The sequence below is a fragment of the Gilliamella sp. B3127 genome (genome assembly GCF_026536935.1).
GTDB lineage: Bacteria > Pseudomonadota > Gammaproteobacteria > Enterobacterales > Orbaceae > Gilliamella > Gilliamella apicola_E.
In genome coordinates this window covers 115344-173014 of record NZ_JAFNNI010000005.1, presented here as the reverse complement: position 1 = coordinate 173014, position 57671 = coordinate 115344, and the positions used below count along the sequence as shown (strand labels likewise).

Annotated in this window: 55 protein-coding genes, 1 tRNA gene and 1 pseudogene (2 of these 57 cut by a window edge); 23 read left to right on the top strand and 34 right to left on the bottom strand. The window is 35.7% G+C overall.

Going from position 1 to position 57671, the window contains the following annotated elements; all coding sequences use genetic code 11:
* Together J3U00_RS09420 and J3U00_RS09415 are read right to left on the bottom strand one after the other, a co-directional pair.
* Positions 1-116, bottom strand: the beginning of a protein-coding gene (locus J3U00_RS09420) for a sugar O-acetyltransferase (RefSeq protein ID WP_065562700.1). It extends 436 nt beyond the left edge of the window; the window shows 116 of its 552 coding nt (coding positions 1-116); the start codon lies at positions 114-116; its stop codon lies off the left edge, out of view.
* 4 nt (positions 117-120) lie between these two features.
* Positions 121-1080, bottom strand: coding sequence for an aminoimidazole riboside kinase (locus J3U00_RS09415; protein ID WP_267332234.1), 960 nt, complete (start codon positions 1078-1080; stop codon positions 121-123).
* Between the two features lie 273 nt (positions 1081-1353).
* Here J3U00_RS09415 and J3U00_RS09410 point away from each other — a divergent pair, with 273 nt between their 5' ends.
* On the top strand, positions 1354-2823 hold the full coding sequence (locus tag J3U00_RS09410; protein ID WP_267332233.1) for a glycoside hydrolase family 32 protein: 1470 nt from the start codon (positions 1354-1356) through the stop codon (positions 2821-2823).
* A gap of 36 nt (positions 2824-2859) precedes the next feature.
* Here J3U00_RS09410 and J3U00_RS09405 read toward each other — a convergent pair whose 3' ends face one another.
* Positions 2860-3864, bottom strand: a complete 1005-nt coding sequence (locus tag J3U00_RS09405; RefSeq protein ID WP_065733694.1) for a LacI family DNA-binding transcriptional regulator — start codon at positions 3862-3864, stop codon at positions 2860-2862.
* Positions 3865-4059: 195 nt separating this feature from the next.
* Between J3U00_RS09405 and J3U00_RS09400 the strand changes: the two genes are divergently transcribed.
* Positions 4060-5301: an oligosaccharide MFS transporter gene (locus J3U00_RS09400; protein ID WP_218058414.1), complete on the top strand. Its 1242-nt coding sequence runs from the start codon at positions 4060-4062 to the stop codon at positions 5299-5301.
* A 174-nt stretch (positions 5302-5475) separates the two neighbouring features.
* Positions 5476-6237, top strand: a complete 762-nt coding sequence (gene cysE / locus J3U00_RS09395) for a serine O-acetyltransferase (protein WP_370632639.1) — start codon at positions 5476-5478, stop codon at positions 6235-6237.
* A 57-nt stretch (positions 6238-6294) separates the two neighbouring features.
* On the opposite strand, the gene J3U00_RS09390 is transcribed toward cysE, so the two are convergent.
* From J3U00_RS09390 to J3U00_RS11695, 6 genes are all read right to left on the bottom strand, one after another.
* Positions 6295-7131, bottom strand: coding sequence for a mechanosensitive ion channel domain-containing protein (locus tag J3U00_RS09390; RefSeq protein ID WP_065562705.1), 837 nt, complete (start codon positions 7129-7131; stop codon positions 6295-6297).
* Between the two features lie 60 nt (positions 7132-7191).
* On the bottom strand, positions 7192-7779 hold the full coding sequence (gene slmA / locus J3U00_RS09385; RefSeq protein ID WP_255561351.1) for a nucleoid occlusion factor SlmA: 588 nt from the start codon (positions 7777-7779) through the stop codon (positions 7192-7194).
* Positions 7780-7781: 2 nt separating this feature from the next.
* Positions 7782-8240, bottom strand: coding sequence for a dUTP diphosphatase (dut, locus tag J3U00_RS09380; protein ID WP_065733692.1), 459 nt, complete (start codon positions 8238-8240; stop codon positions 7782-7784).
* Complete coding sequence (coaBC, locus tag J3U00_RS09375; RefSeq protein ID WP_267332232.1) at positions 8224-9450, bottom strand: bifunctional phosphopantothenoylcysteine decarboxylase/phosphopantothenate--cysteine ligase CoaBC; 1227 nt, start codon at positions 9448-9450, stop codon at positions 8224-8226. Before coaBC ends, dut begins: the two co-directional genes overlap by 17 nt.
* Positions 9451-9502: 52 nt before the next feature.
* Entirely contained in the window at positions 9503-11164 is a 1662-nt protein-coding gene (recN, locus tag J3U00_RS09370; protein ID WP_267332231.1) for a DNA repair protein RecN, read from the bottom strand.
* Positions 11165-11280: 116 nt separating this feature from the next.
* Positions 11281-11643, bottom strand: a complete 363-nt coding sequence (locus J3U00_RS11695) for an AraC family transcriptional regulator (RefSeq protein ID WP_416379905.1) — start codon at positions 11641-11643, stop codon at positions 11281-11283.
* 277 nt (positions 11644-11920) lie between these two features.
* Here J3U00_RS11695 and J3U00_RS09365 point away from each other — a divergent pair, with 277 nt between their 5' ends.
* From J3U00_RS09365 to metF, 3 genes are all read left to right on the top strand, one after another.
* Positions 11921-12472 carry a YagU family protein gene (locus J3U00_RS09365; RefSeq protein ID WP_065562709.1) on the top strand — a complete coding sequence of 184 codons (552 nt, stop codon included), beginning with the start codon at positions 11921-11923 and terminating at the stop codon, positions 12470-12472.
* Positions 12473-12655: 183 nt separating this feature from the next.
* Positions 12656-14929 (top strand): 5-methyltetrahydropteroyltriglutamate--homocysteine S-methyltransferase, encoded by a 2274-nt coding sequence (metE, locus tag J3U00_RS09360; RefSeq protein WP_220218444.1) that lies wholly within the window; start codon positions 12656-12658, stop codon positions 14927-14929.
* A 98-nt stretch (positions 14930-15027) separates the two neighbouring features.
* Positions 15028-15903 carry a methylenetetrahydrofolate reductase [NAD(P)H] gene (metF, locus tag J3U00_RS09355; RefSeq protein WP_267330788.1) on the top strand — a complete coding sequence of 292 codons (876 nt, stop codon included), beginning with the start codon at positions 15028-15030 and terminating at the stop codon, positions 15901-15903.
* A 157-nt stretch (positions 15904-16060) separates the two neighbouring features.
* On the opposite strand, the gene J3U00_RS09350 is transcribed toward metF, so the two are convergent.
* Entirely contained in the window at positions 16061-16639 is a 579-nt protein-coding gene (locus J3U00_RS09350) for an AAA family ATPase (protein WP_065733686.1), read from the bottom strand.
* 182 nt (positions 16640-16821) lie between these two features.
* On the opposite strand from J3U00_RS09350, the gene J3U00_RS09345 reads away from it, so the two are divergent.
* From J3U00_RS09345 to J3U00_RS09335, 3 genes are all read left to right on the top strand, one after another.
* Complete coding sequence (locus J3U00_RS09345; protein ID WP_065733685.1) at positions 16822-17628, top strand: IclR family transcriptional regulator; 807 nt, start codon at positions 16822-16824, stop codon at positions 17626-17628.
* Positions 17629-17650: 22 nt separating this feature from the next.
* Positions 17651-18298 (top strand): bifunctional 4-hydroxy-2-oxoglutarate aldolase/2-dehydro-3-deoxy-phosphogluconate aldolase, encoded by a 648-nt coding sequence (eda, locus tag J3U00_RS09340; RefSeq protein ID WP_065733684.1) that lies wholly within the window; start codon positions 17651-17653, stop codon positions 18296-18298.
* A gap of 80 nt (positions 18299-18378) precedes the next feature.
* Positions 18379-19629 carry an MFS transporter gene (locus J3U00_RS09335; protein ID WP_065733683.1) on the top strand — a complete coding sequence of 417 codons (1251 nt, stop codon included), beginning with the start codon at positions 18379-18381 and terminating at the stop codon, positions 19627-19629.
* Between the two features lie 590 nt (positions 19630-20219).
* Here the strand turns inward: J3U00_RS09335 and J3U00_RS09330 are convergent.
* Positions 20220-20296 (bottom strand) — tRNA-Met (locus J3U00_RS09330).
* A gap of 218 nt (positions 20297-20514) precedes the next feature.
* Here J3U00_RS09330 and J3U00_RS09325 point away from each other — a divergent pair.
* Both J3U00_RS09325 and J3U00_RS09320 read left to right on the top strand, forming a co-directional pair.
* A complete protein-coding gene (locus J3U00_RS09325) occupies positions 20515-20934 on the top strand; it encodes a GFA family protein (protein ID WP_267332230.1) in 420 nt (139 codons plus the stop codon).
* 64 nt (positions 20935-20998) lie between these two features.
* Positions 20999-21496: an NADAR family protein gene (locus tag J3U00_RS09320; RefSeq protein WP_267332229.1), complete on the top strand. Its 498-nt coding sequence runs from the start codon at positions 20999-21001 to the stop codon at positions 21494-21496.
* Between the two features lie 46 nt (positions 21497-21542).
* Here J3U00_RS09320 and J3U00_RS11690 read toward each other — a convergent pair.
* The 3 genes and pseudogenes from J3U00_RS11690 to carA form a co-directional block, all read right to left on the bottom strand.
* Positions 21543-22388: pseudogene (locus J3U00_RS11690) on the bottom strand (fumarylacetoacetate hydrolase family protein).
* 42 nt (positions 22389-22430) lie between these two features.
* Positions 22431-25646, bottom strand: a complete 3216-nt coding sequence (gene carB, locus J3U00_RS09310; protein ID WP_267332228.1) for a carbamoyl-phosphate synthase large subunit — start codon at positions 25644-25646, stop codon at positions 22431-22433.
* 1 nt (position 25647) lies between these two features.
* A complete protein-coding gene (gene carA, locus J3U00_RS09305) occupies positions 25648-26802 on the bottom strand; it encodes a glutamine-hydrolyzing carbamoyl-phosphate synthase small subunit (RefSeq protein WP_267332227.1) in 1155 nt (384 codons plus the stop codon).
* Between the two features lie 267 nt (positions 26803-27069).
* On the opposite strand from carA, the gene argF reads away from it, so the two are divergent.
* Together argF and J3U00_RS09295 are read left to right on the top strand one after the other, a co-directional pair.
* Positions 27070-28077, top strand: a complete 1008-nt coding sequence (argF, locus tag J3U00_RS09300; protein WP_267332226.1) for an ornithine carbamoyltransferase — start codon at positions 27070-27072, stop codon at positions 28075-28077.
* A 98-nt stretch (positions 28078-28175) separates the two neighbouring features.
* A complete protein-coding gene (locus J3U00_RS09295) occupies positions 28176-28673 on the top strand; it encodes a phosphatidylglycerophosphatase A (RefSeq protein WP_267332225.1) in 498 nt (165 codons plus the stop codon).
* Between the two features lie 47 nt (positions 28674-28720).
* Here the strand turns inward: J3U00_RS09295 and nadK are convergent, their stop codons facing one another.
* On the bottom strand, positions 28721-29599 hold the full coding sequence (nadK, locus tag J3U00_RS09290; RefSeq protein WP_065733678.1) for an NAD(+) kinase: 879 nt from the start codon (positions 29597-29599) through the stop codon (positions 28721-28723).
* 152 nt (positions 29600-29751) lie between these two features.
* On the opposite strand from nadK, the gene grpE reads away from it, so the two are divergent.
* Positions 29752-30336, top strand: a complete 585-nt coding sequence (gene grpE / locus J3U00_RS09285) for a nucleotide exchange factor GrpE (protein WP_065562718.1) — start codon at positions 29752-29754, stop codon at positions 30334-30336.
* Between the two features lie 43 nt (positions 30337-30379).
* On the opposite strand, the gene def is transcribed toward grpE, so the two are convergent.
* The gene (def, locus tag J3U00_RS09280; RefSeq protein WP_065562719.1) at positions 30380-30892 is read right to left on the bottom strand and encodes a peptide deformylase; all 513 of its coding nucleotides are present in this window, start codon (positions 30890-30892) and stop codon (positions 30380-30382) included.
* Between the two features lie 164 nt (positions 30893-31056).
* Here def and dprA point away from each other — a divergent pair, with 164 nt between their 5' ends.
* Positions 31057-32157 carry a DNA-processing protein DprA gene (gene dprA / locus J3U00_RS09275; protein ID WP_267332224.1) on the top strand — a complete coding sequence of 367 codons (1101 nt, stop codon included), beginning with the start codon at positions 31057-31059 and terminating at the stop codon, positions 32155-32157.
* 92 nt (positions 32158-32249) lie between these two features.
* On the opposite strand, the gene rraA is transcribed toward dprA, so the two are convergent.
* From rraA to J3U00_RS09250, 5 genes are all read right to left on the bottom strand, one after another.
* Positions 32250-32741, bottom strand: a complete 492-nt coding sequence (rraA, locus tag J3U00_RS09270; RefSeq protein WP_220225416.1) for a ribonuclease E activity regulator RraA — start codon at positions 32739-32741, stop codon at positions 32250-32252.
* 89 nt (positions 32742-32830) lie between these two features.
* The gene (locus J3U00_RS09265) at positions 32831-33733 is read right to left on the bottom strand and encodes a 1,4-dihydroxy-2-naphthoate polyprenyltransferase (RefSeq protein ID WP_267332223.1); all 903 of its coding nucleotides are present in this window, start codon (positions 33731-33733) and stop codon (positions 32831-32833) included.
* A gap of 68 nt (positions 33734-33801) precedes the next feature.
* Entirely contained in the window at positions 33802-34989 is a 1188-nt protein-coding gene (locus J3U00_RS09260) for an ABC transporter permease (protein ID WP_267332222.1), read from the bottom strand.
* 14 nt (positions 34990-35003) lie between these two features.
* The gene (locus J3U00_RS09255; protein WP_065562723.1) at positions 35004-36143 is read right to left on the bottom strand and encodes an ABC transporter permease; all 1140 of its coding nucleotides are present in this window, start codon (positions 36141-36143) and stop codon (positions 35004-35006) included.
* Positions 36125-37096, bottom strand: coding sequence for an HlyD family secretion protein (locus J3U00_RS09250; protein WP_065562724.1), 972 nt, complete (start codon positions 37094-37096; stop codon positions 36125-36127). The genes J3U00_RS09255 and J3U00_RS09250 overlap by 19 nt, the downstream gene beginning before the upstream one ends.
* Before the next feature lie 336 nt (positions 37097-37432).
* On the opposite strand from J3U00_RS09250, the gene J3U00_RS09245 reads away from it, so the two are divergent.
* Both J3U00_RS09245 and J3U00_RS09240 read left to right on the top strand, forming a co-directional pair.
* Positions 37433-38722, top strand: a complete 1290-nt coding sequence (locus J3U00_RS09245; protein WP_267332221.1) for an NAD(P)/FAD-dependent oxidoreductase — start codon at positions 37433-37435, stop codon at positions 38720-38722.
* A gap of 101 nt (positions 38723-38823) precedes the next feature.
* Positions 38824-39426, top strand: a complete 603-nt coding sequence (locus J3U00_RS09240; RefSeq protein ID WP_267332220.1) for a YiiX family permuted papain-like enzyme — start codon at positions 38824-38826, stop codon at positions 39424-39426.
* Here J3U00_RS09240 and rnhB read toward each other — a convergent pair.
* The 4 genes from rnhB to fabZ are packed head-to-tail and all read right to left on the bottom strand — an operon-like array spanning position 39423 to position 42427.
* Positions 39423-40016, bottom strand: coding sequence for a ribonuclease HII (gene rnhB, locus J3U00_RS09235; protein WP_267332219.1), 594 nt, complete (start codon positions 40014-40016; stop codon positions 39423-39425). The genes J3U00_RS09240 and rnhB overlap by 4 nt on opposite strands.
* Positions 40007-41161, bottom strand: a complete 1155-nt coding sequence (gene lpxB / locus J3U00_RS09230) for a lipid-A-disaccharide synthase (RefSeq protein WP_267332218.1) — start codon at positions 41159-41161, stop codon at positions 40007-40009. Before lpxB ends, rnhB begins: the two co-directional genes overlap by 10 nt.
* Entirely contained in the window at positions 41161-41940 is a 780-nt protein-coding gene (gene lpxA / locus J3U00_RS09225) for an acyl-ACP--UDP-N-acetylglucosamine O-acyltransferase (RefSeq protein WP_065562729.1), read from the bottom strand. Before lpxA ends, lpxB begins: the two co-directional genes overlap by 1 nt.
* 40 nt (positions 41941-41980) lie before the next feature.
* Positions 41981-42427, bottom strand: a complete 447-nt coding sequence (gene fabZ / locus J3U00_RS09220) for a 3-hydroxyacyl-ACP dehydratase FabZ (protein ID WP_034882348.1) — start codon at positions 42425-42427, stop codon at positions 41981-41983.
* A gap of 442 nt (positions 42428-42869) precedes the next feature.
* Between fabZ and fkpA the strand changes: the two genes are divergently transcribed.
* Genes fkpA through tusC form a run of 3 tightly spaced genes read left to right on the top strand, consistent with a single transcriptional unit; the run spans position 42870 to position 44506 of the window.
* Positions 42870-43769: an FKBP-type peptidyl-prolyl cis-trans isomerase gene (fkpA, locus tag J3U00_RS09215; RefSeq protein WP_267332217.1), complete on the top strand. Its 900-nt coding sequence runs from the start codon at positions 42870-42872 to the stop codon at positions 43767-43769.
* 4 nt (positions 43770-43773) lie between these two features.
* Entirely contained in the window at positions 43774-44139 is a 366-nt protein-coding gene (gene tusD / locus J3U00_RS09210) for a sulfurtransferase complex subunit TusD (protein WP_267332240.1), read from the top strand.
* Positions 44140-44152: 13 nt separating this feature from the next.
* Positions 44153-44506 carry a sulfurtransferase complex subunit TusC gene (gene tusC / locus J3U00_RS09205; RefSeq protein WP_065562732.1) on the top strand — a complete coding sequence of 118 codons (354 nt, stop codon included), beginning with the start codon at positions 44153-44155 and terminating at the stop codon, positions 44504-44506.
* Between the two features lie 144 nt (positions 44507-44650).
* On the opposite strand, the gene nagE is transcribed toward tusC, so the two are convergent.
* Complete coding sequence (gene nagE / locus J3U00_RS09200) at positions 44651-46135, bottom strand: N-acetylglucosamine-specific PTS transporter subunit IIBC (RefSeq protein WP_065562733.1); 1485 nt, start codon at positions 46133-46135, stop codon at positions 44651-44653.
* 249 nt (positions 46136-46384) lie between these two features.
* On the opposite strand from nagE, the gene nagB reads away from it, so the two are divergent.
* Genes nagB through J3U00_RS09185 form a run of 3 tightly spaced genes read left to right on the top strand, consistent with a single transcriptional unit; the run spans position 46385 to position 49614 of the window.
* Positions 46385-47191 (top strand): glucosamine-6-phosphate deaminase, encoded by an 807-nt coding sequence (nagB, locus tag J3U00_RS09195; RefSeq protein WP_065562734.1) that lies wholly within the window; start codon positions 46385-46387, stop codon positions 47189-47191.
* Between the two features lie 11 nt (positions 47192-47202).
* A complete protein-coding gene (gene nagA, locus J3U00_RS09190; RefSeq protein WP_220225425.1) occupies positions 47203-48345 on the top strand; it encodes an N-acetylglucosamine-6-phosphate deacetylase in 1143 nt (380 codons plus the stop codon).
* Positions 48346-48381: 36 nt separating this feature from the next.
* On the top strand, positions 48382-49614 hold the full coding sequence (locus tag J3U00_RS09185) for an ROK family protein (protein WP_267332216.1): 1233 nt from the start codon (positions 48382-48384) through the stop codon (positions 49612-49614).
* A gap of 45 nt (positions 49615-49659) precedes the next feature.
* Here the strand turns inward: J3U00_RS09185 and asd are convergent, their stop codons facing one another.
* The 8 genes from asd to J3U00_RS09145 all read right to left on the bottom strand — a co-directional run.
* A complete protein-coding gene (gene asd / locus J3U00_RS09180; protein ID WP_267332215.1) occupies positions 49660-50763 on the bottom strand; it encodes an aspartate-semialdehyde dehydrogenase in 1104 nt (367 codons plus the stop codon).
* 275 nt (positions 50764-51038) lie between these two features.
* Positions 51039-53075, bottom strand: coding sequence for a prolyl oligopeptidase family serine peptidase (locus J3U00_RS09175; protein ID WP_267332214.1), 2037 nt, complete (start codon positions 53073-53075; stop codon positions 51039-51041).
* A gap of 197 nt (positions 53076-53272) precedes the next feature.
* The gene (locus tag J3U00_RS09170; protein WP_065562739.1) at positions 53273-53704 is read right to left on the bottom strand and encodes a PTS sugar transporter subunit IIA; all 432 of its coding nucleotides are present in this window, start codon (positions 53702-53704) and stop codon (positions 53273-53275) included.
* A gap of 11 nt (positions 53705-53715) precedes the next feature.
* Entirely contained in the window at positions 53716-54714 is a 999-nt protein-coding gene (locus J3U00_RS09165; protein ID WP_065562740.1) for an SIS domain-containing protein, read from the bottom strand.
* Entirely contained in the window at positions 54711-55796 is a 1086-nt protein-coding gene (locus tag J3U00_RS09160; protein ID WP_267332213.1) for an SIS domain-containing protein, read from the bottom strand. The genes J3U00_RS09165 and J3U00_RS09160 overlap by 4 nt, the downstream gene beginning before the upstream one ends.
* 10 nt (positions 55797-55806) lie before the next feature.
* Positions 55807-56631, bottom strand: a complete 825-nt coding sequence (locus tag J3U00_RS09155; protein ID WP_065562742.1) for a PTS system mannose/fructose/sorbose family transporter subunit IID — start codon at positions 56629-56631, stop codon at positions 55807-55809.
* A complete protein-coding gene (locus tag J3U00_RS09150) occupies positions 56612-57442 on the bottom strand; it encodes a PTS mannose/fructose/sorbose/N-acetylgalactosamine transporter subunit IIC (RefSeq protein WP_220225430.1) in 831 nt (276 codons plus the stop codon). The genes J3U00_RS09155 and J3U00_RS09150 overlap by 20 nt, the downstream gene beginning before the upstream one ends.
* A gap of 14 nt (positions 57443-57456) precedes the next feature.
* On the bottom strand, positions 57457-57671 hold the 3' portion of the coding sequence (locus J3U00_RS09145; protein WP_065562744.1) for a PTS sugar transporter subunit IIB. 253 nt of this gene lie beyond the right edge of the window; the window shows 215 of its 468 coding nt (coding positions 254-468); its start codon lies beyond the right edge, outside the window; the stop codon is at positions 57457-57459.

Below are 57671 nucleotides of genomic sequence, written 5' to 3'. Positions count from 1 at the left end.
GGTGATAGTTGGTTTAACTGAAAGCAGAGATCTTGTGCATAAATTCGCTCTTTTTCAAGCTCATTAATACAAGGATTATAAAGTAAACCTGTTAACATTTTCTCCTTTTCAGTCATTTTACTATCCCATCTGTTTCGCTATTAGTGCAGGATTATCACTAATAAATGATTGTAAAAAACCACTGTCTGGTAATGCCGTTAATGCACCTTTTTTGGTGGTAGCTAGTGCTCCGCATGCGCTGGCTATAGTCATCATACTTTCTAACATTAATTTATCCTCAGGCATACCTGATAAAGCAATACTGCTAAGTAATCCTGCAACAAATGCATCTCCAGCTCCAGTTGTATCAATGCTATTGACATGAAATGAGTCAAAAGTAAAAGTTTTACCTTGCCATAACACAATACTACCATCTCTACCTTTGGTAACTAACTTAAGTGGTGCATTATAATGTTGTTGCAATTTATCGAGTGCTACATGCCAATCTTGGCTCTCAGTTAACCAAAACAACTCTTCATCAGAGAGTTTAAGAATGTCAGCATCATGACAGAATTGAGTGATAATTGTGCGCATTTCATTTTTATCTTGCCACATTTGTTCACGTAAATTGATATCAAAACTAATTAAACCATTTTTATCACTGAGTTTCTCAATAGCTTGTTTGAGCGTTTGTCGACAAGTTGTTCCAACTAATGCTAAAGAACAAAAATGAAGAATATCTTGATTAAAATCAGGAAGTGCTTGTTCTGACAAAAATTGATCGGCCGAAGGTGAAACAAGAAAGGTAAAACTTCGTTCACCATTTTCACCTAAATCAACAACAACAGTGCTTGTTCTATGCTCCTCATCCTTTTCAAGACTTTGGCAATCAACATGATGCTCACAAAAAGTCTTTTCCATGAAGTGACCAAATGGATCATTACCAACTCTACCAATAAAACCAGAGGGCAGTCCTAACTTAGCAATACCAATAGCAACATTTGCAGGAGCGCCTCCAGCACAGGCACGGTAGTTCATTTCACCAAATGGTAATAAATCAATAACAGCATCACCAAGAGACCATACTTTTGTATTATTCATTTTGTCACTCATATTATTAATAGGTTAAATTTTTGTGTCATTACTATCTCAGCATACTCAAATTAATTCATTAAGCATTGATTAGCTGATGTATTGATAATCAATATTAACTATAAACTAAATCATTTATAAAAAAAATCATTGTTAACGTTAAAAATATGTGACTATCATCACATATTTTAACGTTTATTTCACTATAAGTTAACGTTAACAAAAAAATTAATGTAGTATGTAATCGTATTAACCTAACTCATGATAAAAGAAGGGAATGTTATGACAAATGCAATTGATAAAGCTAACCAAGCTATAAAAAAATTAGAAAAAGAAATGAATAAGCAATATTATCCTCATTTCCATTTATCACCTCAAGCTGGTTGGATGAATGATCCAAATGGCTTAGTCTATTATAAAGGACAATATCATGCTTTCTATCAACACCATCCTTATAATGAGAATTGGGGACCAATGCACTGGGGACATGCAGTAAGTGATGATCTTATTACATGGCGAAGATTACCAATTGCAATTGCGCCAGATCATGATTATGACAAGAGTGGGTGTTTTTCAGGTTCAGCTGTAGATAATAATGGCGAATTGAGCTTAATTTACACAGGCCATATATGGTTAAATGGTCAAGGTAATGATGAACATATCCGAGAAACTCAATGTCTTGCCACAAGTAAAGATGGTATTAATTTTAAAAAACATGGAACTGTACTTACACCAAAAGAAGGGATTATGCATTTTCGTGATCCTAAAGTGTTTAAACAAAATGGTAAATGGTGGATGGTAGTTGGTCAGCGAGAAACCAATGATGTTGGTCAAGTGTTACTTTATCGTTCAACTGATTTAGAAGATTGGAAGTTTGAACAAGTTCTTATCAGTGATATCGATCCGAATGTTTATATGCTTGAATGTCCAGACTTTTTCCCATTAGGAGATAAATGGATATTAATGTTCTCACCACAAGGTATGCAAGCAAAAGGTTATCAATATCGAAATCGATTCCAATCTGGCTATATCGTTGGAGATTGGCAGCCAGGTAAGCCATTTTCAATAATCAAATCATTCCAAGAGATGGACTTTGGTCACGATTTTTATGCGCCACAATCATTCCTCGCAGCAGATGGTCGTCGTATTATGTTTGGTTGGATGGATATGTGGGAATCAAAAATGCCAAGTAAGCATGATAAATGGATGGGAGCATTTACTTTACCACGCGAATTAATCCTAGATCGACAAAATAGAGTTCGTAATCGACCAATTAAAGAACTTGTGGCACTTCGCGAAAAACCACAATCATTAACTAATATTGAATTAAATAGTGAATTAAAAAATACCAAAATTGAATCAATTAGTTGTGAAATTAATGTTGAAATTGATTTAGTCAATAGTAATGCTGAACGTTTTGGATTACAACTTGCTGCGACACCAGATGGTAAGCAAGCAACCTTATTGTACATTGATCGGCAAGCTAACCGCATCATTCTAGACCGAAGTCTTTCTGGAATTGACTTAAAAGGTTATCGAAGTGTGCCATTACCAAAAACCAAAAAACTAACATTACATATTTTTGTTGATGCATCATCAGTCGAAGTTTTCATAAATAAAGATTTATATAGCCTCTCAAGCCGTATTTATCCTAAATTACCAGCAAAAAGGTTAATTAACTTATTTGCCGAAAATGGACAAGCAAAAATTACCAAATTAGATAGCTGGCAATTAAAATCAATTTATGAATAATTTATAAAAAAACCACCAACTAAGGTGGTTTTTTTGTTATAAAGATTCTCGTTCTAAATATGGTGATGGTATGTGAGTGATAGTTTTTTTACTTTCACTATTGATTATATGCAGAGCTGCTTTTTGACCTATTTCATAATGTGGTAATTGTACAGTAGTCAGTGAAGGATAAAAAAGTTCACCAGTACCAACCATATTGTCATAACCAAGAACCGCAACATCGTTGGGAATATGAAATCCTTTACCAAGTAAAAATTGATAAGCAACAAAAGCAATTCTATCGTTACCACAAATTAATACATCAAAATCTGGTTTTTTAACACAATGTTTTGCCAAAATTTCTATCGTCATCATATATTCTAGGGAAAGGTTTGCAGGTGACATTAAAGTATGATAACTCTTGATATCGTTTAAATCGTTGCCAGCATCTAACCATGCTTGTTCAGCAGCTTTACGCCTAATTTTACCCGCTAAAGTATTTTCTGATAAATAGATACATAATGGTTTTTTATATCCCTTATTTATTACATTCTGCATCGCTTGATATTGACCAGAATAATCATCAGGGATGTAACAAGCAAGCTGCTCAGAATCACTAATGCAGTTTGCTAATACCACATTTTTACCGAGCAATTTATCTGGCAGTTGAACTTTTCTTAACCCCATTGTTGTATAAATAATACCATTAGGTCGATAAGATAAAAGAGTATTAATCGCATGATCAGCATCTTTATCATCAAATAAATTAACAATAAATGTATTCCAACCATGTTGTTGAGCTGTTTTTTCTATTGCTTGAAGTAATTCAACTGAGAATGGCGTTGTCGCCGTTTCTAATGCCAGCACACCAATAGCATAAGGGCCAGAATTATCTCCTCGAATCTTTCGTGCAGATAAATCCGGCACATAATTAAGCTCCTCAATAGCTTTCTTCACTTTTTTATATGTTTCTTTATTGAGTTTGTCAGGATTATTGATTGCTCGAGAAACCGTCATCAATGAAACTGATGCCAATCTAGCAACATCCTTGAGTGAAGCCATAGTTGAATCCTTTTGCTCACATTAAAAATAATAATAAATTTTAGCTTTGTATGATGATACCACAAATAAAAATGATAAAAAGTGTGAGGAAAGTAACATTTATGATAATTGGTTGTTTCTATTTTATTCCAATTATGACAATAATGTTAACATTAACATGTTAACGTTAAACTTCAACATAAAAAGAGAATGAAAATGAATATAGATATAATACAAAATAGAAATTATTGGTTCTCGTCAGGCTATCTTGTTACCTTTTATGCAGCATGGTCACTTTGGTGGTCTTTTTATGCCATTTGGCTCAAAAGCCAAATTGGTTTATCTGGTGAACAATTAGGGGTTGTTTATTCTGCTAACTCTGCTGCAGCCATGTTTTTTATGATTTTTTATGGCATTATCCAAGATAAATTGCAGATAGGTAAAGCGGTAATTACCTTCCAAAGTATTATCATGTTACTTATTGGCCCGTTTTTAATTTATATCTATGAGCCTTTACTTCGAAATGATTTTATTTTGGGTGTCTGTATTGGTGCCCCAGTCTTAAGTGCTGGTTTTATTTCTGGATGTGCTTTGATTGACTCTTTTATCGAGCGAATTAGTCGTCTATTTGGTTTTGAATTTGGCCCAGCAAGATTCTGGGGATCATTTGGTTATGCTGCTGCAACTTTTGTTGCTGGTATTTTATTTGGCATTAACCCTCACATTAACTTCTGGATGGCATCTGGCGTTGCAGCTATCTATTTCACCATCAATTTAGTTTTCAAACCTAAACAAGAGTCTTTGGCAAACGGTAAAACACAAGCCGTCATGGAAAAACCATCTATCCCTACCATGAGTGAAATTTTTTCACTATTTGGTATGAAAAAGTTTTGGTTATTTGTCTTTTTTATAATCGGTACTAATAGCTTTTATACCATATATGATCAGCAACTATTCCCAAATTTCTATACCAGCTTTTTTGATAAACCAGAAAGTGGCTATCAAGTTTATGGATATTTAAATTCTTTCCAAGTTTTTTTAGAAGCAGCTTGTATGATTTTAGTACCCTATTTTATTAATAAAATTGGTGCAAAAAAAGCTTTACTAGCAGCAGCGTTGGTAATGGTATGCCGAATCTCATTATCTGCAACGTTAGATAATGTTTATCTAATTTCATTAGTTAAACTTTTCCACGCAATTGAAACACCACTATTTATTCTAGCGGTATTTAAATACGCTGTAGCCAACTTTGATGCGAGACTATCATCCACACTATACTTAGTTGGATTTAACATCTCATCAAATGTAGGTGTTATTGTATTGTCATGGATTGTAGGTAAGTTATTTGATAAAACAGGATATTCAACTACTTTCTATGTACTAGCAGCAATAGTATTTGTCATTTTATTTATTGCAACATTTACTTTAAGTGACAATAAACAAAAAACAGAAAAATAACCATCATTCTTAAATGTTATAAAAATGGGAACAATTTGTTCCCATTTTATAATATCTATAGAGAAAGCTTGCTTCTATTCTTCGTTTGCGAAACAATATAAATTGTTGAGACTGACGTTTAAATCTATATAGGTACTTGGTGTGAATACAAGCAAAAAAGTGGTTAAACCGGACATGTTATGGCAGACAATCCGAGAAGAAGCATCAAAGCTCGTTGAAAGTGAGCCAATGTTAGCAAGCTATTTCCATGCAACTTTACTTAATCATGAAAATTTAGGTAGTGCATTAAGTTATATTTTAGCTAACAAGCTTGCAACCCAAGTTGTACCGGCAATTGAGATTCGAGAAATTGCTAGGCAAGCTTATCAAGCAGATAGCAACATAATCAATGCCGCTATTACCGATATACTTGCTGTTTATATTCGAGATCCAGCAACCAATTACTATTCCACACCGCTGCTTTATTATAAAGGTTTTCTTTCACTACAAGCTTATCGAATTGCACACTGGCTTTGGAAACAAAACCGTAAATCACTAGCAACTTTTTTACAGAGTCAAATTGCTATTGTATTTGGCGTTGATATCCATCCAGCAGCTAAAATTGGCTGTGGTGTTATGTTTGACCATGCAACAGGGATAGTCATTGGTGAAACCGTAGTTATTGAAAATGATGTTTCTATTTTACAATCAGTGACATTAGGTGGAACCGGAAAAGAAAATGGCGATCGTCATCCTAAAATTCGTGAAGGAGTAATGATTGGTGCGCACTCAACGATTTTAGGAAATATAGAAATAGGTAAAGGAGCAAAAATTGGAGCTGGTTCAGTCGTTTTAGAGCCTGTTCCTGAACATACAACAGTAGCTGGTGTTCCTGCTAAAATTGTTGGTTGTCCTGATTGTGATAAACCAGCTTTAAACATGGATCAAGATATCTAATTTTTGAAAAATGATTCCGTTGTTCAATGACAACGGAATACATAATGTAGTTGAAAATTACGACGGAGAACTAAGATTTACATCCATAGTTGGGTAAGGAATATTAATGCCATTTTCAGTTAGCCCATTTTTAATATTCTCAAGTAATACAGCTTTTACTGGTCCATAATTAGCATTTAACGTCCAGACTAAAACATTAAAATTCATGGATGAAGCATCCAGCAAATCCAAACGTATAATCGGTTCTTTACTCGTTAAAATATTATCAGTTTTATTTACAGCTTCTCTTAATACTTTATAAACTTTCTGAATATCAGAATCATATCCCACATTAACAACTATATCTAAACGTCTTTCTGGCAAACGAGTATAGTTAATAATATTTGCACTAACCACTTGTCCATTTGGAATGACGACCATTTCATTCGTTGGCGTGACAATAGTTGTTGAAAAGATTTGAATTGAATCAATAACACCTTGCTGATTATTAATAATGACTGTTTCGCCAACTCTGAATGGGCGAAAGATAATTAAAATTACACCAGCTGCAAAATTAGACAACGAACCTTGCAGAGCTAAACCTACGGCTAAGCCGGCGGCACCAATTACCGCAACAATTGATGCGGTTTGCACACCAAGTTGACCTAACACGGCAACTAGCGTCATAACAATAATGGCATAATAAGATAAAGAACTAACAAATTTAACTACAGTCGGATCGACATGGCGATTAGTTAAAATTCTTCTTAATTGACGAGCAACAAATTTAGCAATTGTTCGACCAATTAAAAAAATAAGAATGGCAAAACAAAAATGAGCAATATAACTGATTACTACGCCATCATATTTCTCAATAAACAACCAAATCTGGTTTACTATATTTTCAAAACTCATGAAATTATCCTCTGTAAAAATAACAGAAATAGTTAATTGAATAATTGCGATTAAATTGGTTTAAACTAACTGTTTTGCTAATAAAGTCCAACGGGTTTCAAAGTTTGTTGTTGGTAGATATTTAAAACCAGAACGGGAATAACGAGCCATCATTCCTTCGCAAAAAGCAAGTAACTGACTAGATAAAATACGTTCATCAGTGGTAAAGGCCACGCCTTCACGGATTTTTCTTTCTCGTATAACTTGCTTTATCTGCGTTTCGATACGTTCAAATAATTGACTGATTCGTTCTTGCAATTGGTCTTGCTCAAACATTAACGCATGCCCAGTCATAATCCGAGTCAACCCAGGATTCTTTTCAGAAAAACCAAGGATTAAAGCCAAAATAAGTTGAAGCCGCATAAATGTTTTTGGTTCATCTTGCAAAATCACATTGATGCGAGAAAGCAGAATGTCTTCAATATAAACGATCAAACTTTCAAACATTTTAGTTTTACTTGGAAAATGCCTATACAATGCCGCTTCAGAAACACCAACAGTTGCAGCTAATTTAGCAGTAGTTATTCGTTGTGTTCCCTCATTGGATTCAAGCATTGTTGCTAATGCTTGAAGTATATCTTCTTTACGATTTTTATTTTTGCTACTCACGATTATTTCTTACCTGAATGCCCAAATCCACCTTCGCCACGCGCTGATTCGATAAAATCATCAACAATATTAAATTCTGCTTGCACGACTGGCACAATAATTAATTGAGCAATACGATCACCTGGCTCAATAACAAATGGGTTTTGACTTCGGTTCCAAAGGGGAACAAACAACTGTCCTTGATAATCGGAATCAATTAAACCGACTAAATTACCAAGGACAATACCATTTTTTGAACCAAGGCCTGAACGAGGTAATACTAATGCAGCTAAACTAGGGTCAGCAATATGCATTGATAATCCGGTTGGGGTTAAGATTGTTTCGCCTGCTTTGATTTCGGTTGTTTTATCAAACATCGCTCTTAAATCAATACCTGCGGAACCTTCAGTTGCGTAAGTTGGCAGTGGAAACTCGTTACCTAAACGTTTATCTAATACTTTTATATCAATTTTTCTTTTCATCATGACTCGCTTTATATCGTGTTATAACTGCTTGAAGTAATTCTTTTGCTAATTCTTGCTTATTGCTTAATGGTAACGTTTGTTCACCATTTTGCCAATAAAGGGTTAATGCGTTTTGATCAGAATTAAAGCCTATTTTCTTGTCAGACACATCATTAGCACAAATCAAATCTAAGTTCTTAGTGGTTAATTTTTTAAGGGCATAAGCCTTTATGTTATTGGTTTCAGCGGCAAAGCCTACAACAAACGGACGTCCTTTCTTTAATGAAGCAATGTTGGCAACAATATCAGGATTTTTAACTAATTTAATAACAAGTTCATTACTATCATCGGTTTTTTTAATTTTTTTCGTGGCAATAGTTTCAGCTCTATAATCAGCAACAGCAGCACAAGAAATAAAAATTGATGATTTTTTAGCTAACTTTAATGCCACATCATACATCTCATTAGCACTTTTTACATTAATGCGATTCACATTATTTGGAGTTGCTAAATTAACTGGGCCACTGATTAAGTTTACTGTTGCTCCAATTTCAGCCGCTGCCTGAGCAATAGCATAACCCATTTTACCTGAACTGTAATTACTGATATAGCGTACCGGATCAAGCTCTTCAATGGTTGGGCCTGCAGTAATGGTAATCTCGGTTCCAGCAAGTGTTGACGTTGCTGAAAAATACTTCTCAACATGCTTAAAAATGGTTGCAGGTTCAACCATTCGTCCTGGACCAAAATCACCACAAGCTTGAAAACCATCATCAGGCCCCCAAATTAAGGTATTTCGCGAAGCTAATGTCGCTAAGTTCTGTTGAGTTGCAGCAGCTTTATACATCTGTTGGTTCATAGCTGGCGCTATGGCAATTTTAGCTGGTGTTGCAAGACACACTGTTGATAAAAGATCATCAGCAATACCATTTGCCATTTTCGCAATGATATTCGCCGTAGCGGGAGCGATTAATACCAAATCAGCCCATTTAGCTAATTCAATATGACTCATCGATAGTTCAGCAGAAGGGTCAAATAAATCACTTGATACCGTATTACCAGACAATGCTTGCAATGTCATTGGCGTGACAAAATGGTTCGCTGACTCAGTTAATACCACATGTACCTGCGCACCTGCTTTTTTTAGATGGCGGACAAGATCAGGGCATTTGTAAGCAGCAATGCCACCAGTTATCCCTAATAAAATATGTTTACCAGATAGACTCATGATCTCGTTATTCTCCGATCCCAATTAAAGGCGATATATTACCATAATTAAATTAGATAATAAGTAACTCTTTCGCATTGGCAAGCGTTGCATCTGTAATTTTATCCCCACCTAACAACCGAGCTAGTTCATTTAAACGTCCATTTTCATCTAATCTTTGCATATCTGTCGATGTTTGTTTACCATTCGTTTGCTTACTGACAAAATAGTGCTGATTAGCTTGACCTGCTACCTGTGGTAAATGCGTTACCGTAATGACTTGTGTTGACTCACCAAGTTGCCTTAACAGTTGCCCAACCTTAGCTGCTGTTGGTCCACTAATACCGACATCAATTTCATCAAAAATCAACGCTGGGGTATCTATTTTTTGCGCAGTCAAAACCTGTATGGCTAGTGCGATACGAGACAATTCACCACCAGATGCAACTTTGGCTAATGGCTGCACCACTTGCCCAGCATTAGTACTCACTAAAAAAGAAACTTGGTCTGCGCCATCTTCACTTAATCGATTTTCATCAAATATAACATCTATACTGAATTGACCGTTTGGCATAGATAAATCGTGCATAATAGCCATTACTTTTTTAGCCAACGTTTTACTCACTGTTAATCGTTTTTGATGCAATTTTGCAGCCAGTTCTATCGCAATTTGTTGATACTTTTTGATCTCTTCTTTTAACTGTTCACCTTGTTCATCTTGTTGATTAATCTGCTTAAATTCATTAAGTAAATTTTGATGTAACTCAGGTAATGCTTCAGGAGAAACATGATGTTTTCGCGCTAAAGCAATTTGTTTAGACAAGCGTTGTTCAAGTTGCATCACTCTTGCAGGATCGAGCTCTAAGCTCTCACTATAATGGCGTAATTCATAGCTAGCTTCTTTAATTTGAATAGCGGCATCTTCTAACATAGCTAAAACATCATTCAGTGAAGGATCTAATGCGACCAACTCATGAATACTTTGTTTAACACTATTAAGCATGTTGCTGACATTATATTCATCTGCTTCATCTAATAGCATGATAGATTGTTGGCTAAGATTAATTAGCTGTTCGCTATTGGATAATTTTTTATATTCTTCATCGATTTGTTGATATTCACCTTCAATTGGTGAAAATTCATTTAACTCTTTTAATTGATATTGTAATAACTGAACATGAGCATCACGCTCTTGTTTGGAAGAAAGATATTGTTGATAAGCTTGGCTTGCTGATTTCCATTGTTTATAAGCTTGTTGCATATTCGACAATAGTGTCGGCTCATTCATATAATGATTAAGTAAAATTTTTTGATAATCACTTCGTAATAAACGCTGATGTTCATGTTGGCCATGAATTTGTATTAACATTTGTCCTAAATCTTTTAATTGTGAGATAGGAACAGCACGCCCATTAATAAATGCTTTCGAACGCCCATCTTGATTGATAACTCTTCTTAAAATACATTCATTACTTTCATCAAGTTGATTTTCGGTTAACCAGGAGTATGCTGCTGGAGTATCATCAAGAACAAAACTGGCTGAAATATCAACCCGATCAGCTCCATTACGAATAGCTGAAGCATCAGAACGATTTCCTAAACAAAGCCCTAATGCATCGATCGCAATCGATTTACCTGCGCCTGTTTCACCCGTAATTGCGGTCATCCCTGTTGTAAAATCAACTAACAACTGATCGACGATAGCAAAATTATTAATAGTCAATTGCGTTATCATAATAAATTAATACATAAGGTTGGTTACCATATTGGCAGTATAACAGCAAAAACACTGTAAATAAATACAGTTAATTATTTTTATAAGCATTAATTTTTAAAAAGATAATAATTTATTTACGCTAATGGCAAATAAACATCAGTGATCATCTCTTGTGGTTGAATGTTTAAACCGACATTTACATAATGGAAAATTGGAGGAAAGTTCCCTATCCGCTCGCCACTTTGTGGAAGCCATGTTTCAAGTAAGTAAATAATGGCTTGATTATTTTCTCTAGAGCCAATATCCCTTGCCTTGGCACAACGAAGTTGTGGTATTTTTTTATTGATGATTCCGTAATCATTTGGGGGAATTGTGCAATTTATCGATATTGCAAAATCGACATGATGCTCACTGAGAGGCGTCGTGTTGGGATTGGTATAATGAATACCATAACTTTGATACTTTTGACTATCTAAAAATTGTTTTCTTGTCGCTATTTAATAAATTTTTTAGAGTGTTATTCTCTAATAAAGGGGAATAATAATGTTCAATGACGGCTAATGCAGGAGATTGTACAATTTCTACATTCATAACCTAAATCCATGGAAAACTTATTCGCACTTTTAAGCTATGCTAAAAAAAGGCACTTAATAAATAATTTTTACCAATTATAACAATAACTTTTGTACTCGATTAATTCGGCTTATTGTTCTTTATTCTAAAATTTCTTACGGATATAATTTACAAACTTTTAAACTATAAAGGTATTTTTAAATGTTTGGAAATAAAATAAATCGTCAAATTATTGTTTGGACTACTCTGATTGGTGGATTCATTAGCGCACTGGTTAAATGGGGTTCTGAAGTTAATATGCCTCCTCGTGTTCCTGGGGAAATTTCACCACCTGCGGCACACATTGATGCATGGCTTGGTTGGTTAGGCATTAATTCTCATTCACTTGATTATGTTTACCAAACGGCAATCGTTTCGGGCGCAGTAACACTTTATCACTGGTTATTTAGTTTTGCCTTTGCCTTCGTTTATGTATTTATTGCCTACTTCTGGAATAATATTCGATTATGGTATGGTGCATTTTATGGCATTATCATTACCGTTATGATGCACGGTTTTTTAATTCCGCTATTAGGTTTTCGTCATCCCGCTTATGATCCGCAAGGCACCGTTGGTTGGTTATGGAACCTAAATGGTTATGAACTTTGGAGTGAAATTTTAGGGCATATCTATTGGGGTGTATCGATCGAAATCTGTATGATCGCTGTGCTTGCTCATTTTTCAAGACCAATCCGTGGCGAATGGCGCCAGTAGTTAATTTATTAATTTTCATCTATTTCAATCCTTCTGTTGAAAAACTGAGGGATTTTTTATACCTTTTGATATAGCTAAAAACTATATCTTTTGATAAAAAACTAGAATTATTCAATAACATTTTTTTTTGCTATCTTTTTAACCACTAAAGAAAAGTGCTAAATGCTAAATAAGGAAAAGAAAATGAATACTGCAGTTATTGGATATCCTCGTGTTGGTAAACTTCGTGAGCTTAAATTTGCAACCGAAGCTTATTTTAAAGGTAACAAAACCCAAGCTGAATTATTAAATGAAGCAAAAGCCCTACGTGCTGAACATCTACAACAACAAGCCTCACATAAAATTGCTTTAATCTCATCTAATGACTTTTCATTTTATGATGCAGTATTAGATACGGCCTGTTTACTGAATGTTATCCCGAAACGTTATCAAGATTTAGGCTTACCTGAACTCGATCGTTATTTTGCCATGGCGCGTGGTTATCAAGGTGAAAAAGGTGATGTGCGAGCGTTGGCAATGAAAAAATGGTTTAACACTAATTATCACTACTTAGTGCCAGAAATTGAAGATTCACTACAAATAAAATTAGCCTGCACCAAACCTTTTGACGAATATCAAGAAGCCAAAGCACTAGGTATTCAAACCAAACCGGTTGTGATTGGCGCATTAACCTTTTTCAAATTAGCACAGTATTTAGGTAATAAACAGCTTGTTGATTTTAAAGCCGATATTATTAAAGCCTATCAAGAAATTATTCAGAAATTTACTGCACTTGGTGCGCAGTGGATACAAATTGATGAGCCAATTTTAGTGACTGATTTAACTCATGAAGATATCGCTTTATTCAATGAGCTTTATCAGTCAATTTTATCAGTTAAAGGTACAACCAAAGTGGTTTTACAAACTTACTTTGGCGATGTGCGTGATTGTTACCAACAATTAGTGGCGTTACCATTTGACGGTATCGGGCTTGATTTTGTTGAAGGTAAACAATCCTTAGCATTACTTGAAAGTCATGGTTTCCCGGCTGATAAAGTGTTATTTGCTGGTGTGGTAAATGGTAAAAATATTTGGAAAAATAATTATAAAAAAACATTGGAATTAGTCGCAAAAATTAAGCAAAAAGCGGCAAACATTGTGATTAATACTTCCTGTTCGTTACTGCATGTACCTTATACATTACAAAACGAAACTAAATTAACGATTCAACAACGAGCTTATTTTGCTTTTGCTCAAGAAAAGCTACAAGAGTTAGCTGAACTGGGTGAATTAGTCAAAGATTCAAATTTTGAAAATAGTCCGGCTTACAAAGCAAATCAAACCCTATTTACGCGTGAGCGTGAAGGAGCAAATCAAGCGGTACGTCAAAAAGTTTCGGCTTTAAAAGCGTCTGATTTTACTCGTCTACCGGAATTTTCAGTACGTGAAGCAGCACAGAAAAAAGCCTTTAATTTGCCATTATTACCTACAACAACGATTGGTTCATTCCCGCAAACACCTGATGTACGTTTAAACCGTGCAAAATTCAAGAAAGGTGAAATTTGTTTAAATGAATATACCGAGTTTAACAAACAAAAAATTGCAGAATGCATCAAGCTTCAAGAACAGATTGGTATTGATGTGTTAGTTCACGGCGAATTTGAACGTAATGACATGGTTGAATATTTTGGTGAAAGCTTAAATGGTTTTGTCTTTACTGAAAAAGCATGGGTGCAATCATATGGTACTCGTTGTGTTAAGCCACCCATTGTATGGGGTGATATTTCACGCTCTAAACCAATTACCGTTGAATATTCACAATATGCACAAAGCCTAACTGACAAACCAGTTAAAGGCATGTTAACTGGCCCAGTGACGATCCTTAACTGGTCGTTCCCTCGTGAAGATATTTCACAAAAAGAGTCAGTATTCCAAATTGGTTTAGCAATCAGCGATGAAGTGTTAGATCTTGAAGCGGCCGGCATTAAAGTCATCCAAATTGATGAAGCAGCGTTAAAAGAGAAATTACCATTACGTAAAGCTGATTGGAATAGTGAATATCTGGATTGGGCTATTCCGGCATTTAGATTAGTACACAGCAAAGTACAAGCTGATACACAAATTCATACACATATGTGTTATAGCGAATTTGCTGACATTATCAAAGATATCGATGCCATGGATGCTGATGTGATTTCATTTGAAGCATCACGTTCTAATCTACAATTGATTGATGTGCTTAAAGCCAATAACTTTAAAACTGAAGTTGGACCGGGTGTTTATGATATCCATTCACCACGTGTACCACCGGTTGCTGAAATCAAAGCAACAATTGAGAAGTTACTGGCAAAAATTGACAAGCAAAAACTTTGGATTAATCCGGATTGTGGTTTAAAAACTCGTGGTGAGAAAGAAGTTGTTGCAAGTTTAGAACATTTAGTTCAAGCAACATTAGAAGTTCGAAAAACACTTAATTAACAGCGTTAATTAATTTGCTTTACCTTAATTTCCGCCGCCGATTTTGGCGGCGGAAATGTCAGTAAGGATAATAGTAATCACACCAATGGATGATACAGATGAAAACAAATTTACTCTTTAATAAAAAAACCGTGTTCTCTTTTGAAGTTTTTCCCCCTAAAAAAACGTCACCTTTAGAGACAATCTATAGCACATTGCGTGAACTTGGTTACTTCAAACCTGATTTTATCAGTGTTACTTATGGCGCTGGTGGTAGTTTGAATGGTCAAACGACAATTGATATCGCCCACGCTGTCAAACATACTTATGGCATTGAAAGTGTTGCTCATTTGCCGGGAATTAATTTCGATAAAGCAGAAATGCAAAAAATTCTTCATGATCTTAAATGTGCCGGTATCGATAATGTGCTTGCTTTGCGAGGCGATATTAGCCCAACAGTTACACCTAAAGATGATTTTCGCTATGCCAGCGAGCTGGTTTCATTTATTAAAGAAAATGGTGATTTTAATGTGATTGGGGCCTGTTATCCTGAAGGACATCTTGAAGCATCAACGCTAAAACAAGATTTAATACATTTAAAAGAAAAGGTGAGTGCAGGAACAGATCAACTCATATCACAGCTATTTTTTGATAATGACTATTTTTATACTTTCTTAGACAAAGCCCGTGATATGGGGATTAATGTACCAATTGAAGCAGGGATTATGCCGGTAACGAACAAAAACCAAATTGAACGTATGGTATCGATGTGTGGCGTAAATCTACCGAAGAAATTCAAACAGATGATGGAGAAATACGAACATCACCCTGATGCGTTCCGTGACGCAGGTATTGCTTATGCTATCGATCAGATTGTTGATTTAGTTTCACAAAATGTTGACGGTATCCATTTGTACACCATGAATAATAGCTATATCGCTAGAAGAATTAGTGAAGCGGTATCAACGTTACTTGCAGTACCAAAATCAGTATAAACAATAAAATTTTAAGTAAGAAAAGCTATAATAAATATAAAAAAATTAATGCAGGAGCAGAATTTGAACCAGTGATCTTATGATCCCAACGTACTACCAAGCTGCTCCCCTGCGTCAAAGACAAAAGTATATAATAATTATATATTAATCTCATAATCTAATTAAAGTGTTTTAAAAGAGTATATTCATCTATTTCCGGTGCACTATTATCATAACGGATATAATTTACATCTTTCCATAGACATCGTTTTTGATTTAAACTTTCAATAAATGTATCCCAATTATCTAATTTCCAGGTATCACGAGCATTATTACGTTCTAATATTCTTTGCTTCAAAACATCAGCTGGTACAAAGACTTCTAAAACATAGCATTCCATTTGGCTACAATTAAATCGTTGCTTAACTTGATTGATATAGTTTTCATCAGAAAAATAACTTAAAAAAGGAGCATCAAGTATTACTGAATTACCCAGTTTCAAATTTTCACTTGCAATATGCAGTAATGTATCATATTCAATATTCATAACTTCTTTTTTATAAAATTCGCATCCATCTCTTGCTGTAGGTTCATATCCTTTTGACATAAGTAATTCGCCAGTAAAGCGGTTAGCTACAATGTCTTTATCCAAATAACAATAGTGGAGCTTTGAAGATAAAAATTTTCCTACGGTTGACTTCCCTGAACCAGCAGCTCCAATAAGAAAAATAGCCTTTGTACTTGTATTAACTTTCATAATCATTCCCTTTTCGCATTTGCGAACCGTCATTCATAAACGCGAACCATTAATGTGAACTAAATAATAAATTGAATAATATAATATAAAATGGAAATGCAATAATAATATGACATGCTATATTAAATACAGAAATATAGTTTAATTATTGAACCTACTTCACAGTTCACATTTGCGAAATTATGAAACAAGATAATAGACCACTAAAATTAAATAAATCGGCAGCAAGAACAATAGATTTACTTTTACTATTTGTAAGTAGTGATAAATATTTAACACTCAATAATATTTGCGAAATGTTGCAATTGCCTAAGAGTAGTGCTTTTGAACTAATACAAACTTTAGTGTATAAGGAAATTATCGAGATAAAAGATATTAAACAAAAAACTTATGGTTTGAGTTTATTAGCATTTGAAATCGGTAGTTCAGTTATTACTAATATGGGTGTAGCCGATGCAGCAAGGCCATTTATTCAGGAACTCAATCGACAAACAGGTAGTACCGTATTTCTTGGTGTAAAAGATAAAGGCAAAATAGTTTATATTGATAAGGCTGAAAATCATTCAACCATAAAACCAACAGCTAAATTGGGTTCTAGGCGTTATTTACATACAACAGGGTTAGGAAAAGGGTTGCTTCACGCATTTTCAAATCAGCAAATTATTGATATTTTAGGAAAAGAACCTTATCCAAGCAAAACACCACTATCGCATACAAATCATCAAGAAGTTCTAAAAGATGCCGATAAAACAAGAGAGCGTGGTTACGCTATCGATGATCGCGAAGATAATTTAGAAATGTATTGCATCAGTTCTGCTATCTATAACCACGAAAATGAGCCGATTGCATCATTTAGCGTTGCCAGTTTATATAGTGGAATGACTAAAGATAAAGAACAACTTATTGCCAAATCAGTTAAAGAAACAGCTTTGCAAATTTCAAGAAAATTAGGATTTACTGGAAATAAGTTATATCAATTAAAAGATTAAGACAGACTATTGGAGATAATGAATGTATCGTAAATTAGATAATCTGAATAAAATTATTAATTCAGGAATTGTATTGATTGTGAGATTAGCAACAGAAGAAGAATCAATAAAAGTTGCTGAAGCAGCAATTAAAGGTGGTATTACCGTTATTGAAATTCCAATGGCAGTACCTAACGCTCTTGGCGTAGTAAAATATTTATCAGATAAATATAAAAAGAAAGGTATTTTAATTGGCGCTGGAACAGTTCTAGATGGTGAAACAGCCCGAGCTGCAATATTAGCAGGAGCGGAATTATTAGTTAGCCCTAACTTAAATCCAGAAATGATTAAAGTTGCGAATCGTTATCAAGCTATAACGATGAGCGGTGCCTTTACTCCCACTGAGATTCAAAATACTTTAGAAGCTGGAGCTGATATTGTAAAACTCTTTCCGGCTGAGTTTGTTAATCCAAATTATGTCAAATCTGTTTTAGCACCCTTAGAGCATGCTCCAATCTCTCCAACAGGTGGTGTAACACCTGAAAACGTTCATGAATGGTTTGCTGCTGGAGCTGTTTGTGTGGGGGTCGCTAGTTATATTACCAAAGCAGCTATGAAGGATAATGATTATAGCAAAGTAACTCAAGCAGCTAAAAAATTTGTAGCAGCAGTAAATAAAGCTAAAAAATAAACAATAATTAATATTAATAAAGTAAAGGCATATCTTTGATATGTCTATAGGATCGTTTTGTCTAAAATAAAGGTGTGGATATGACAATACAACAAAAACCAAAACTAAGATGGGGATTCATCATTCTTCTTGTAATCGGGGCTATCGTCAATTACTTAGATAGATCAAATTTAAGTATTGCAAATACAACAATAGCTCAGGAGTTTGGGTTATCTCAAACCCAAATGGGATTTTTATTATCGGCATTCCTCTGGCCATACGCGCTAGCTAACTTACCTGCAGGTTGGTTGGTGGATAAATTTGGTCCTAAAAAAATGTTTGCTTGGGCGTCTGGCCTATGGTCTTTAGTTACCATCCTTTGCGGCTTTTTAAATAGCTATTCAATGTTTTATGCCATGAGAGTAGTGTTAGGTGTTGTTGAATCACCTTTCTTTACCTCAGGATTAAAAACAACTGAAACATGGTTCTCAAAAGAAGAACGAGGTGTCCCTGTATCCATAATTAATACTGGTTCACAAATAGCTAATGCTATTGCTCCGCCACTATTAACCATTCTTATGTTAACGATGAGTTGGCGTGGTATGTTTATAATCATTGGTGTATTTGGATTACTTGTCATGCTTGTTTGGTTAAAAGTATATCGGAACCCAACACCGGAAGAAATTACGCTAATAAAAGGTAAATCTAATGCAGAAGAACCAAAAAGAAAAGAATCTCAAGCATCATGGGGAGATTTATTAAAACAAAAAATGACTTGGTTTATGATTCTCGGTAATTTTGGAATTATGTTTACTATTTGGGTTTACTTAACATGGTTACCTAGTTACTTAGAAAAAGAACAAGGCTTTACTTTAAAACAAATGGGATGGATTGCATCAATTCCTTTTTTCTGCGGTATTATAGGTGTTCTACTCGGTGGAATTATTTCCGATTTCGCTATACGACGAGGTTTTCAACCAATAAATGCAAGAAAAATTCCTATTGTTGGTGGAGCTATACTTGCAGCCGCTTCAGTAGCACCAATTGCTTTTATTGATAATACTGTACTTAGTATTGTTCTTTTATCTATTGGTTATTTTGCTTCTCAACTCCCATCAGGCGTTATATGGACATTAGCTGCTGATGTAGCACCTAGTCACCAAGTCGGTTCATTAGGTGCAATTCAGAACTTTGGAGGCTTTTTAGGTGCAGCAATGGCACCAATTGTAACAGGTATCATACTTGATATAACCGGTAGTTTCGGTTATGTATTTATATTAGGTGCATGTTTACTTATTTTAGGTGCAATTTCATATGGCATCTTTTTAAGAAAACCAATAAATAATAAATAATACAGACCGCTAATCATATATGAAGATCATTAATTTTAATGATCTTCCTTAATATTAATAAACTAATTACTTTTGATAAAAAAACTAATATTTCATATTTAATAATTTAAGGATCAATATGATTACTCAATATCATGACCCATCCTTACATAGCTTCGTTTAAATAGTTATGCAAAATATTGATTTAATTGCTTGCTACACCTATCGTAAATCGAATATGTCCATCAAATTGTGATAATTCTGCCAATCACACCAATAATCTAAAGAAGCCAATATTCTAGTAGTGGTTGCAGAAAACTCATTTAATAGCTAAATATAGAATTATGCCTCTCGTTTATTCTCTTATTTAATAAGTATCAGTTACACACGATTCTTAATGTTCTGCTAGCCATTATATTGATATTCTGAATTAACTTTTCTCAAAGATAGAGAGTAATGTATGTAACTTGCATAACAGTATTTTTAATTATAATTAGGTTATGTATCAATGATTAAAAGATGCCAGCTCGATTTTAATGCTAAACCCTTGCAGTATACCAAAGTCAGGATAGTAAATTATTAAGAATAAGTTAGGATAGGTTTAAAAGAATTGGTTGCGGGGGCTGGATTTGAACCAACGACCTTCGGGTTATGAGCCCGACGAGCTACCAAGCTGCTCCACCCCGCGTCAAAGAGGTCGTTATATTATAGTATTAAAATAATAAAGCAATACCTTTTTGGTTTAACTGCCCTATATTTAAACATTATTAAGTAAATATAGGCTATTTCTTTACATAAATACACCTGTAATTTGAAATTTATTCACAACATGAGTTATATTTTTAATTTATTACCTGTTTTTATTGTTAGAATATTTGCACAATTAATTAAATAATAGGATGGATTATGTCTAATCAATATCATGGATCATGTTTATGTGGAAAGGTTAAATTAACGGTACCTTTTAAAAATACCCAATTTAGTGCTTGTCATTGTAATACTTGTCGTAAATGGGGGGCGGGGCCATTTATGACATTAATGTTTGATGGACAAATAGCGGTTGAAGGGCAAGAAAACATTAGTGTTTATAATTCATCTCAATGGGCAGAAAGAGCATTTTGTCAAATATGTGGTACTCACCTTTATTATCATATGAAAGATACACAACACTATTATCTTTCTACTTGGATTTTTGAAGATATTAACGATCTACAATTTACTACTGAAGTATTTATTGACAAAAAACCGACTTGTTATGAGTTTGCTAATCCTACCCATAAATTGACAGAGTCTGATATTTTAGCCATGGCTGCGGCTAATAAATAGTACAAAAAGTTAATTTTTAACTTAATTTGACGATAAACTTATTTTTAAAAAGTGATGTTAACACATGAAACAAGTTGGAAAAAAGAAAATGATTTTCTTTTTTAGCCCAGATCATTACTTGTCACAATGGTATCCTTGTCGTTTTGTTATTGATGATATTGAGTTTACCAGTACCGAACAATGGATGATGTATGCTAAGGCAATGTTATTTAAAGATTTGGATTGTGCTAATGCTATTTTAGCCACGTCATCTGCAAAAATGCAAAAAAATCTGGGTAAAAAGGTAACTAATTTTGATGATAATATTTGGAATATTCATAAAAAAGAGATAGTTTTCAAAGGAAATTTTGCTAAGTTTTCGCAAAATGCTGAGCTCAAAACCTATTTATTATCGACCAAAGGTAAAGTATTAGCAGAGGCAAGTCCGTACGATAAAATTTGGGGAATAGGTTTAAGTATGGATGATGAGATGCGCTTTAATATGACTAAATGGCGAGGTCAAAACTTATTGGGTGAAGTTTTAATGCAAGTTAGGGAGGCATTAAAAGCATCAAAACTTTAATGTTTTTTTGGTATTAAGCTCGTTATTGAAATTGCAATAAACACAATTATGCATTGACAACTAAATGCTCTTGAATACCTAATTGGGCAATACCTAAACGGACCTTTTGTCCTGCTTTGAAAAAGACTGGTTTAGTTTAATACCAAGACCAACGCCAGCGGGTGTACCTGTTGCGATAATATCACCCGCTTGTAAACTCATAAATTGGCTGACATAACTTATGATCTGTTTAACATTAAAAGTCATATTGCTGGTATGACTGTATTGATAACGTTTACCATCGACTTCTAACCATAATTCAAGATTTTGCGGATCTTTTAATTCGTCGGCTGCGACTAGCCAAGGTCCAATAGGTCCAAAAGTATCACAACCTTTACCTTTGTCCCAAGTTCCACCACGATTTTTTTGATAATCACGTTCAGAAACATCATTAATCACGCGATAACCGGCAACATAAGTTAATGCATCTTGCTCTTAAATATATTTACCTTTTTTTCCTATGATGATTCCTAGCTCCACTTCCCAATCGGTATGGGTCGAACTTCGGGGGTAATACAATATTATCATTAGCACCACTAATGGCACTGGTCCATTTATTGAAAATAACTGGTTCGTTTGGAATTGGTGCGCCAGTTTCTTTTGCATGATCGATATAGTTCAAACCAATACAGATAAATTTACCGACTTTACCAACACAAGGGGCTATACGCTCAGGACGATTAATTATTGGTAGAGTATCAATATCCATTTGGCTAATTTTTGTTAGCACATTGTCGGCTAATGTTTGTGCATCAATATCGGCAATTACCGCACTTAGATCGCGCAGTTGATCTTGGTCATCTAAGATGGCTGATTTTTCATTTCCTTTCAAACCATAACGCAGTAATCGCATATTATTCTCCCTATCATTTTACAGGCTGATTTTGCCCAAAACTTATTGGTACAGTGCTTGTAATGGTATAACGGTTTTTGCCGGATCACAATCGAGTGCAGCTGTGGTGGCGTAAGCGGCGTTCATCGTTGTATCATAGTGAACTTTGTACTGTATTGCACTACGGCGTAGGATTTTCGATGCCTCAATAGCAGCCCGTCCAGATGTGGTATTGAGAATATAGCTATATTCGCCATTTTTAATATGGTCATGAATATTGGGGCGTCCTTCGTTCTCTTTTTTGACGATTTGGCAGGGTATGCCTGCTTGTTGTAATGCCTTAGCGGTGCCAAAAGTAGCATCAATACTAAAGCCATGCGCAATTAATCGTTTAGCGATCGCTAACAAGCGAGTTTTGTCTTGATCACGAACAGATAGCAAAGCTTTTCCCGATTTTTTCATATTTGATAAGCTACCAAGTTGTGCTTTGGCAAAGGCTTCGGCAAAGGTTTTACCAATTCCCATTACTTCACCGGTTGAACGCATTTCAGGCCCCAAAATTGGGTCAACGCCACTAAATTTATTAAACGGTAATACCACCTCTTTCACTGAGTAATAAGGCGGTATGACTTCTTTGGTGATATTTTGTTTAGCCAGTGATTGCCCTGTCATAACTCGTGCAGCGATTTTCGCTAATGGCAAACCGGTAGCTTTCGACACAAATGGTACGGTGCGAGCGGCTCGAGGGTTGATTTCAATCAAATAAATTTGGTTATCTTTGACGGCAAATTGTCCATTCATAAGCCCTTTTACATTAAGTTCTAACGCTAATTGTTTAGCTTGCTTGCGCAGTTGATCTAAAATTTCCGGGCTTAAAGTATACGTTGGTAATGAACAAGCAGAATCACCCGAGTGAATACCCGCTTGTTCAATATGCTCCATAATGCCGCCAATTACGATTTGCTCGCCGTCGGCAATGACATCAATATCAACTTCAATAGCATCATCTAAAAAGTGATCAAGTAGTACTGGAGCATTATTCGATTCACTGACTGCGGTTTTAAAATAACGTCTTAAATCTTGCTCGTTATACACAATTTCCATTGCTCGACCACCAAGCACATAAGACGGTCTGACCACTAATGGATAGCCAATTTGTTCGGCTTTAATCACCGCATCTTCAATATCGGTAACCGTTGCATTAACTGGCTGTTTTAACTTTAACTTATCGACAATCGACTGAAAACGTTTGCGATCTTCAGCTTGATCTATCGCATCTGGCGAGGTACCAATAATCGGTAGCCCAGCGACTTCAAGCGCTCTGGCTAATTTTAATGGTGTTTGCCCGCCGTATTGTACGATTACGCCATTTGGTTTTTCCACATGAGCAATTTCAAGCACATCTTCCAGTGTGACTGGCTCAAAGTAGAGTCGATCTGAGGTATCATAATCGGTAGATACCGTTTCCGGATTACAGTTAACCATAATTGTTTCATAACCGTCTTCACGGAGCGCCAGCGCTGCATGTACACAACAGTAATCAAACTCAATACCTTGTCCAATTCGATTCGGTCCACCGCCTAATATCATAATCTTAGGGCGAATGAATTGTGGTTTAGCTTCGCACTCTTGTTCATAGGTTGAGTAAAGATAAGCTGTATCGGTCGAGAATTCCGCCGCGCAGGTATCAACTCGTTTATATACAGGATGAATATCGTATTGGTTTCGTCGATCACGAACGTCTTGTTCTTCAACATTCAACAGTTTAGCAATACGTAAATCTGAAAAACCTTTACGCTTAAGTTGCCATAATGATTCTGAATTAAGGCGAGCGAATGATTGCGATTTTAGTTGGTTTTCAAGGCTGATAAGTTCTTCAATTTGCACTAAAAACCAGCGATCGATATTCGTTAATGTGAAAATTTCATCTAAACTAAAGCCGGCTCGAAAAGCGTCAGCAATATACCAAATTCGTTCAGCGCCCGCTTCTTGCAGTTCATAACGTATTTTGCTGAGATTTTTTTCATCATCATAATTGTCAATTTTCGGATCAAAACCACACGCACCGACTTCAAGCCCTCGTAGCGCTTTTTGTAATGATTCTTGAAAAGTCCGCCCAATAGCCATCACTTCACCCACTGATTTCATTTGGGTTGTTAGACGATCATTACACCCGGCAAACTTTTCGAAATTAAAGCGGGGTATTTTTGTCACCACATAGTCGATTGAAGGCTCAAATGACGCTGGCGTTTTACCTCCGGTAATATCATTAGATAGCTCATCAAGGGTATAGCCAACCGCAAGTTTGGCTGCAATTTTTGCGATTGGAAAACCGGTTGCTTTAGATGCTAATGCTGATGAGCGTGATACCCTTGGATTCATTTCAATTACAATCAAGCGTCCGGTTTTAGGATCAACCGAAAATTGTACATTCGAACCACCTGTTTCAACGCCAATTTCACGAAGTACCGCTATCGATACGTTACGCATGATTTGATACTCTTTATCCGTTAGTGTTTGAGCTGGCGCAACGGTAATGGAATCCCCGGTATGAATGCCCATAGGGTCAACATTTTCAATCGAACAGACAATGATGCAGTTATCATTTTTATCTCGTACCACTTCCATTTCGTACTCTTTCCAACCAATTAATGACTCATCAATGAGGAGTTCATTGGTCGGTGACAGATCAAGTCCTCGGGTACAAATTTCATCAAATTCTTGAGTGTTATAAGCAATCCCGCCACCGGTTCCCCCCATAGTAAAAGAAGGGCGGATAATGCAAGGAAAGCCAACTTGTTCAAGTACGGCATAAGCCTCTTTTAATGAGTGAGCAATGCCGGAACGGGCAGTATCAAGACCAATTTTTTTCATGGCTTGATCAAAACGTTTGCGATCTTCAGCTTTACCAATTGCATCAGCGGTAGCGCCGATCATTTCGACATTAAATTGTTTTAAAATGCCTCTTTTATCCAGTTCTAACGCACAATTGAGCGCAGTTTGTCCACCCATGGTGGGCAAAATGGCATCGGGTCTTTCTTGTTCAATAATTTTACTCACCGTTGTCCAATCAATCGGCTCAATATAGGTTGCATCCGCCATTTCCGGATCGGTCATAATGGTGGCAGGGTTAGAATTGACTAAAATAACCCGATAACCTTCTTCACGCAGAGCCTTACAAGCTTGAGCCCCGGAATAATCAAATTCACAAGCTTGACCAATAACAATTGGGCCAGCGCCAATAATGAGAATGCTATTAATATCTGTTCGCTTAGGCATGTTATTGCTCCTGCTTATAAATTTTAATTAATTCGATAAAGTGATCAAATAGTGGGGCGGCATCGTGAGGTCCGGGACTCGCTTCGGGGTGGCCTTGAAAGCTAAAAGCCGGTTTTTGATTATGATGAATGCCTTGTAGCGAACCGTCGAACAGTGATTTATGCGTCACACGTAAGTGAGTCGGTAAACTCATTTCATCAACGGCAAAACCATGATTTTGGGCGGTAATCATAACTCGATTATTTTCAAGATCCTTAACAGGATGATTTCCACCATGATGCCCAAATTTCATTTTTATGGTTTTTGCACCACAAGCCAACGCTAACAGTTGATGCCCTAAACAGATACCAAATATCGGTATGTCAGTAGCTAAAAACTGTTTAATGGCATCAATGGCATAAGTACAAGGTGCCGGATCACCCGGACCATTTGATAGGAATATACCGTCAGGATTTAATGCTAATACCTCCTGCGCAGAGGTTTTTGCCGGAACAATGGTCAATTTACAACCACGTTCAACTAACATCCGTAAGATATTACGTTTCACGCCAAAATCATAAGCCACAACATGATAAGGCAAGGCGTTTTTTGCTACTGGGTATTCTTGCTCTCTTGTCCATACACCTTGTGTCCACAAATAGCTTTTTGTACAGGTGACTTTTTGGGCTAAGTCCAGTCCGGATAATCCTTTAAAATCGATCGCCATTTGTTTAGCGGTATCGGCTTTTTCAAGTATAGTTTCTTTATCATATGCCGTGATAATCACACCATGCTGAGCCCCTTTTTCACGCAAGATTCGAGTTAAACGGCGAGTATCGATATCGGCAATGGCAATAACATTATGCTGTTTTAAATAACTCGAAAGATCGAGCTCATTGCGATAATTGCTGGCTAATAGTGGTAAATCACGAATAATCAGCCCTTTTGCAAAAACTTGATTAGATTCAGCATCGGCATTGTTAGTGCCGACATTACCTATATGGGGGTAAGTTAACGTGACCAATTGCTCGCAATAGGAAGGGTCGGTGAGTATTTCTTGATAACCAGTCATTGAGGTATTAAAAACAACCTCACCAACAGTTTCTCCATCAGCACCGATTGATTTACCGATAAATTGTGAACCGTCTTGTAGTATAAGGAGGGCATAAGTTTGCATGGCTAAGAGACCTTTTGATTAAATAAACATTATTTATGAATAATAATTCAAATAAATGCTTTTTCAGTAACTCATTAATTGGTCATTTTATTACAATTTTTTAAACAAAAAAAGCGTTATTATAAAAAATAATTAAATAATAAAATCTAATTTTTAGACAATTCAATAACTAAAAAGGACATTTTATAAATTTAAAACGTTTAACTTGAAATTGCATAATTATTCAAATAGAATCGTAACAATACTTACCGCTATTAGGAGCTTGATATGTACGGTTTTTATCAACGTCATTTTTTACGTTTACTCGACTTTACCCCAACAGAAATTAACCAGCTGATTCAGCTTGCTATTGAATTAAAAAAAGCAAAAAAACAAGGTAACGAAAAACAACATTTGGTTGGCAAAAATATTGCCTTAATTTTTGAAAAAGATTCAACCCGTACTCGTTGTGCTTTTGAAGTCGGTGCATATGATCAAGGCGCTCAAGTCACCTATCTAGGGCCAAGTGGTAGCCAAATTGGGCATAAAGAGTCGATTGCTGATACAGCTCGAGTGCTCGGACGCATGTATGACGGTATTGAGTATCGAGGTTATGGGCAAGATATTGTTGAAACTTTGGCAAAATATGCCGGTGTGCCGGTTTGGAATGGTTTAACGACTGAAGCGCATCCAACGCAAATTTTAGCAGATTTTATGACCATGAAAGAACATATCGGTGAGCGCCCACTTAATAGCGTTAAATTCGCTTATTTAGGCGATGCTCGTAATAACATGGGCAATTCGTTAATGGAAGGCGCCGCCTTAATGGGTATGGAGATCCGACTAGTGGCACCTAAAGCGTGCCAACCTGAATTAGAGCTTGTTCAAAAGTGCCAAGAGATAGCTAAAACAACAGGCGCTAAAATCGTTTTAACTGAAGATGTCGCTGAAGGTGTGAAAGGTGTTGATTTTCTTTATACCGATGTATGGGTTTCCATGGGCGAACCGAAAGAAGTGTGGGATGAGCGAGTAAAATTATTAACCCCATACCAAGTCAATCAAAATGTAATTAAATTAACAGAGAATCCAAATGTTAAATTTATGCATTGCTTACCGGCTTTCCATGATATGAATACCACAGTAGGTCAACAAATGGCTGCCCAGTATGGTTTGAAAGATGGTTTAGAAGTGACAAATGAAGTCTTTGAATCTAAACATAGCATCGTTTTTGATGAAGCCGAAAATCGCCTGCACACGATCAAAGCAGTAATGGTTGCAACCTTAGCTAAAGACTAATAATATAGTTAAATATTATTAGTGCTGGCTAAAGTTAGCTAAGCAAATTTTTTGCCGACCTCAAGTCGGCATAATTTTATCAACCGATTATCATCAGAATGACAAAACAAGCGCGCAATAAAGATTTTAAAAAATACCTAAAACTCACTAATCCGATTCATTTTTTAGCGGTCGGATTAGGCAGTGGGCTATCACCCATTATGCCTGGTACTATGGGATCATTAATGGCGATACCACTGTGGCTTTTATTTTGGGGTTTACAACCTACTTTATATTGGGTTTTTATTTTAGTGACGTTTGTGTTTGGTTGTTATATTTGCCAAAAAACGTCGGATGATACCCATACTCATGATTCGGGTCATATTGTTTGGGATGAATTTGTCGGTATGTGGATAACGCTGTATTTCATTCCTCAATTTTCAATACTATGGGTGACGATTGCTTTTGTAGCATTTAGATTGTTTGATATGGCCAAACCTTGGCCTATTCGTTGGTTTGATAAGCGTGTGCCGGGCGGTTTTGGTATTATGGTCGACGATGTTATCGCCGCCATATTCTCTTCTTTATCTGTTTATGTGTTAACATTTATCATTTAAAGATAGTTTACCTTTAAATGATAATTTTCTTAACATAATGATTAAATTCAAAACATCTTTTGTGACCAACCTAGTTTGCTTGAAAGATTATTAAAATAATCATAATCCTTAGAATGAATTAAATTAAACTCATAATCTGAGCGACGAATAATTACCTCTTGTGTTGGTTTAACTGGCAAGATAATTTGGCTATCGCAAGCAACATTAAGATCCAAAGCTGTTGTTGGAAATTTAAGATGGATAGGATTATCACTCTTAATCACTAATGGTCTGACCGCTAAAGAGTGTGGAAACATTGGTGTGATAATTAACGCATCTAAGTGCGGCGCAAGGATTGGTCCACCAGCTGATAACGAGTAAGCAGTCGATCCTGTGGGCGTTGCAATAATTAAACCATCAGCTCGTTGTGAAAATGCATTGCGCTCATTGATATACACATCATAATCAATCATATGCGCAACAGTATTAGGTGTAACTACAATTTCATTTACAGCAAAACCAGAATTAATTAACCGACCATCACTGTAGATAGACACTTCCAATAAAAACCGAGGATCATCATCATAGTCCCCTTTGATAACTGGAGTTAATTGCTCAATAACATGATCATGGGAAATATCGGTTAAAAAGCCTAAATTACCTCGATTTACTCCAATCACTTTAATTTTATAGTGCGACAATTGACGTGCCGAACGTAGCATATTACCATCACCACCGACAACAATGGCTAAGTCGGCTTGCTCACCAATCGTATCTAAAGTTGCGTATACACTACTAGGAAATTTTATATACTGCGCTAACCGATCTTCAACTAAAACTTGAATACCTAAGTTAACTAGCCAGTCATATAGAACCTGATGAGTTTCAATCGCCTCTAATTTACGTGGAATCCCAACCAAACCAACACATTTAAATGGTATACCCATAAAATATCCTTGTTTTTTTAACTTAAATATAAAGATTTTTTAGTTACCGATTAAAAAACACGATATCATCTTATCGTTAAACTTGTAATAATAAAAATTGCCCCCATAATAACTGTTATTCATTAAGTTTTCGACTAAATTTGGAGTACCGTATGACTGAACAAGAGAATAATATGTCAGAAAATGAAACAAACATTGAAGTCCCAGCTGAGCAAACTACTGAAGAACAAACGCCATCTCAACCAAGTGTTGAAGAGCAGTTAAAGGCCAAAGATACCCGTATTGCTGAACTTGAACAAGCATTAGAAATTGCTAAAAAAAATGAAAGTGAAGCAATGATTCGTGCTCGAGCTGAAATTGATAACGTGCGCAAACGTGTTGAACAAGATGTGGACAAAGCACGTAAATATGCTCTTGAGAAATTCTCAAATGAGCTTTTACCTGTAATTGATAATCTTGAACGCGCATTAGAATCTACAGATAAAAATAATCCAGAACACAAAGCAACTGTAGAAGGATTAGAGTTAACATTAAAATCGTTTTTAGATACGGTCAAAAAATTTGGTATTGAAGTGATAAATACTGCTGATTCACAATTAAACCCTGATCTACATCAAGCGATTAGTATGGTTGAATCACCAGAACATCAATCAGGACAGATCGTCAATACTATCCAAAAAGGCTATACACTCAATGGTCGACTTATCCGACCTGCTATGGTGATTGTAGCTAAATAATGAAAGCTTAAATAAAAAACCGCCAAATTAATGGCGGTTTAATTTATCGATTCTTTTGCTCTTCACGAGCTAGCTTTTTCATCTTTTGCTCAATACGTTGACGCTTTAATGGCGAGAGATAATCGACAAAGAGTTTACCTTTTAAGTGATCCATTTCATGCTGGATACAAATTGCCAATAGTTCATCAGCATCAATTTCATAAGGTTTACCATTACGATCTAATGCCTTGATTTTGATTTTTTCTGATCTTGGAACAAATCCACGGCAGTCAGGTATCGACAAACATCCCTCTTCAATGCCAGTTTCACCTTCTTGGCTTATCACCTCAGGATTGATAATCACATAAAGTTGGCTTCTATCCTCCGACACATCAATTACAATAATCTGCTCATGTACATCTACTTGTGTAGCTGCAAGTCCAATACCATTTTCGGCATACATGGTTTCAGTCATGTTATCGATAATGTTTTGTAGCTCTGGTGTAAAATTAGAGACAGGCTTTGCAATTTTGCGAAGTCGTTCGTCTGGGAAACGTAATACCGGTAAAATAGCCATAAATTCTTCGATCTACTCCTCAATTTTGTATTTTTTCAAATTCGCCTACATTGTAAACATTTATTATGCCTATGAATAGATTTAGTTGACTATTACTAAAATATATCTAATCAATCCTTCTAGATATGGCACAAAGCAACAATGTAGAGGAAGAAAGGACTGTAATGAGTAAATATGAGTTTTTGTTACGAATTTCAATGCTTGGTCAGAAAAGAAAGGGATATTTCGAGCAAATTGCTCACTATTTTAGTTCTGGTCTACCTAATAAAATAAGAGATGTATCGCTATTATTGGAAAAAATAGGTTTATCCAAAACTCTTCAAGATCGTTTTTTTGAAACATCTTATCTTCATTTTGAGCCAATACTCGATTGGTTGGCAACACCTTACCCAGCCAAACATTTGATCGCTTATTGTGATTCCGATTATCCAATGTTACTTAAGCAAATTAGTTCACCACCATTATTGTTATTTGTTATGGGTAATAGGCAATTATTACATTCACCACAAATTGCCATGGTTGGTAGCCGTGAATTTAGTGAATATGGTGCACAATGGGGAAGATATTTCGCTGGTGAATTAGCAATTAATGGTTTAACAGTCACTAGCGGATTAGCGTTGGGTTTAGACGCTATTTGCCATAGAGGGGCTCTTGAGGTATCAGGAAATACAACAGCTGTTTTAGGTAGTGGATTAGCTCAAATCTCACCACGCTCAAACCTACGATTGGCAAATGATATTTTGGCACAAAATGGCGCCATCATTTCAGAATTTTATCCATTTGAAAAAGCAAGATCCGAATACTTTCCACGTCGCAATCGTATTATTAGTGGATTAAGTTTAGGAACCTTTGTGGTTGAAGCATCTGAAAAAAGTGGATCACTAATCACTGCTCGTTATGCGCTTGAACAAAATCGCGATGTATTTGCCTTACCGGGTGATATCGATAATCAAAATAGTCATGGAACCCATTATTTAATCAAGCAAGGGGCTTATCTAGTCACTCACCCAACTGATATTTTAGAACACTATAGTGGCTTTTTATCAACAATAAATAGACAAAATAGTGTTGAGAATAAAGAGAGTAATACTGTTTTATATCCTGAAATATTTGCCGTTATTCGTCATCACCCAATTCCAGTTGATACAATTGCGGCCCTGGTTAATTTACCCATTCCTGAACTCACTATTAAATTATTAGATATGGAGATAGCAGGATTGATTATCACCGTTACTGGTGGTTACATTCGTAATCGGACAAAATAGAAAATTGTATCGCAAAAAAAGTTGAGGAGCGGGGTTTTTGAGCATAAAAAACCGCTGTAAAACCACAGCGGTTTATGAAAATAATAAGTGATTTATTTGTCGTCTACTTCAAGAGCGATTTCAGATAAGATAATGCCGGTATTATCAGCATAAATAAAGTCACCAGAGAAGAAAGTCACGCCACCAAAGTTAACACGAATATCAATTTCACCAACGCCTTGATCATCCGAGCCAACAGGAATTGCTGCAAGTGCTTGAACACCAATTTCAGCATCAGCAATATAATCAACTTGGCGCACAGCACCATAAACGATGATACCTTCCCATTGGTTTTGCAGTGCAATATCGATTAATTCCGCATCTATCAATGCTCGGCGCACAGAACCACCACCATCAATAACCAATACTTTACCTGCCCCATTGGATTGTAATACTTCGTACAATATACCGTTATCCTCAAAACATTTCACTGTGACGACCTGGCCTGAAAACGAAGCTACACCACCAAAATTACTAAATATCGGTTCTACGACATTAACATCTTCTGGGTAGTAATCACAAAGAATTGATGTTTCAAACTCCATGGTAGAGTCTCCTTTAACTGTAATATTCATTCGATTCTAGTATAACGCTAACATTAAGTAAAACGATATAAATTTAGAATAAACGTGAGCTAGCTCAAAATAATACCCAAACAATAAAGTAAATTAGTTAATAAAGCAAGTTTGGCCATTTGTATTAGTAACGGTGCAGCGTCATTAACCGTCTTAAATTTAAATACCGCACTGATATGTTTTATATATAGTGGCAATGTTAATAAAAATAGTCCACTCCAAAAAGTATGTAGATTTTTGTAAGCAAATAAACTAAATAGACACAATGATACAATTAATAAAAGTAAGTGATAACAGCAACCGTAAGTTTTACCAATTAGCACAATCAATGTTCGTTTATGATGTTGTTTATCGCTTTTATAATCGCGTAGATTATTAATATTAAGTACTCCAACCGCTAATAATCCACTAGCAATTGCAGGTAAGATGAGTCGTGTCGATAACACTTTAGTCTGTAAGTAATCACTGCCAATTACCCCAACCAGCCCAAAAAAGATAAGGACAGAGAAATCACCTAATCCAAGATAACCATAAGGTTTTTTCCCCATCGTATAGGTAATTGCTGCAATGATTGAGCATAATCCTAACAAGACAAAAATCAGAAGTTGTCGATAGTTGTTGCACGCTAAAATAAGTAATGCAAGCCCTGAAGTAATACATAATAAAACGGTAATCCAAAGCGCTATTTTTAGTTGATTAAGCGTGATTAAACCTAATTGTAATCCCCGTTTATGCTCTGTTAAATTTTGTTGGTCACTGCCTTTAATTGCATCACCGTAATCATTAGCCAAATTGGACAAAATTTGTAATAACGATGCGGTAATGATTGATAGTAGCATAATCAATGGGTCAAAAGACCGTTGCCAATATGCTAGCGAATTTCCCATCAAAATAGCCGAAAGCGATAATACTAACGTTTTAGGGCGTAAACTAATAATCCATGGATAATATTTATTGGACATACGTTATTTATTTGAAAAATTTAAGCATTCATCATAACAGCTATTGATTGTATATTCACGTTTTAGCATTAACTAATTGAAGGTTTATTATTAACTTTTTTAGTATTTGAACGCATAAAGTTTTTTATTTTTTTGAAATATCTTCTCATTTTTCCTTCGCGTAGTGCTGCAATAAAAAAGCCTAGCGAACCATATATGACTCCGAGAAATAGAATCATAAATATATTAAATACATTATCTGATAAACCTAACCCCATCTGATTTACACCAGCAATCATATTTGTTGCCCATGTAGATGGTAACATTCGCGATACCGTTTGTACCCATAACGGCATAGCATCAAGAGGCCATATAGTACCGGATAGGTAAAATACGGGGGTAGTCAAAAAGGCTAAAGTTAGGTAAATCATCTCGGTTCGATGTAAACATTCAGTAAGTAATTTACTTAACCCCAACACCGCTAATAATAGCGGAAATGTCATAATAATAATTTCGGGTATGCTTGCTAATTGCCTATAGCCAAGAACCCAAGGCCATAATCCAAAGAGGACTAAAGACAAAAAGAGCCATATTGGTATAAGACCGCATAAACTTCCGAATATAACAATCTTTGGTGGTTTACCTTGGGGCAAGGAGTGCAAGGTGATATTGGTACGCGTTGAGGCAATCAAAAAGGAGTGTTGCAACAACATGACGAGTAATCCAGGAAAAGTTATCGCCGCAAAACTAATCCCGGCATTATAAAGCGGCATCGTTTGCCCTTTTATTGGCGATAAGATGATATTAATCTGCGGATCAGAAAAACCAGCATTGCGCATTACCCGCGTATTATATTCGGTTAATATTTGTTGATATATTCCTCTAATATCAACTTGTATTAGACCATTAGCTAGACGGCTAGAAGCATCACCATAAGCAGGAATTGTCACCTCTTCACCGTTTAAAAGACGTTTTTCGAAATTTCTTGGGATGGTAAATACCGCAAATAATTTACGACTGTTAATATCATCATAAGCTTCTAATGAATTTTCATAAGTAAGCACATCGATTTTAGAGCTGGTATTTAAAGATCGAATCAAACTTCGACTTGTAGCGCTATGATCCTGATCAACAATTGCAACCGGCAAATTGGTGATGGTGCCATTAATATAAACTAAGCTCATTAATGAAACAGAAACTAATAGCAATAACCACATTGGTCGCATTAGCATATAAAAAAACATTTTTATAGCTGAAGATAAAAATAGCTTAAGCATCCAAATATTGCCTCTTACTGTGAATGTAAACGTTTGACTAAACGTTTTCTAACTAACACTGTAATAATTATTGGATAGATCATTAAAATCCCACATGTTTTTAATACAGATAGATAACTGGAATGTCGTAAAAAGAGATCGAATAATTTATTCAGTGCATAGGTTAAAGGCTCAAGTGACGAAATAAATCTTGCTATCCAAGGCATCGACAATTCAGGCACCACTACTCCTGAATAGGTCAACGCAAGCCCCACCAATACCCCAATATAGGTATATGCATCTAATACTGTTTTAGTAAATGTATAAAGCAAAATACCAATACTTTGCGCAGCAATAACATAAAAGAATACCACCAGCATCATAGCAAATGGCGAACCAGATACGCGCGCATCAGAAAATAAAACCAGCATAGCTATTTCAAACATCAATAACATGGTATACCAGATGGTATAAGGAGCTAGTTTACCTAATACAAATGGATAATTAGGCCGAGTCCGTTTAGGTAATCGCGATAAAATATGAATTGTTGTGGTCACTACAAATAATTGTAACAAATGAACTACCGCGGAAAATTGCTGGAAGTACATTGAGTTACCACTAGCATTAAATAACCCATCATAATTAAAATTAACTTGAGAAAGCTTAGGTACGGGCAAACCAATACTGGTTGCCATGGTCGTCCGATATTGTGTATTTAATGAAGCAATTAGGCCGGAATAGTCCATAATAGAGTATAAGCCAGCACTATAATATAAAGCATTATAATAAAGCATCGGCGTTGGTTGACGACCAGCTAATACATCGGCTTCAAAATTAGGCGGTATGTAGAGAATGGCGTAGATTTTAGCTTTTTCTAAATCACGTTCAGCCATTTTTAACTGATTATCATAATTAATTAGATTTGCGTGCGCGCCAGCGTTAAGATCCCGAATAATTTCACGAGATAAGGTACTTTTATCTTGATCAACATAACCTACAGGAAGATCAAATAATACACCTCGATAAAATATACTGCTGATGATCACAAAAATAATCAGCGGTAAAATCCACATTAACCAATGGAAAGTAAAACGCTTAAATATAACTGGAATTTCATCGTTAAATGCTTCTTTAAAGCGATGCCAGAAATCTGAAATTAGTTGTCTATTTTCCATAATGTACTCATACCTGCGCGTAAGCCTTCAACAGGTTTAGTTGGATAAAGTCTAATTTCAAAGGTTTTCAAATCGAAATCACCCGTTGCTCGAGTAGCACGTTTAGTTGCATAATCGCCCATTGGTGAAATAAAACGAACTTCCGCTTCAACTTCTTTATTACCAAGGGCTGGTACTTCCAACTTAACATGGTCACCCTTGTGAATATTAGGCATAATATTCTCACGAATATTAAACACAAAATAAGCTTGTGGTAATCGAATAACTGTTAATAGTGGGCTATTTGCATTAAACAGCTCGCCTACTTCGGCAGGAATTGAACCAACCTCACCATCTACAGGCGCCTTGACTTGCAGATCATCATATTGAATCTGTAATTGTTTAAGTTGCTCTTCAGCCTCTTGCAATTTAGCATTATAGATCTCACGCTGTTCAATACGATCACCGTTTTTCGCTTGATCTAAGTTGGCTTGGGCTGACAAAACCTGCTGATGAGCTGCATCACGCGTTTTAAGGGCATTATCTAATATTGATTGAGAAACAAAACCTTTTGCCGAAATGGCTTTATTACGATTGTACTCTTTCGAAGCATTATCATAAGAAACTTTTGCTTGTTCCAATAACGCTTCATAATAGCGAATACTTTCTTCACGAGTACCGTTTTGAGAAAGTTCAACTTGCGCTTTTGCTTGATCTCGCCCAGCTTCGGCAGCTTTAACTTGAGCTAAAAGCTCAGGACTGTCAAGCGTAATTAAGACATCATTTTGTTTAACATCATCGCCACGATTGACATGAATTACTTGCACTCGCCCCTTGGCTTTAGAGGATATGCTGACATTAGGTGCATCAACTTCGCCTTGCAAAATAAGCTGGCTGCTATGAGCACGTATTAAGATCGTCATTGAAATTAAAATAACAATCAATGCAATAACAATAAAAATTTTTTTATTCATAAATTTGTTTTGAGTGACAATTGTAAGATAAGGCCTAAAGAACTAGGATAATTGTATGCAATCAAGAATTAACATACTTCAAAAATGATTACTATATCATACGATATAACGCTTTATTTAAACAATCTAAGCTATATTTCTATGCCCAAATAAGGCTAAACGGGATTATTTACAACTATATTGAATGATATTCTATTTCACCCTTAAATAAATTTCAATAATTGTAAACCTCCATTTTAATAGATTTCATTTATAAATGTTATCAGTCAAAAGAAATAGATAAAAACCTACTTATTTAGTATGATATTTTACAATTGAAATAATAAGGCTTGAAATATGCAAAAAATAATTATTATTGGTGGTGGTGCCGGCGGTTTAGAGCTCGCTACTGACCTAGGTGATAAGTTAGGCAAAACGGACAAAGCTCAAATTACCCTAATTGATAAAAACAGTTATCATTTATGGAAACCATTATTACATGAAGTAGCAACGGGTGTACTTGATGAGCAAGTTGATAATATTTATTATGCATCTCAAGGACAACAACATAATTTCGAATTTACCCAGGGTACCTTTACTGACCTTAATCGGGACCAAAAACAAATCACTATTATCAATCATCAAGATGAATCAGTCGCTATTGATTACGATATTTTAGTTATTGCCATTGGTAGTACTTCTAACGATTTTGGTACACCTGGTGTTAAAGAACATTGTATCTTTTTAGACGATCAAAATGCAGCGATTCGCTTGCGAGAAACCTTAATAAATAAATTCACCAGTTTCTGTTCAATTATCGATAATGATCAAAGCACCGACGAAGATAAAATTCGAATTGCTATCGTAGGCGGCGGTGCAACTGGCGTTGAGTTAGCTTCTGAACTACCACACATGGTGGAAGCATTTGGTGCCTGTGGTCGTAATAAGATGTGTTCCGATCTTTTAGATGTGTCGGTTATTGAAGCCACAGATCGTATTTTACCAGCCCTACCAGAAAAGACTGCGGCAAGTATTACTAAAACACTTGAAAAACAAGGTATCCATGTATTAACCAAGACCATGATTACTAAGGCTGAAAGCGATGGATTTTATCCAAAAGAAGGCGATACTATTAAAGCCGATATTATGATCTGGACTGCGGGTGTGAAAGCACCTGATTATTTAAAGGAAATTGCTGGATTAGAGTCAAGTCGTTCAAATCAATTGGTGGTAAAACCAACATTGCAAACTTCTCGTGATGACAATATTTTTGTTATAGGCGATTGCGCTTACGCAATGCAAAACAATGGCCATGCCTCACCACCTACTGCTCAAGCTGCACATCAAATGGCAAAAATTTGTTACGAAAACATTATCAACATATTAGATAATAAGCCATTAAAATCGTTTAAGTATACCGATAATGGCACAATCATTTCTTTACATGATACCGCGCAAGGTGTGGTTAAAATAGCAGGAAAAAGTGAAATGGGTGTAAAGGGATGGTTTGCGCTAATTATTCATCGATTGTTGTATCGAATGCATCAAGCTAGCTTGTTAGGTATTTTCAAAACGATTCGTTTTGCTCGTGCCAGTAAAGTTATGTACAAAACAAAATCGACATCTATTTTCAGTAATCGGGATTAATGACTGAAACACGCCTAAAAGCTACTTAAAATTTATTTAAGTAGCTATTTTAGCTAATAATTTTATAATATTACCTTGATTTATTTTTTAAGTAGAAAATCATGCGTTCTATTTTGATTATTATATTACTTTTCACTACCTACACGACGGCCACAGCAGATTACCTAGATGGCGATATTATTTTCCAATCTTCTCAATCAAACCAAAGCAAGGCGATTGAGCTAGCAACCAAGTCACCTTATAGTCACATGGGAATAATTTTTATTAAAAATGGAAAACCTTATGTCTTTGAAGCAGCATCTAAAGTGGTCTATACACCGTTTGATAAATGGGTAAATCGAGGAAAAAACAGAAAATATGTCATTAAACGTCTAAAAGATCACGCTTTATCACAAAAAGAAATTGCTAATTTAAAACGAGTTGCTCATTCATTTGAAAATAAGCCTTACGATATTTGGTTTGGCTGGGATGATAAGTATATTTATTGCTCAGAACTAGTTTGGAAAATTTATAATAAAGCACTTAACTTAAAAATTGGACAATTACAAAGGATTAAAGATTTTAATCTGTCAGCACCAGCAGTTAAACAAAAACTAACTGAACGCTATGGAGATAAGATCCCTTATCAAGAAACCGTTATTTCACCAGTCGCTATATTCAATTCACCATTATTAATAACGGTAGATCAACATTGGTCGAATTAGATAAGTAACAATCTCTTAATTGGAGCAAAACTCTTACGATACAAATGGTTGATACCGTGTGATTCTATAGCCATTAGGTGATCCTTGGTGGGATATCCTTTATGCTTTGCCAATCCATATTGCGGATACAATTTGTCTAATTCAACCATTTCACGATCACGAGTCACTTTCGCAAGAATCGACGCTGCGCTAATTTCATCAACAAGTAAATCGCCTTTAACGACGGCTTGTGTTTGAATACCAAATTCAGGACAACGATTGCCATCCACTAAAACATAATTGGGTTTGATTTTTAAACCAGACACCGCCCGTTGCATAGCCAACATAGTGGCATGAAGAATATTAAGCTTATCAATCTCATCGACTGATGCTCTTGCAACACTCCACGCTAATGCATTTTGCTTGATAATATCAAATAAAGCTTCACGTTTTTTTTCTGTCAGCTTTTTAGAATCGGTTAATCCCTCTATCGGTTTATTTGGATCTAAAATCACAGCAGCAGTAACAACATCACCACACAGAGGGCCTCGTCCAACTTCGTCAACTCCAGCTATTAAAGTGGCATCAGGGTAGGTAAATTCTAACAACAAGGGGTATCCTCTAATACATCAAGTACAGCTTGTGCTGCTTGTTCATCTGCATTACAACGAATTTGTTTATGCAAAGCTAAAAATGTCGCTTTTAATTCGGTATTATCACTTTCTAAAAAAGGAAGAACATGATTAGCGATATTTTCTGGTGTACAGTCATGTTGTAGCAACTCAGGTACTATTTCTTTACCTGCTAAGATATTTGGTAACGACACATAAGGCGTTTTGATTAACTTTTTAGCCAACCAAAACGTAAAAGCTTTCATTTTGTAACCGACAACCATTGGGCATTTAGCTAACATACATTCAAGAGCAACCGTTCCAGACGCTAAAATTGCCGCATTACTGGCAATCATTGCTTCACGAGCATGACCATCTAATAACTGCACATTAAGTTGTGGTGCGATTTCAGCTTTAATTCGCTCAAACTCTTGTCTCCTTTTCTCATTTGCTAAAGGAACCACAATATGTAAATCAGGAAATTTGTCACGTAGCAATTGAGCCGCCTTTAAAAAAGGCTCGGATAATAACGTCACTTCAGCATGACGGCTGCCAGGTAAAAGTGCTAAGCATTGGCAATCAAGCGGGATACCTAATTGTTGACGCATTGCCGTTTGATCTGGTTCTAAAGGAATGTCATCAGCCATTTTATGACCAATAAAACGACAAGGAACATCAAATTTATCGTAAAAGGCTTTTTCAAAAGGAAGAAAAGCTAAGATAAGATTAGTATTTCGTTTAATCTTAAACACGCGCTTTTGTTTCCAAGCCCATACTGATGGGCTCACATAATGAATAGTTTTAATACCAGCTTGTTTGAGTTTACCTTCTAATGAAAGATTAAAATCAGGCGCATCAATACCAATAAATATATCAGGTTTTAGTTCAATAAGACGTTTAGTGATATCTCGACGAATAGCTAAAATGCGACGTAATCGACCTAATACCTCGACAATGCCCATCACAGACAGCTCTTCCATTTCATACCAAGCTTTACAGCCTTCAGCTTGCATTTGTGGTCCAGCAATTCCAACAAATTGAATATTTTGATGGTGTTTTTTGAGAGAACGAATTAAACCTGCACCTAAAATGTCACCAGATGTTTCACCAGCGACAAGTGCTACAGTTAAAGCTTTATCAGTCATTAACGAATAATGCCACGAGTCGAACGAGCAAAAAAGTCAGTAAACAGTTGAACTTCAGGGTACTGTTTAGCTAACGATTCAATTTCAACTTTGGCATCGTCAAGGGTTAACCCATTTCGATAAAGAATTTTGTAAGTATTACGAATGGCTTGTAGTGCTTCTTTACTAAAACCTCTACGTTTCAATCCTTCATAGTTAACGCCATGTGGTGTTGCATGATTGCCTTGTGCAATAACATAAGGAGGAACATCTTGGGCAACACCAGAACAACCACCAACCATTACGTGAGATCCGATAACACAAAATTGATGTACAGCCGTCATACCACCAATAATAACATGATTGTCTAACTGCACATGACCGCCAAGCGTTGCATTATTCGCTAAAATACAATTATTACCAATAATACAATCATGAGCAACGTGTGCATTAATCATGAATAAATTATCACTACCAATTCGCGTTAACTCCCCCCCTTGAACAGTGCCGCGATGAATCGTCACACTTTCACGAATCATATTACGATCACCAATTTCAGTGCGAGTTGGTTCTCCACGATATTTTAGATCTTGGTTAACTTCACCGATTGAAGCAAATTGATAGATTTGATTATTTTGACCAATTTTGGTGTGGCCATTAACGACAACATGTGATTTTAAAAAAGTGCCATCACCAATTTCAACATGTTCACCAATATAACAAAAAGGCCCGATTTTGACGTTATCACCAATCTTTGCCCCCTTTTCTATTACTGAACTTGGGTGTATTTCCGTTGCCATAGCAATTCCTTAATACATTTGGGATATTTCAAAATCAATATTATTTACGAGCACACATCATTTCGGCTTCACAAACCAGTTTACCATCAACTGTTGCAACACCATGGAACAATGCAATACCACGACGCTCTTTAATATATTCAACATCAAGTACGATTTGGTCACCTGGCACGACAGGACGTTTAAAACGCGCTTTATCGATTGAAGCAAAATAATAAAGCTGTCCTGGCGATAACTCTTCAATACTTTTAAAAGCTAAAATTCCAGTCGCTTGCGCCATCGCTTCTAAAATTAATACACCAGGGAAAATCGGTTTATTTGGAAAGTGACCTTGGAAGAATGGTTCATTAAAAGTAACATTTTTAATGGCCTTTAATGTTTTGCCTTTTTCATAACTAAGTACGCGATCAACCATTAAAAATGGGTAACGATGAGGCAATAAACTTATGATTTCTTCAATATCAAGGGTATTAAGTTCGGTAGTCAAAATAGCTATCCTTATACAATATTTACTATAAATTGGATCTATTATAACTGAGGATACCACTTTCACTCAAGGAGTGATTTTTCAGTGTATTTTTACAGTTTTCAATAACAAATAAACCTAATTTTATATAAAAGATGCTTAAAAAATATTTTGTATTATAGTAGATCATATAATACGATTGGTATTTAACTAAATGATCTTTTAACTTGGAGAGTGAAATGAAATCATTTATTAAATTGACATTAATAAGCAGTATTATCATATTAACACTTACAGGCTGTAGTGATTTTCTGAAGTGTTTTTACGGTTTTTAATAACAAATAAGCCTAATTTTATATAAATTAATTAGATAAAAGATACGTAAAAGTTATATTATCCTATAATAGATCATATATAATACCGTGAATATTTAGCTAAAAGATCTTTTAACTTGGAGAGTGAAATGAAATCATTTATTAAAATGACATTGATAAGTAGTGCTATCGTATTAGCACTTGCAGGTTGTGATGATAAAAAAACTACCGAAGAAAACAAAACACCTGCTACTACAACGACAAATGCTACCGAAACAGCACCTGCGCCAGCAGAAAATAAAGCAGAACCTGCTAAAACCGATGATAAAGCTGATTCTCTAAACAATAAAATAAAAATTACCACTGAAGCCCAAAAAGAGTCTTATGCATTAGGTTCTTCATTTGCTAACTACCTAAAATCAAACTTAGAACAAAATGAAGTAAAAGCAGACCAAGAATATCTAATCAGCGGATTTAATGAAACCATGAAAGGTAATTCACAACTTAATCAAGAAGAAGTGAAAACAATTCTAGAAGCTTTCGGTAAACGTATCCAAGAAGAAAGCCAAGCGCGTTTTGAAAAGCAAAAAACTGAAAATACCGCGGCTGGTGAAAAATTCCGTGAAGCATTTGCAAAAGAACCTGGAGTAATAAAAACTAAATCAGGTTTATTATATAAAGTTATTCAAGAAGGTACTGGAGCTCACCCAACTGCCAATGATACTGTTATCGTTCACTATGTTGGTACATTAACTGATGGTCGTAAATTCGATAGTTCTTATGACCGAAATGAGCCAGCAACCTTCCCACTTAACGGTGTAATCAAAGGTTGGACTGAAGGAATTCAACTCATTGGTGTTGGCGGTAAAATTAAATTAGTTGTTCCACCAGAATTAGCTTATGAAGATAAAAGCTTGCCAAGCCAAGGTAACAACGCCAATATTACCCCTGCGTCAACTTTAGTTTTTGAAGTTGAATTGCTTGGTATTGATAAAGATAATAACGAAGAAGCTATTCCAACTGCTCAGCCAGTACAAGCACCAAACTAATTTGATGAAACCATTAAGTTACACGCTGGTTATTATGGGTCCTGCTTATGGGACCCAATCTGCTTATTGTGCTTATCAATTTGCTCAAACATTATCTTCAAATACAAATCATTCAATCAATAACATCTTTTTTTATGCTGACGGTGTCTATAACGCTAATCATTTTACTGATCCGGCCAATGATGAATTTGATCTCGTCAAAGCATGGCAAAACTTAGCAAAACAAAACGCTTTAAAGCTGAAGGTTTGCGTGGCAGCAGCACAAAGAAGGGGAATTAGTATAGAAAACCTTGCTGAACATTTTGAACTAACTGGTCTTGGTGAATTGAGTGAGGCAGTAGCAAGTTCTGATCGAATCCTACAATTTTAAAAAGGTAGATTAGATGAAAAACGTAGCAATTATTATTAGTACTCCACCACACGGCAATGCAAAAGGCCGAGAAGCATTGGATACCGCTTTAGCCTTATCAACATTTAATCATATTTCTGTCTTTTTTATGGGCGATGGTGTTTTTCATCTGTTACCTAATCAACATCCAGAAGAGATTTTAATGCGAGATTACATAGCAACCTTTAATATGTTAGAACTTTATGACATTGAAGATGTTTATGTTTGTAAAACAGCTTTAGATGAGCGGAATTTAAGCCAGATTGCCCTCAACATTCCTAACCAACAAATCGAAATTACCCAGTTTCATCAGTTACTTGCGGATCAAGACACTATTTTACGCTTTTAATTAGCTTCAAAAACCCCGCTCCTCAACTTTTTTTATAATTCAATAAACAAAATCTATGCTTGCCAAAGATAAAAAAATCCCCGTGGCTTTTATCATTACTACCACGAGGAGAATATTGATAAAACTTATTTAATAAAATTGATATTAAACTAATTTTTTCATTTTATCGGCAATCTTCTCAGCTTGTTGCCCAACAACAATTTGAACTCCAGTTTTACCTAGTTTTATCACTGCCATTGCACCAAGTGCTTTAGCTGCTTGTTCATCAACCAAATCTGAATCATGAACATTCAAACGTAAACGTGTGATACAAGCATCAATATTAGTTAGATTTTCTTTACCACCAACGATAACTAAATATTGTTCAGCAAGCTTAGAAGTATCACCTACAGTTGGTACATTCTCTTCAGCTGAAGTATCGGTTACATCGTCTTCACGTCCCGGCGTTTTAAGATTGAATTTAACAATAACAAAACGGAACACAATATAATATACAAAGAAAAATACGACACCTTGAAGAATAAGCATATACCAATGTACAGCCAAAGGATTGCGGCTGGATAACAGCATATCGATTAAACCTGCACTAAAGCCAAAGCCAGCTATCCATTGCATGGTTGCAGCGATAAATAGTGAAATTCCAGTTAAAATAGCATGGATCACATAAAGTACAGGTGCTACAAACATAAAAGCAAATTCTAAAGGTTCAGTAACCCCAGTGAAAAATGCTGCAAATGAAGCGGCTAACATGATCGATGCGGTTTTATCTTTATTGCCTTTTTTAGCTGTATGATACATGGCTAATGCTGCACCCGGTAAACCAAACATCATAATTGGGAAAAATCCTGCTTGATAGCGACCGGTAATACCAATGGTTGCTAATCCATCATCAATAGATTTTTGTCCTCCAAGGAAAGTTGGTATATCATTGATGCCAGCCACATCAAACCAAAATACCGAGTTAAGTGCGTGGTGTAAGCCGACCGGAATTAACAAACGGTTAAAGAAGCCATAAATACCCGCCCCAATAGAGCCTAAATCTTTAATGTATTTACCAAAAGCAACTAATGCATCATAAATAGATGGCCATATAAAATATAAAACAGCAGAAACTAATAGCATAACGATAGAAACAATAATGGGAACTAACCGTTTACCACTAAAAAAAGCTAACGCTTTATGTAATTCAACAGAACTGAATCGGTTATATAATTCAGCTGCAATAATACCAACTAAAATACCAACAAACTGATTATTAATTTTTTTAAATGCAGGGGAAATTTGTGATTGCCAACCATCAACACTAGTATCAATACCATTAAATAATGCAATAGAACTTGGTGAAAGTAATGTTGTGACAACTAAAAAACCGACTAATCCAGATAATGCAGCTGCACCATCTTTATCTTTAGACATACCATAAGCAACACCTATAGCAAATAGGATTGGCATGTTTTCAATAATTGCACCACCAGATTTTATTAAAAAGGCAGCAATAATACTATTTTGTCCCCAGCCATTTGGATCAATCCAGTAACCTATACCAAGCAATATTGCCGCTGCAGGTAATACTGCCACCGGCACCATTAATGAACGCCCAATGCGTTGTAAATAAGCTAAAATTCCCATAAGTTTTACCTCATATTATTATTTTGGGTTACTTAAAAAATAATGAAATTTCACATCTTTAAGTAAATGTAAGTAAGTCAACTATATTTCACATTATATTATTTTACTTCGCAAATTAAATGTTTGCTTTTTGTGATTTATATCACGATTTATTTTTGATTAATTAGTTTAATATAGTAGAATATGCTCAACATATTTTACGTTAAAAAAAAAGATTTTATTTAATTATATCAGAAGAGGCTGTATCTTATGAGACTTATTCCTTTAGTAAATGCGCAAGAAGTCGGCGCTTGGGTAGCACAGCGCATTGTTAACAAAATTAATCAATTTAAACCGACAGCGGAACGTCCGTTTTTATTAGGTTTACCTACAGGTAGTTCTCCGCTAGTTATGTATCAACAACTCATCAAACAATATCAAGCAGGTAAAGTCAGTTTTAAACACGTTGTTACCTTTAATATGGATGAGTATGTCGGTCTTCCAGAAGATCACCCTCAAAGTTATCACACTTTTATGTATGAAAATTTCTTCAACCATATTGATATTGATAAAAACAATATCCATATATTAAATGGTAATGCACCAGATATCGATCAAGAATGCCGCGAATATGAAGAAAAGATTAAATCTTACGGTAAAATCAATATTTTCGTTGGCGGTGTTGGTCAGGATGGACATATTGCATTTAACGAACCAGGTTCTTCACTTTGTTCAAGAACTCGAATTAAAACTTTGACTGAAGACACAATTATCGCTAACTCACGCTTCTTTGATAATGATATCAAACAAGTTCCAAAACATGCGTTAACGATCGGTGTTGCAACATTAATGGATGCACAGGAAGTGATCTTATTAGTTTGTGGACACAACAAAAGTTTAGCGTTACAAGCCGGTGTTGAAGGATGCGTTAATCATTTATGGACAGTTACCGCATTACAAATGCATCCAGCATCAATTATTGTTTGTGATGAGCCAAGTACTGATGATCTTAAAGTGAAAACACTAAAATATTTTAAACAAATGGAAGCTGATAACCTTAAAGTGACCGTTTTATAAAGGATAACTCAATGTACGCATTAACAAATTGTCGTATTTACACTGGTTATGAAATTCTTGAAAATCACGCCGTTATTATTGACGGCGATAAGATTGCCAAAGTTTGTAAACAAGAAGAACTACCAGCTAATATCACTACTGAAGATTTACAAAGTGCCATTGTTGCACCGGGTCTTATTGATATTCAAGTCAATGGTTGTGGTGGTGTACAATTTAATGAGACCCTCGATGCGTTAAGTGTCGAGACATTAGAAAAAATGCAAAAAACTAACCTAGTTTATGGTTGTACTAGCTATTTACCAACTTTAATCACATCAACTGATGAATTTATGATTAAAGCAGTAAACGTTATGCGTGAGTATTTGGCTAAACATCCAAATCAGGCATTAGGTTTGCATCTTGAAGGCCCTTACATTAACCCAGAAAAGAAGGGTATTCATAATGTAAATTACATCCGCCAACCTTCACAAAAAATGATCGACTTCCTTTGTGAAAATGCTGATGTCATAAAAATCATTACGTTAGCCCCAGAAAAAGTTGAATCTCACTATATTAAGCAATTAGCTGATGCTGGTATTCATGTTTCTGTCGGTCATTCTAACGGTCATTATGAAGATTGTCGTCGTGGTTTTAATGCTGGTATCCGTTTAGGAACGCATCTATTTAATGCAATGCCTTATATCACTGGACGAGAGCCCGGTGTTGTTGGTGCAATTTATGATGAACCCGAAGTTTATGTCGGTATTATTGCTGATGGTCAACACGTAAGTTGGGCTAATATTCGTAATAGTCATAAAATTAAACAAGATCATTTAATTTTGATTACCGATGCTATGTTATTAGCAGGGTCTAATCTAACCTCTGGCGTATTTGCTGATAAGACTATCTATTATAAAGATGGCCGTTGTGTTGATGAAAATGGCACTTTAGGTGGTTCAGCATTAACTATGATTGAAGCAGTTAAAAATGCAGTTGAATATGTTGGTATTGCTTTAGATGAAGCTCTAAGAATGGCAACGCTTTATCCTGCAAAAGCAATTGGTGTTGATAAACAACTTGGTACAATTAGTGAAAGTAAAATTGCGAACTTAGTTATTTTTAATCGTGATTTTTCAAACGTGAAAACGGTTGTTAATGGAGTAATGACCCGCTAGAATGTTAGATAGTTAATGAAAATATTGAGATAAAATATGGCCTTTAATTATCTACACCTAGTTGGCAATGCTGAGCTAATCAAACAATTAAATTACGCTATGATTTACCGTTTGATTGTTCAGCAAGCCCCAGTTTCACGGATACAACTCGCCGAAATTAGTCAATTAGCACCAGCCAGTATAACCAAAATTACTCGCCAACTTATTAAAAAAAATTTAATCAAAGAAGTTGATGCACAGCAATCAACTGGTGGGCGTCCGGCTGTGTCAATACAAGCAAAATTTGGTTACTATCAGACTATTGCCATTCAATTAAGTCGTTCCCATGTTACCATTGAACTATATGATCTTGGTGCTAACTGTTTAGTATCTGAAGTTTATCCATTAACCTCGTTTACCCAAGAATCAGCTGAAGAATATTTAATTGCATTAATTGAACAGTTCATAGAGCAAAATAGCAAAAAAATAAAACATCTTGTTGCTATATCAGTGGTATTACCAGGTTTGATTGACTCTGTTCGCGGGATTATTCGTTATACACCTCATATTCAAGTTAAAGCTTGGCCTCTAGCTGATGCTCTTCGTAATAAATTTAACATTTCGATTTTTATTGGCAATGATATTCAAAGTTTAGCTTTAGCCGAAAGTTATTTTGGCTCAACTCAAGATGTTGATGACTCAATTTTGATTCGTGTACATCGCGGTGTGGGATCCGGTGTAATTGTCAATCAGCAACTATTAACAAACCATAATCAAAGTGCTTGTGAAGTTGGACACATCCAAATCGATGCGTTAGGAGAGCGTTGCCATTGTGGAAATTTTGGCTGTTTGGAAAATCGTGTAGTTAATAAAGCAATCGAGTTTCGAGCTAAACAGATGATTGAGCAAGGTTATCCAACTAAATTAAGTTTAGATAACTGTAATATTTCCACTATTTGTAAATATGCTAATCAAGGCGATGAGCTGGCAATTAAGTTAGTCAAAGATGCTGGTGAAAATCTTGGTCGTGCTGTTGCTATGATGGTAAATATTTTTAATCCACAACGAATTGTGTTAGCAGGTGAATTAACTAAATCATCAGAAGTGTTATTAAATGCGGTAAACAGCGCGTTAAACGCACAAAGTTTAGAAGAGTTGAGAAAAAATCTTACTATCAATTGTTCATCGCTTAATGACCGTTCAGCAATTGGTGCATTTGCATTGATACAACAAGCGTTATTTAATGGTTCATTATTAATGACATTGTTAGAAAACAACATTACATTATAATGTGCATATATCACAAAAAAAGCCCGGTAACCGGGCTTTTTTTGATTAAGCTAAGATGCGAAGCATCCTTCTTAATGGTTCGGCAGCTCCCCATAATAACTGGTCGCCAACAGTAAAGGCTGATAAATAGTCTTTACCCATATTAAGTTTACGTAAACGTCCAACTGGCGTAGTTAATGTGCCAGTAACAGCTGCTGGAGTTAGCTCACGCATTGATAAATCACGATCATTAGGGATAACTTTTACCCAATCGTTATGCGCAGCAAGTAATTTTTCAACTTCTGGCACACTGATGTCTTTTTTGAGTTTGATGGTAAATGATTGACTATGACAACGTAATGCTCCAATACGCACACAAAGTCCATCAACAGGAATAATTTGGCTAGTACCTAAAATCTTATTCGTTTCAGCCTGGCCTTTCCATTCTTCTTTACTTTGACCATTATCAAGAGCTTTATCAATCCAAGGGATTAAACTACCCGCTAATGGCACACCAAAATTATCTGTTGGTAAACTACCATCACGCATTTTTTGCGTCACTTTCCGTTCAATATCTAAGATCGAAGAATTAGGGTCTTGTAGCTCTTTAGCTACTTCGGCGTTTAACATGCCCATTTGGGTAAGCAATTCACGCATATGACGCGCACCGCCACCTGAAGCAGCTTGATAAGTTGATACTGATACCCAATCAACTAAGTTTTCAGCAAACAATCCACCAAGCGACATTAACATTAAACTTACAGTACAGTTACCACCAACAAAGGTTTTGATACCTTTATCTAAAGCTGCATGAATATTAGCTTTATTGACTGGATCAAGAACAATGATTGCTTCATCTTCCATTCTCAATGTTGATGCCGCATCAATCCAGTAACCTTGCCAGCCAGTTGCACGCAATTTTTTATAAATTTCAGAAGTATAATCACCACCTTGGCAAGTCACTATAATATCTAATGCTTTCAAAGCATCAATATTATCGGCACTTTGTAATGTTCCTGTTTTACCACCAAAGGTAGGGGCAGCTTGACCAGCTTGAGAAGTAGAAAAGAAAACAGGATTGATATAATCAAAATCATGCTCTTCAACCATACGTTGCATAAGGACGGAACCAACCATTCCACGCCAACCAACAAAACCAACATTTTTCATATTTTATTTCCAACGGTAGATGTTATATAAAGAAATCTTTATTGACTATTAAAACAAAATATCACCATAAAACAAGTGAGATAAGAATTATTTTTTAAGAGTATTAAAAGATAATAGCGAATTATATAAAACTATCGTTATTTAAATTGCTGGCTAGTTTTTATTGATATTCCTTTTCCAGATAATTTTTCACGATGATAAGTACACCCAAATGACTTATTTGATGATGAGGATTGTCATAAATAATATTAACTCTAATATTAACTATTTTTTAATTATGGTGTTGGCGTGGTTTTCCAAATAAAAAACTCGACTGTATTTAGAAAATTATCAAAAAAATGCCCTTCATATTGATCTGCTACAACTAATACCTGCTGTTTTTGGGTATGGTTTATCTCATTAAGACGAGCAATAAATTTAGCACTTTGCCATGGTGCTACACGTTCATCTTTCAAACCTACCGAAATCATAACCGGTGGATACGTAACATAATCTTTTAAATTTAAATAAGCATCTATTTTAGATAAATCCTTTAACTGTTTTAAGTTTAATGGCGAGCCAAACTCAGCAAAGTTTGCTTTACCAATGGCGATTTTATCTAATCGACTCATATTTAACATACCCACATTAATGGATGCCGCAGCAAAAAGTTCAGGATGTTTAGCTAATGCCATTCCAATTATAATACCACCAGCACTCTCACCGCTGATAACTAGCTTAGATGGTTGAGTAATATTATGATTAATTAAATATTGTGCGCATGTTATAAAGTCATCAACTGAGTTTTGTTTATTAGCTAAGCTACCGCCAATATGCCAACCTTCGCCTAATTCTCCACCTCCTCGAACGTGAGCAATTGCAATTATTCCACCTCTTTCAAGCCAAATTAAACGTGTAGCATCAAAAAAAGCGCGCTGACTTACACCATATGCACCATAGGTAGTTAACCATGTAGGAGCTGTACCATCATATTTGATCCCTTTAGGATGAATAATCGTCATAGGAACAAGTGTTCCATCGTTTGATTTTACCCATTGTTGTTCAGCCTCATAGTTTGCAAACGAAAAAGCACTGGGATTAATCATTTTTGAATCTTGAATTGAGCCATTATCGGGGTTATAGGTAAATATTTTCGGGGGAACAGTCCAATTTTGAGCAGTAAATAATATTTCTTTGCGATCAGTATCACTAAAAATGGCTGTTATTTCTTGACTATTTGTAAGAGAAATCAATTTAACATGATGAGGGTCAGTAAAAGGAATAGCAACAAACTTGGGTGTTTCTGACTCATGATAAGCTAAGTAAATAGCATCTTTACTTGCTGCAAATTGGGTCAAATCTCCATTTTGCCATTCCATAATTTTTTCTTCTAATTGGCTATTCTTATTCAAATTCACGCGCGAAATAGTATAACCAGACAACGCATTGTATTTAGCTAAATATAACCAATCATCTTTTAGAATAAAATTGGTAACTTTTTGTTTTCTATCGATGATTTTTTGCCAATGAACTTTAGTATTATTAAGATTATCATAATGTGTAAGGTATAAATCGATACTATAACCAGATATAGAAGATGAGATAGACGCAATAGCCCAATTACTAGAAAAAGATAAGGCTATATTTTGATCGGTAACGGGGTCATAACCAGTTATTTGATTTTTACTAAAGATTAAGACATCATCTTTTGTCTTAGTATTTAGATGGTGCAAATATAACTCTTCTGTGCCCGATTTTGGGCTATTTTGTTGATATTTATCATTTCTTTTATAAAAAAAAGATAAATTATCATTTGACCAAATAATGCTTGGATCCGATATGCCAGTTATATGATCATTAAGATGTGATTTAGTTTTTACATTGATAATTTTTATTGATGATATCTCAGCACCATTTTCATAAATGCTATAAGCAATATATTGCCCATCACGTGACGGATAAAAATCATATATACCATAACCAATAGGAGGATCTATCAACAATTTTTCATTATTGTAGCGATCTCTAACAAAAAGGCGATTATACGGATAATCTGCTGTTTGTTTGAAATAAAAACAATTATCGCCTACATATTGAATATCAGAAATTATAGGTTCAGAACCAAAATCGGTTAATTGATTAAATCGTTTACTGACAGTTTTTGACCATGGTAATGCATCTAGTATGTTGACGGTACGTTCAGACTCAGATAATAACCAATTACTGATTAACTGTGGCTGATTTTCCATCCAACGGTATTTATCGTTCGCTTCGATTTTTTTTAACTTTAATTCATTATTAGTTGTACAACAGCAACAAATACTACTTAACAAGAGAATCAATATTATGATAAATATTTTCTCTTTAAATATAGTCAAATTTACCTACCTATTAATTCTATATATAATTCAAGGACTAGATAAAAAGGTATAACTAGTAATGAATAAAAGCAAATATAATTTTATTTGAGTTAAAAATATATTTGCCTTATTAAAGTTAAATTAATTAATTGATTATTTATCTGACCAGCTTAAAACTCTTCATCTTCTATTATTGATGACGTCATTGACACCATATTATAGTGCTCAATACTTTGTTGAGCTGTTTGCATTAGTTCTGATAGTAAATCATCTAGCGCCATTTGTGTTCTTAGCATAAATGTTGCCAATAACATGGGTATATTCACCCCAGTAACAATTTCTAGATTTGGATAATTGGCCATTAATCTGGTTAGTGTGTTAAAAGGCGTTCCGCCTTTTAAATCCACCAAACACAATATTGTCTCACCTTGTTGAGCAAAGCTTGCTAAATGATTTTCAATCTGCTGTTGAAACTCATCTAACGATTGCCCCATTAAAAAGGGCACGGCCTCACATAAGGTTTGTTTACCACAAATCATCTCGGCACTTACGATCAGACTTTGAGCAGTAGGTCCATGAGTACTGATTAATACCGCAACCATTGTTGCTCTCCTTAATAATCCAAGCAACGATAGTAGCGACGAATAGTCATTGGGTGCCGATTTAAGTGTTCAACGTAAGCATCAATTCGGTTATTTATCGTTCTAAACACAAACGGTGATAAATGACCACGATATTTTTCTGATATACCCGGTAATGGATAGTCTTTGGTATCAATAATGGTGTAGTTACCACAAATTTGCGGTAAGAATTTTGCCACTCTTTCACTTAATGGACGTTGACTATCTTCACCAACATAAACAGTTACAGCTGTATCACGGTCGATCACTTCTAATGTGCCATGGAAAAATTCAGCAGACTCGATCGATTTTGAACGTAGCCAGTGTTGCTCTTCCCAGTAGCACATCGCATGAGAATAAGTTGCACCCCATTGGTTGCCAGCACCGACAAAATAGTGCATAGCATCGTTATGATGTTTCAATGCGACTTCTTGCCCGAATGCATCAGCTTTTTTCGCCACTTCGACGATGTTTTTAGCAAAATGTTGATCCATTTGTTGATAAAATTCATCATAGTCAGGATATTCGCCTGCTAAATACATTAAGCGATCAGCAGCCATAAAGAATTTTAATTGCTCATTCATTGGGTAAGAAATCACATGGTGCGCCATTTTACCTAATGGTGAATCGGCTTTATCTAAAAAGGCTAAAACTGTTGCACCCACATCTTGTTGAATTTTATTAATAGCCTCAACGACCTCTTGGGTTGAGCCTGTAACAGATGAGATGATAATTAAGGTGTCTTTGGTTATACGCTTATTGCCGGTAACCAAATATTCCGCTGCATGTTGAATAAAGGTTTCAATGGCTGATTTTTCTTTCATATGGACAACTGCTTGCATCGATGAAGCGTAAGTTCCGCCAATACCTAACCAGCACACATTACTGTAACCACGGGAGTGAATTTTATCGATAAATTCATTGATTTGTGGACGAAGTGCTAATGCGCCATTCATGCTGTCGAGTTCTTTTTTTTCATCGTATTTTCTCATGCTCTAATCCTCTTAATTTTAGATTTAGTAATTTCATCAAATTCCGGATATGTTGATTTTTCCAGATTGTGACCTTTTAACTGTGATACTTGATAGCTAAGTAAGTGAATAGGAATTGTCATAAACAGCGAAGTTAATCGCTCATCACAACTGATACCTAGACATAAGTCATTTTCTGTTCGGTTGCCTTGTTGATGTGCATAAATTGTTACAACATTTTTCACATACTGATTTAAGAATTGTTTTAAGGAATCAGCTCTTTGCGCCAGTCTTCCTTGCGGTTCAATAAAAATGATTTGATCATCGCTATGCAAACCCAGATAAGGGCCATGCATATACTCTTCGAGTTCTTTACCCAACGCAGTGTTGCGTACGGTTTCGGTAAATTTAGTTTCTCCTTCCCTTGCAACCCCGTAGGTAGCACCGTAACCGATCAATATTACCCGTTGAGCTAGAGTATATTGATCTTCAAGGCGATTAACCCAAGCTTGTGAACGCTCAATAACTTGTGGTAATAATTGGGTAATCGTTTTAATCCGATTCATATAGTCATCAAATTTGGCTTGATTAATGGTTTCGGTTTTTTGCCCAATAATGAGGCTAATTAAGATCAAATCTAAAATAGTGATACTATAACCGGCACTGACATAAGGCATTTCTTCAATCGGCATCCCCATAGATAAAACGTGATTGCTAACTTGATACAAAGGACTTTGTGGATTGCTGGTCAGGCTATATATCGTCTTGTTATGGTGAATAAATTCCTCAACTAAATGAATGGTTGAATAACTCTCTCCACCTTGTGAAATGGCAAAATAGAGTGTATTTGGATCGTTATAGTGCAGGTAATTGGCCGCCATTGAAGGATCTTCAATATAGACAGGAATCTTCAACAGTTCGCTCATTATTGGTCTTGCACCATAAGCAGCATTAGCACTGGAGCCAGTGGCGAAAATGACAATGGCATTAAGCTGTTTTATTTGACTTAAATCGATATGATCGGCAAATAACGCCTTATAATTATCTAAAACAGCTTGATAATATTTCGGCTCTAATGCGACATAATCAGCAATACTTTTCATTGTTAATTCCTCAACTTCCTAATAACCCAGTCCAGGCACCGAAAATACCAATGGCGGCGATAAGTAGAAGGATCCAATGTGCTTTAACGCCTTTTCTCACCAATACAAACATAAATAGCGTAAAGAGTAACGGTAGGATCTGTGGCACAATGCCGTCAAAAATATCTTGTAAGGATGCCGAATCATCACCGGTACCTATTTTCAATGGCATATTGAGTGTCACCATGGTGGCAACCATTGCCCCGACCACACAGAGCCCGAGTACTGAAGCACCATAGGACAATTTATCCATTAAGCCCGTTTTTTGCACTTTTTCAATAAAGGACGCGCCAATGTTATAGCCAATTAATAAGCCAAAATATCGTGCTAAAATCGCCGGCACATTAAAGATAAGCAGGAATAACAATGGACCTAAAATATTGCCTTCCAGCGCTAAAGAGGTGCCAATGCCGGTGGCAATAACACGTAATGTCCCCCAGAAAAAAGAGTCACCTAAACCACTCAACGGCCCCATTAACGCAATTTTGACATCATTAATCGAACTTTTATCAAATTCACTATCGGTGGCATTCTGTTCTTCCATAGCAATACAGATGCCTAAAGGGAAAGTAATTAGCCAAGGGGTAACATTATAAAATTCTAAGTGGCGTTGATAGGCATCGGTAAGGTCAACTTGATTATCACTATAAATTTTATCTAAAGCCGGGCGCATGGCATAGGCATAGCCTAAGTTCATTTGCCGTTCATAATTCCATGACCATTCAGCGGTGAAAGAGCGCCAAAAAGTTCGGGTTAATTCTTTATTGGTTATTAATTTAGAATTCTTCGTTTTCATAATCGATCTCCTGTGCACCTAAAACGTTGCCAGTTGTTAGCTTCTGACTGTCTTGCTCTGTTACGCCTTTTTTTCCATTAAATGAGGAGTAACCGGTCAAAATAAGTGCTAGGCAGGCACCAAAAATGGCCACGCCAGTAACAGGCACTTTCATATAAACGGCTAAAGCAAAGCCAAGAACAAAAAAGGTGACATTGGTTTTTTTAATCATAATTTTCATTAACATAGCAAAACCGAACGCCGGTAATAAGCCGGTGGCAATACCTAAACCATCGATAATAAAGCGAGGAATCATTTCTAATAAGCCATTGACCGCTGAACTACCGAATAAGTAGGAGAATCCAACCACTAAACCAATTGGCAGATTGATTGAAAAGAAACCACCGAGTATGTTCATTCGATCCATACCTTTGCCGTTGCCTTCGCTGGCGTATTTATCGGCTTTGTGAACAAAGTAAGGAAGAATAAAAAGAAAACATAAATTTTTGACTAATAAAACCAGTGATGCAATTGGAATGCCCAGTGCTAAGGCGATTTCGGTACTTTTCCCTGCGCCAATGGCAAAAGCGGTACCTAAAACACTGCCGGAAATTATTTCCGGTGGAATGGATGCACCGATTGAAAACGATCCGACAAACGCTAATTCTAACGTTGCCCCAATTATAATGCCTTGTGTGATATCACCCATGACTAAACCAGCTAAGGTACAAGTCACTAACGGTCTGGATAACATTGATGAACCTAAAAAGTATTCACCATTTGCTAACATCGCAATCAAAGCTAACAGTAATGCGGTTAATTCGATACTCATTTTGTACCTCTCAACTATTTCTCAAATTTCTGCTTTGATTCACTTGGAATTTGCTGAATGTAGATATCAATACCGTCTTGTTGTAATTTGGTCAGTAAATCTGCTTCAAGATCGGTTAAATTGATGGTTTTAGAGTAGTTTTTTGTGCCTTCACGTGGTTTAGTACCACCTAAATTAAGGCTGGTTATTTTGCCTTGCGTGCCACGGATTAATTTTTCAGCATCTGCTA

What these genes read in the sequence shown, in the direction of transcription:
- J3U00_RS09415 (WP_267332234.1), bottom strand. Translation starts at nt 1,080, where the DNA reads ATGAATAATACAAAAGTATGGTCTCTTGGTGATGCTGTTATTGATTTA.
- J3U00_RS09410 (WP_267332233.1), top strand. Translation starts at nt 1,354, where the DNA reads ATGACAAATGCAATTGATAAAGCTAACCAAGCTATAAAAAAATTAGAA.
- J3U00_RS09405 (WP_065733694.1), bottom strand. Translation starts at nt 3,864, where the DNA reads ATGGCTTCACTCAAGGATGTTGCTAGATTGGCATCAGTTTCATTGATG.
- J3U00_RS09400 (WP_218058414.1), top strand. Translation starts at nt 4,060, where the DNA reads ATGAATATAGATATAATACAAAATAGAAATTATTGGTTCTCGTCAGGC.
- cysE (WP_370632639.1), top strand. Translation starts at nt 5,476, where the DNA reads ATGTTATGGCAGACAATCCGAGAAGAAGCATCAAAGCTCGTTGAAAGT.
- J3U00_RS09390 (WP_065562705.1), bottom strand. Translation starts at nt 7,131, where the DNA reads ATGAGTTTTGAAAATATAGTAAACCAGATTTGGTTGTTTATTGAGAAA.
- dut (WP_065733692.1), bottom strand. Translation starts at nt 8,240, where the DNA reads ATGAAAAGAAAAATTGATATAAAAGTATTAGATAAACGTTTAGGTAAC.
- coaBC (WP_267332232.1), bottom strand. Translation starts at nt 9,450, where the DNA reads ATGAGTCTATCTGGTAAACATATTTTATTAGGGATAACTGGTGGCATT.
- recN (WP_267332231.1), bottom strand. Translation starts at nt 11,164, where the DNA reads ATGATAACGCAATTGACTATTAATAATTTTGCTATCGTCGATCAGTTG.
- J3U00_RS09365 (WP_065562709.1), top strand. Translation starts at nt 11,921, where the DNA reads ATGTTTGGAAATAAAATAAATCGTCAAATTATTGTTTGGACTACTCTG.
- metE (WP_220218444.1), top strand. Translation starts at nt 12,656, where the DNA reads ATGAATACTGCAGTTATTGGATATCCTCGTGTTGGTAAACTTCGTGAG.
- metF (WP_267330788.1), top strand. Translation starts at nt 15,028, where the DNA reads ATGAAAACAAATTTACTCTTTAATAAAAAAACCGTGTTCTCTTTTGAA.
- J3U00_RS09350 (WP_065733686.1), bottom strand. Translation starts at nt 16,639, where the DNA reads ATGAAAGTTAATACAAGTACAAAGGCTATTTTTCTTATTGGAGCTGCT.
- J3U00_RS09345 (WP_065733685.1), top strand. Translation starts at nt 16,822, where the DNA reads ATGAAACAAGATAATAGACCACTAAAATTAAATAAATCGGCAGCAAGA.
- eda (WP_065733684.1), top strand. Translation starts at nt 17,651, where the DNA reads ATGTATCGTAAATTAGATAATCTGAATAAAATTATTAATTCAGGAATT.
- J3U00_RS09335 (WP_065733683.1), top strand. Translation starts at nt 18,379, where the DNA reads ATGACAATACAACAAAAACCAAAACTAAGATGGGGATTCATCATTCTT.
- J3U00_RS09325 (WP_267332230.1), top strand. Translation starts at nt 20,515, where the DNA reads ATGTCTAATCAATATCATGGATCATGTTTATGTGGAAAGGTTAAATTA.
- J3U00_RS09320 (WP_267332229.1), top strand. Translation starts at nt 20,999, where the DNA reads ATGAAACAAGTTGGAAAAAAGAAAATGATTTTCTTTTTTAGCCCAGAT.
- carB (WP_267332228.1), bottom strand. Translation starts at nt 25,646, where the DNA reads ATGCCTAAGCGAACAGATATTAATAGCATTCTCATTATTGGCGCTGGC.
- carA (WP_267332227.1), bottom strand. Translation starts at nt 26,802, where the DNA reads ATGCAAACTTATGCCCTCCTTATACTACAAGACGGTTCACAATTTATC.
- argF (WP_267332226.1), top strand. Translation starts at nt 27,070, where the DNA reads ATGTACGGTTTTTATCAACGTCATTTTTTACGTTTACTCGACTTTACC.
- J3U00_RS09295 (WP_267332225.1), top strand. Translation starts at nt 28,176, where the DNA reads ATGACAAAACAAGCGCGCAATAAAGATTTTAAAAAATACCTAAAACTC.
- nadK (WP_065733678.1), bottom strand. Translation starts at nt 29,599, where the DNA reads ATGGGTATACCATTTAAATGTGTTGGTTTGGTTGGGATTCCACGTAAA.
- grpE (WP_065562718.1), top strand. Translation starts at nt 29,752, where the DNA reads ATGACTGAACAAGAGAATAATATGTCAGAAAATGAAACAAACATTGAA.
- def (WP_065562719.1), bottom strand. Translation starts at nt 30,892, where the DNA reads ATGGCTATTTTACCGGTATTACGTTTCCCAGACGAACGACTTCGCAAA.
- dprA (WP_267332224.1), top strand. Translation starts at nt 31,057, where the DNA reads ATGAGTAAATATGAGTTTTTGTTACGAATTTCAATGCTTGGTCAGAAA.
- rraA (WP_220225416.1), bottom strand. Translation starts at nt 32,741, where the DNA reads ATGGAGTTTGAAACATCAATTCTTTGTGATTACTACCCAGAAGATGTT.
- J3U00_RS09265 (WP_267332223.1), bottom strand. Translation starts at nt 33,733, where the DNA reads ATGTCCAATAAATATTATCCATGGATTATTAGTTTACGCCCTAAAACG.
- J3U00_RS09260 (WP_267332222.1), bottom strand. Translation starts at nt 34,989, where the DNA reads ATGCTTAAGCTATTTTTATCTTCAGCTATAAAAATGTTTTTTTATATG.
- J3U00_RS09255 (WP_065562723.1), bottom strand. Translation starts at nt 36,143, where the DNA reads ATGGAAAATAGACAACTAATTTCAGATTTCTGGCATCGCTTTAAAGAA.
- J3U00_RS09250 (WP_065562724.1), bottom strand. Translation starts at nt 37,096, where the DNA reads ATGAATAAAAAAATTTTTATTGTTATTGCATTGATTGTTATTTTAATT.
- J3U00_RS09245 (WP_267332221.1), top strand. Translation starts at nt 37,433, where the DNA reads ATGCAAAAAATAATTATTATTGGTGGTGGTGCCGGCGGTTTAGAGCTC.
- J3U00_RS09240 (WP_267332220.1), top strand. Translation starts at nt 38,824, where the DNA reads ATGCGTTCTATTTTGATTATTATATTACTTTTCACTACCTACACGACG.
- lpxB (WP_267332218.1), bottom strand. Translation starts at nt 41,161, where the DNA reads ATGACTGATAAAGCTTTAACTGTAGCACTTGTCGCTGGTGAAACATCT.
- lpxA (WP_065562729.1), bottom strand. Translation starts at nt 41,940, where the DNA reads ATGGCAACGGAAATACACCCAAGTTCAGTAATAGAAAAGGGGGCAAAG.
- fkpA (WP_267332217.1), top strand. Translation starts at nt 42,870, where the DNA reads ATGAAATCATTTATTAAAATGACATTGATAAGTAGTGCTATCGTATTA.
- tusD (WP_267332240.1), top strand. Translation starts at nt 43,774, where the DNA reads ATGAAACCATTAAGTTACACGCTGGTTATTATGGGTCCTGCTTATGGG.
- tusC (WP_065562732.1), top strand. Translation starts at nt 44,153, where the DNA reads ATGAAAAACGTAGCAATTATTATTAGTACTCCACCACACGGCAATGCA.
- nagE (WP_065562733.1), bottom strand. Translation starts at nt 46,135, where the DNA reads ATGGGAATTTTAGCTTATTTACAACGCATTGGGCGTTCATTAATGGTG.
- nagB (WP_065562734.1), top strand. Translation starts at nt 46,385, where the DNA reads ATGAGACTTATTCCTTTAGTAAATGCGCAAGAAGTCGGCGCTTGGGTA.
- nagA (WP_220225425.1), top strand. Translation starts at nt 47,203, where the DNA reads ATGTACGCATTAACAAATTGTCGTATTTACACTGGTTATGAAATTCTT.
- J3U00_RS09185 (WP_267332216.1), top strand. Translation starts at nt 48,382, where the DNA reads ATGGCCTTTAATTATCTACACCTAGTTGGCAATGCTGAGCTAATCAAA.
- asd (WP_267332215.1), bottom strand. Translation starts at nt 50,763, where the DNA reads ATGAAAAATGTTGGTTTTGTTGGTTGGCGTGGAATGGTTGGTTCCGTC.
- J3U00_RS09170 (WP_065562739.1), bottom strand. Translation starts at nt 53,704, where the DNA reads ATGGTTGCGGTATTAATCAGTACTCATGGACCTACTGCTCAAAGTCTG.
- J3U00_RS09165 (WP_065562740.1), bottom strand. Translation starts at nt 54,714, where the DNA reads ATGAGAAAATACGATGAAAAAAAAGAACTCGACAGCATGAATGGCGCA.
- J3U00_RS09160 (WP_267332213.1), bottom strand. Translation starts at nt 55,796, where the DNA reads ATGAAAAGTATTGCTGATTATGTCGCATTAGAGCCGAAATATTATCAA.
- J3U00_RS09155 (WP_065562742.1), bottom strand. Translation starts at nt 56,631, where the DNA reads ATGAAAACGAAGAATTCTAAATTAATAACCAATAAAGAATTAACCCGA.
- J3U00_RS09150 (WP_220225430.1), bottom strand. Translation starts at nt 57,442, where the DNA reads ATGAGTATCGAATTAACCGCATTACTGTTAGCTTTGATTGCGATGTTA.